Raw genomic sequence first — 57671 nt, 5'->3', positions numbered from 1 at the left:
TCAAGGAACTGTGGGGACGCAAACGCCGTATGGTCGGCTCCCTGCTGGCGGTCTTCCTCGGCGTGACGTTTCTGACCGGAACGCTCGTGCTCGGCGACACCCTCGCGGGAAGCATCGACGGGTACTTCTCCAACGCCTACGGCAAGACCGAAGTCAGCGTGCGGAACTCCACGAAGGTCAGCGACGAGCCCTGGGGCTCCCGGGGGCAGATCGACGCGTCCGTCGTCGGCAAGGTGCGGCAGGTGGACGGCGTCGCGAACGCCGAACCGGTCATCGAAGGCTCGGGGCAACTGCTCGCCAAGGACGGCACGGTCATCGAGTCACGCGGCCCCCGCACCGCCGGCAACTGGATGACCGATCCGAAGCTCAACCCGTACCGGCTCGCAGAGGGCCGGGCGCCCCGCGCGCCGAACGAGGTCGTCATCAACAAGATGTTCGCCGACGAAGGCGGCCTGGCCATCGGGGACCGGACGGCGGTGCTCACCCCCGAACGGATTCCCGTGACCGTCGTCGGCATCAGCATGTTCGGTGACGAGGAGGCCTTCGGCGAGACGTCGTTCACGGCGTTCACACTCGAAGGCGCCCGCGAGCACGTCGCGAAGACGCCCGACCGCATCAGCGGCGTCTCCATCCTCGCAGAGGACGGCGTCAGCCCGGACGAGCTGGCGTCCCGCGTGCAGAACGTCCTGCCCGCCGGAACCGAGGCCGTCACCACCGAGGCGCAGGTCGAGGAGGGCATGAGCGAGGTCGAGAGCGGCTTCCTCACCATCTTCCGCACCGTCCTCGGCGCGTTCGGGGCGGTGGCGCTGCTCGTCGCCGCGTTCAGCATCCACAACACGTTCGCGATCACGATGGCGCAGCGGACCCGCGAGTCGGCGCTGCTGCGCGCCCTCGGCGCCGGACGCCGCCAGGTCGTCACGATCGTCGGCTTCGAGGCCCTGGTGATCGGCGGGGCCGCCACCATCGCCGGGCTCGCCGGCGGGCTGGGGTTCGCGGCCCTGCTCCGGCTGCTGTTCACCGAGTTCCGGATCGGCATCGCCATGGAGGGCCTCACCGTGTCGGCGACCTCCCTGCTGATCGCCGTGCCGGTGGGGCTGCTCGTCACCCTGGTCGCGGCGCTCGGTCCCGCGGTGAAGGCGTCCCGGGTGCCGCCGCTGGCGGCGCTGCGCGAGGTCTCCGCCGAGACCGCCGGCCCGTCCGACACCCGCGTCATCGTCGGCGGCGTCTTCGCCGCGGTCGCGATCGGGACCGTCGTGTTCGGCGCCCTCACCGAGCAGATGGCGATGGCGGGAGCGGGCGCCATCGTGACCGTCATCGCGATGGTCGCGCTCGGCCCCGTCGCGGCCCGCCCGGTGGCCAGGCTCCTCGGCGGGCCCGCGGTACGGCTGCGCGGCGTCCCGGGGGCGCTCGCCCGCGACAACGCGTCCCGCAGCCCGCAGCGCACCGCCGGCGCGGCGACCGCCCTCATGATCGGCGTCGGCGTCGTCACGCTGATGACGGTGTTCATCGGGTCACTGGGCGCGTCGCTGGAGAACAACGTCGCCGGATCGTTCAAGGGCCCGATCGTCGTCAACGCCGGCAACAACGAGACCGGCGGGTTCAGCACCGCACTCGTCCGGGACGCCGCGAAGCTGCCCCAGGTGAGCGAGGTCGCGGGCGTCGGCAGCGGCAGCCTGCGGGTGGACGGCGACCCGTCGACGGTCAGCGTCGCCGACCCGTCCGCGCTCAGCCGGGTCCTCGACCTGGACGTCACGCAGGGCGGCATGTCGGACGCCGGCACGTTCGCGGTGTCGAAGAGCGTCGCCGACGAGAAGGGGTGGAGCACCGGTTCCCAGGTGGGCGTCACGTTCGCCGACGGAGCCGCGCAGCGCCTCACCGTCGGCGCCGTCTACGAGAACACCGACCTGACCGGTGACTACCTCGTGCCGCGCACCGCGTGGGACGCGCACACCCGGCAACCCCTGGACAACGCGGCGTTCGTGGAACTGGCGCCGGGCGCGTCGGAGGCGGACGCACGGCAGGCCCTGACCGCGCTCGCCAAGCCGTACGGCGCACCGGAGGTCCAGACGCGCGACGACTACGTCGCCGCCCAGACGGAGGAGATGGCGGGCTTCATCAGCGTCGTCTACGGGATGCTCATCCTCGCCATCGTCATCGCGCTGATGGGCATCGCGAACACGCTGTCGCTGTCGGTCCACGAGCGGACCCGCGAGCTGGGGCTGCTGCGCGCGGTCGGCGGAACCCGCCCGCAGATCAGGTCGATGGTCCGGTGGGAATCGGTCATCGTCGCGCTGTTCGGCACCGGCGGCGGGATCGGCCTCGGGGTGTTCCTCGGCTGGGGCCTCGGCACCGCGCTCGGCAACCCGTTCGCGCCGGGGGCCGTCCAGCTCGCGGTCATCGCGCTGGTCGGCGCGGTGGCGGGCGCGCTCGCCGCCATCCGCCCGGCCAGGCGCGCCGCGCGGCTGGCGATCCTGTCCGCCATCTCCGCGCCGTGACGCCACCGGACCCGTCCCCCCGCCGCCGCGCGGGGGGACGGGTCTTCCGGTCCGCCCGTCTTCTGGTCCAGCCCGCCTTCCGGACCGCCCGCCTTCCGGTCGGCCGCCTCCCGCGCCCCGCCCGCTTTCCGGCCCGGGCACGTTCGCGCGGGCGGCCGCGGCTATGGTAAATCCATGCAGGTCAACCAGTCGGGCAAGCTCATCAACGTCTGTTACGACATCCGCGGGCCGGTGCTCAAGCGCGCCAAGCAGCTGGAGGCCGAGGGGAACAACATCCTCAAGCTGCACATCGGCAACCCGGCGCCGTTCGGGTTCGAGGCACCGCCCGAGCTCCTCCACGACATGATCCGCAACCTGCCGGAGGCGCACGGCTACAGCGACTCCAAGGGCATCCTGCCCGCCCGCCGCGCCGTCGTGCAGCGGCTGGAGGACGACGGCGTCCCCGGCGTCGACGTGGAGGACGTCTACCTCGGCAACGGCGTCTCCGAGCTGATCGTGATGACCCTGCAGGCGCTCCTCAACGACGGCGACGAGGTGCTCATCCCGGCCCCCGACTACCCGCTGTGGACGGCGTCGGTCTCGCTGTGCGGCGGCACGCCCGTCCACTACCTGTGCGACGAGGACGCCGGCTGGGAGCCGAGCGTCGACGACATCGAATCGAAGATCGGCGACCGCACCAGGGCGATCGTCATCATCAACCCGAACAACCCGACCGGCGCCGTCTACTCGCGGGACGTGCTGACCCGCATCGTCGAGGTCGCCCGCCGCCGCAACCTCATCATCTTCGCCGACGAGATCTACGACCGGATCCTCTACGACGACGCCGAGCACATCCCCATCGCGTCCCTGACCACGGACCTGCTCTGCCTCACCTTCGGCGGCCTGTCGAAGAACTACCGCGTCGCCGGGTTCCGCGCCGGGTGGGTCGCGCTGTCCGGCCCTAAGGAACACGCGGAGTCCTACATCGAGGGCATCGACATCCTCGCCAACATGCGGCTCTGCCCCAACGTTCCCGGCCAGCACGCCATCCAGGCCGCCCTGGGCGGTTACCAGAGCATCGACGACCTCGTCCTGCCGACCGGCCGCCTGGGCGAGCAGCGCGAACGTGCCTGGAAACTGCTGAACGACCTGCCGGGCGTGAGCTGCGTCCGCCCCATGGGCGCCCTGTACGTCTTCCCGCGCCTGGACCCCGAGATGTATCCGGTCGAGGACGACATGCGCTTCGCCCTCGACCTCCTCGAACAGCAGAAACTTCTCGTCGTCCAGGGGACGGGCTTCAACTGGCCGTCCACCGACCACTTCCGCGTCGTCACCCTCCAGTACGCCGACGACCTCGAAGAGGCCGTGGGTCGCATAGGCGAGTTCCTCCACACCTACCGCCGCTGAACCCGGCCGCCGGCCCCTGCGCCTCCGCTGCGCGGGTTCCTACGGCGCTTCCGTCGCGGCGGTGTCGAGGCGGCGGAGGGCGCCGCGGACGATACCGGGGTCGGTGGTGGCCCAGAACGGCGGCAGGGAGTTCTTGAGGAAGCCGCCGTAGCGAGCCGTGGCGAGGCGCGGGTCGAGGACGGCCACGACGCCCCGGTCGTCCATGGAGCGCAGCAGCCGCCCGGCGCCCTGCGCGAGCAGCAGTGCGGCATGCGTCGCCGCGACCGCCATGAAGCCGTTGCCGCCGCGCGCCGCCACCGCCCGCGACCGCGCCGAGGACACGGGATCGTCCGGACGAGGGAACGGGATGCGGTCCATGATGACGAGCTGCAGCGACGGGCCCGGGACGTCCACGCCCTGCCAGAGCGACAGGGTGCCGAACAGGCAGGTCCGCTCGTCCTCGGCGAACTGCTTGACCAGCAGCGACGTGGAGTCGTCGCCCTGGCACAGCAGCGGATGGGACAGGTGGTCCTTCAGCTCGTCGGTGGCCTGCCGCGCGGCCCGCATCGAGGAGAACAGGCCGAGGGTCCGGCCGCCCGCCGCCTCGATCAGCTCGGTGATCTCCGTGAGGTAGGCGTCGGCGAGGCCGTCCCGTCCCGGCTGCGGCAGATGCCGCGCGACGTACAGGATGCCCGCCTTCGGATGGTCGAACGGTGAGCCGACGTCCAGCCCGGACCACACGACCTCGGTCTCCTCGCCCTTCTCCGTCGCGGTCTGCGCGAGGCCCTCGGCGGCCGTCTGCGCATCCTTCTGGGCGTCCTTCCCCGCGCTCTCGCCCAGCGGCGGCAGCCCCCACTGGCGGGCGAGCGGCTCGAACGACCCGCCGAGCGTCAGCGTCGCCGAAGTCAGGATCGCGGTGCGCCGCTCGAACAGCGTCGTCCGCAGCAGCCCGCCGACCCCGATCGGCGCCACGTGCAGCGCCGGCGGACGCCTGGGCCGCCCCTCCGGGACGAACGGCTTCTCCAGCCACACCACGTCGAAGCGCTGGGCGATCTCGGGTTTGAAGGCCTCCAGCGTCCTCTCGGCCGTTTCATGCAGCTCTTCGAGGGATGACCGTGCCGCCTTGCGCGCGGCCATGTCGCCTGGGTCGGACTCCTTCTTCTCCGGCCCGAGCGCGGTGATGCACGCGCGCGCTGCGTCCCGTACGACGACGAGGGTGTTGCCCAAAGCGGGCGACAGGACGTCCATGCGCCCGGCGGGCATGTCCTCCAGCAGGAGGCCGAGCCCCTCCGCGGCCTCCTTCAGCCGGTCGGCCGTGGTCTCCTCGATGAGACGCCCGCACCGGCGGGCCGCCACCTCGACGGCGGCCGCGCTCAGATCCCCGGTCGCGACCGACGTGACCCGGTCGACCAGCTCATGCGCCTCGTCCACGATCACGACATCGTGTTCGGGCAGGACCTGGAACTCCTCCAGCGCATCGATCGCCAACAGCGCATGGTTGGTGACGACGATGTGCGCCTCGCCCGCCTCCGCCCGGGCCAGCTCGGCGAAGCACTCCGTGCCGTGCGGGCAGCGCTGAGCACCCAGGCATTCCTTCGCGGTGACGGCCACCTGCCGCCACGCCTGCTCGCTGACCCCCGGCACCAGCTCGTCGCGGTCGCCGGTCTTCGTCTCGTCGGCCCACTCGTTCAGCCGCTTCACCTGCCGCCCGAGCGACGAGAGCTGCTGCGGATCGAACAGGCTCGGGCCCTCGTCCTCCTCCGGAACACCCGTCTGCACCCGGTGCAGGCACAGGTAGTTGCGGCGGCCCTTCAGGATCGCGAACTTCAGCTCCGTCCCGAGCAGCGGCGCGAGCGCCTCCGCCAGTCGCGGCAGGTCGCGGTCGACGAGCTGGCGCTGCAACGCGATCGTCGCCGTCGACACGACCACCGTCGTCTGCTTCTCGACCGCGTGCCGGATCGCCGGGACCAGGTAGGCCAGCGACTTGCCGGTGCCGGTGCCGGCCTGCGCGGCGACATGCTCACCGGACTCGATCGCCTTCTCCACCGCCTGCGCCATCTCCACCTGCCCGGGGCGCTCGGCGCCCCCGATGGACGTGACGGCCGCGGCGAGAAGGGTCGCCATGTCCGGAATCTGGGTATCGCTGCCGGTCAGCAGATCAGGGGCGGGCACGTCGCCCAACGCTACCGCTCGCGGCGGACACCCGCGTCCAGTCCCGTCAGGCGGAGCCCGACATCGGCCGGTTCGGCGACGAATCCGCTCAGAACATCCCATCACGCGACCTGGAGTTATCCACAGTTTCGTGCGCGGTCTCGTGCCCGCGGCGCGGCTGCCACTGTCGGAGGCATGACACCCCTGGTGATCCGATCGGCCCAAGATGCCATCGCAGCCGTCCCGTACCTGCTCGGTTTCCACCCGTCCCGGAGCCTCGTCGTGATCGGTTTCGAGGGACGTGCCCACGGCACATGCGCCATCCGCCTCGATTTACCGTCATGCGAGGCCGCCGGGCGGGTGGCGGCCCTCCTGGCCGGCAACGGCTTCGCCCGGTCCCTCGTCCTCGGCTACGGGCCGTCCGGCGAGGTCGGCGAGTCCGCCGCGGCGATGCAGGCGGCCCTGAGCTCTGCGGGCGTCCCCGCCGCCGAGGCGATCCGCGTCGCCGGCGGCCGCTGGTGGTCGCTCACCTGCAACGACGACTGCTGCCCGCCCGAAGGGACCCCGTACGACGCCTCCGCCAGCGTCCTCGCCGCCCAGGCGACCTACGCCGGCCACGTCGCCCTCGCCGACCGCTCCGAACTCGTCCGTTCCGTCCAGCCGCTCGACGGCCCCGCCCGGACCGCCATGCGCGAGGCCACCGCACGTGCCGAGAGACGCCGTGGGCCCGGCACTTCAGGCGACGACCTCACCTTCGTCCTCACCCTCCTCACCCGCGGCGGTACCGCCCCGACCGACGACGAGGTCGCCCGGCTCGGCATCCTCCTCACCGACCTGCGGGTCCGCGACGAGGCCTGGATCCGCATCGACGAAGACGCCCCGGCCGCCGACATCGCCCTCTGGCGCGACGTCCTCCGCCGCGTCGAGGAGCCCTACGTCCCCGCCCCGGCGTCCCTGCTGGCCTTCGCCGCCTACTCCGCGGGCGACGGCGGCCTGGCCAACGTCGCCCTGGAACGCGCTCTGGACGCCGACCCCGCCTACTCGATGGCTGTCCTGCTCAGGGAGGTGATCAACGCCGGTATCCCACCCTCGAAGGTCCGCCTGCACATGACCCCCGACCAACTGGCCGCCGCCTACTACGACCAGCACCGGGAAGCCGGCTGACCCCCGCCACGACCGAGCGTCAGGGGGCGACGGCTTCGCCGGGGGTTCCGGGGTCGATGCGGCGGTCGGGGTTGCGTGCGTTCCAGGCGCGCATGCGGGGCGGGTAGCCGACGATCTGGACGTCGTACACGGGCAGGCCGAGGTCGCGGGCCACCTTGCCGATGACCTTGGGGGAGCCGACGCGGCGGCGGGTCCACTCGCCGTCGTGGGCGACGGCGACGGCGGTGGTGTCGGTGGCGAAGGTCTCCGGCTCCACGAAGAACTCGACGCCGCGACGGCTGCGGGCGAAGGCGATCAGTGCCTCGATGTCGGAGTCGGTCGCCTCGCGGTCGAGCCTGGTCACCGTGGACCCGCGGTTCTTGCGGATCCCGAATCGGTCCCGGAACCTCATGCCTGCCCCGTCGTCTGGTGCCGGCCCCCGGAACCGTTCCGGGGGTCAGGTGTGGTCTACGACGATAACGGCTGTGCGGCCTCGGCTGGTTCCCGACACAGCGGCGGCATCCCCGGCGGGCGCGGCGCAGCGCCCTAGACTGGCCGGTCTTGGGATCGGCAGCCGGGGGGGTTGATGGACGGGCTGAAGCTGGTCCGGCGGGGGGCGGCCGGTGTGCTCGCGGCGGCGATGTGCGGGGGGCTGAGCACACTGGCCCCGGTCGACGAACGGGTGCGGCTCACCGCGGCACGGAGCGGGCCCCCCGCGCCCGAGCCCGAGCCGCCCGGGCCCAAGCCCGAGCCGAAGCCCCCGCCGCCCGACTGCACCCGCGTGAAATGCCTGGCGCTGACGTTCGACGACGGCCCGGCCGAGAGCACCGGGAAACTGCTGGACATCCTGGCGTCCCGCAACGTCAAGGCGACGTTCTTCCTGATCGGGGAGAACGCCGCCAAGTACCCCGGGCTCGTCCGACGTGAACATGAGGCCGGGCACGAGATAGCCGATCACAGCTACACCCACGCCGACCTCGGGAGTGCCTCCAAGCAGAAGATCGTTTCGGAGCTGACGCGGACGCAGGAGGCGATCCGCCGCGCGTCCGGCGTCACGCCGGACATGCTGCGGCCGCCGTACGGGTCGACGTCGAAACGGCTGACCAGGATCACGCGGCGGATGGGCATGGCGCAGGTGCTGTGGACGGTCGACCCGCTCGACTGGCGGGATCGCGACACCGAGGACGTCGAGCGCCGGGTGCTGACGTCGGCGAAGCCCGGCGACATCGTGCTGCTGCACGACATCCACCCGACGACCGTGCGGGCCGTTCCGGAGATCATCGACCGTCTGGCGGCGCAGGGCTACGTCTTCGTGACCGTCTCCGAACTGTTCGGCGGGCACCTGACACCCGGGAAGGAGTACACGCGGCTGAATTCAGGGGAGGGTCAGGGTCTTCCCTGATGCTGCCGGCGGCCGCGGCGCGGACCATGAGAGATATGGACAGCAGCTACGCGGTGGGGGATCTGAGGGTCTCGGACGCCGAACGCGAACCGGTCATCGAGCGCCTTCAGGACGCGTACGCCGAGGGCCGGATCGACCACGACGAATTCGACCTGCGCATGCACCTGGCGATGACGGCCAAGACGCGCAACGACCTGGGTGCGCTCACCCGCGATCTCGCCCCGGCGCCGAAGCAGGCGCACAACCCCGCCGCGTGGGACGGTGAGCCGCCGACCGGGGAGGACCGCATGCTCGCGGCGGCGGCGCATGCCGTCGCCGTCCCGACGCTGTTCGTCGGGCCGCTCGTGCTGATGCTGCTGAGCGGCAAGCGGTCCGAGTACGTCCGGCGGCAGGCGGCGGAGGCCGTGAACTTCCAGGTGACGCTCCTGCTCCTCACCATCGTCACGTTCGGCGTCGGCGGCATCGTCTACGCCGTGGCGTGGATCCTGTCGGCCATCGCGGCCGTCTACGCGCTGACGGGCCACACCTTCCGCTATCCGTGGATCCTCCGCCTGGTGAAGTGACCGCCCGCCCCGCCGCCGTCCGGTGGACGGGGCGCGGGGTTTCCGGGACCCGGAGTTGGTTTGTCGCCGTGGGGCTCGGGGGAGATGTCGACGTGGCCGCCCCGTTGCGGTTCCGTCGCTCCAGGAGTTGAAACGACGCCGATGTATGCGCCCGTGGGGTTATTCCCCTCTCTACCTGTGACTCCCACAACGTCCGAATTGTGTGGACCGTGCATAGGATGATCGATTAACTGTGTCCGGGGAGGGTTGGATGACGGAGCTTGCGGTCAAGGGCGATCACCAGCGGGCGGTCGAGGCGCTCAGGAGGTCCTACGAGGCGATCCCTGCGGGCACGCCGGTGCGGCTGGCGAAGCGGACCTCGAACCTGTTCCGGTGGCGCGACCCGTCGGACGCGCCCGGGCTGGACGTGTCCGGGTTCGACAAGGTGCTGAGCGTCGACGCGGACGAGCGGACCGCACAGGTCCAGGGCATGACGACGTACGAGGACCTGGTCGACGCGACGCTCCCGCACGGGCTGATGCCGACGGTCGTCCCGCAGCTGAAGACGATCACACTGGGCGGCGCGGTGACGGGGCTCGGCATCGAGTCGACGTCGTTCCGGGACGGGCTTCCGCACGAGGGCGTGCTGGAGATGGAGGTCCTGGCGGGTGACGGCAGGATCGTCACCGCGACGAGGGACAACGAGCACGCGGACCTGTTCTACGGGTTCCCGAACTCCTACGGGACGCTCGGCTACACGCTGCGGCTGAAGATCGAGCTCAGGCCGGTCGGCCCTTACGTCCGGCTGCGGCATCTGCGGTTCCGGGACGCGGTGGAGATGTCCAGCGCGATGAGCGAGATCACCGAGTCCGGGACGTTCGAGGGCGAGGCCGTCGACTTCCTGGACGGGACGGTGTTCGGCGCGGACGAGCAGTACATCACGCTGGGCTTCTTCGCGGACTCGGCGCCGTACACGTCCGACTACACCGGTCAGCAGATCTACTACCGGTCGATCCAGGAGCGGTCGGTCGACTTCCTGACGGTCCGCGACTACATCTGGCGCTGGGACACCGACTGGTTCTGGTGCTCGGGCGCGTTCGGCGTGCAGAACCCGGCCGTCCGGCGGCTGTGGCCCGACAAGTACAAGCGGTCGGACGTGTACCGCAAGCTCGTCGCGTACGACCGTCGGTACCACTTCGTCGCGCGGGCGGAGCGGTGGCGTGGCCTGAGGCCGCGCGAGGACGTCATCCAGGACATCGAGGTGCCGGTCGAGCGGCTGCCGGAGTTCCTGGAATTCTTCCACGACAAGGTGGGCATGAGCCCGGTCTGGCTGTGCCCGCTGCGTGCCAAGGAGCGGTGGCCGCTGTACCCGCTGGAAGTGGGCCGCACGTACGTGAACGTGGGTTTCTGGGGGACGGTGCGGCTCCCACCTGGGCAGATCCCCGAATATCACAACCGGCTCATCGAACGCAGGGTCGCAGCCCTTGACGGGCACAAGTCTCTCTATTCGACTTCCTTCTATAACAGGGACGAGTTCTGGCGGTACTACGACGGGGAGACCTACCGGCGCCTCAAGGGGAGCTACGACTCCGGCGGGCGGCTGCTGGACCTCTACGACAAGTGTGTACGCGGGCGCTGACCAGGCGTCCGCCGTTTCGGGGGAGTGCCCGGACGGGCGGCCGACCATCGCCGGCCGGCCGGGCGGAGAGACAGGAGGGAACAAGATGACGCTGGCCAGGGTCTTCGAGCGGCTCGCCGGGGCTGAGGCGCCAGTGGAGTTCACGGCGTACGACGGATCGCGGGCGGGGGTGCCCGGGGCCGACATCCGGTTCGACGTCCGTTCGCCGTACGCGGTGTCGTACCTGCTGCACTCGCCGGGGGCGCTGGGCCTGGCCCGCGCCTATGTCACCGGCATGATCGACGTCAGCGGCGACATGATCACGGCGCTGACGACGATGCAGCAGGTGCTCGGCGACGTGACGGCGCGGGACAAGGCGCGGATCGTCGGCGGTGTGCTCGGCGACCCGCTGCTGCGCGCCGCGATCTCGCGCCGGCTGGACCCGCCGCCGCAGGAGGCGCCGTTCAGCCGCATTCCGTCGTGGCTGCGGCACTCCAAGCGGCGGGACGCGAAGGCGATCTCCCATCACTACGACGTCTCGAACACCTTCTACGAGTGGGTCCTCGGCCCCTCCATGGCCTACACGTGCGCGTGCTACCCCCGAGAGGACGCGACGCTGGAGGAGGCGCAGTTCTTCAAGCACGACCTGGTGGCGAAGAAGATCGCGCTGAAGCCGGGGATGCGGCTGCTGGACGTGGGCTGCGGCTGGGGCGGCATGGTGATGCACGCCGCGCAGGAGTACGGCGTCAAGGCGCTCGGTGTGACGCTGTCGAAGCAGCAGGCCGAGTGGGCGCAGAAGGCCATCGCCGACCGGGGCCTGTCGGATCTGGCCGAGGTCCGGCACATGGACTACCGGGACGTGGCCGAGGAGGGCTTCGACGCGATCAGCTCCATCGGGCTCACCGAGCACATCGGCAAGGCGAACCTGCCGTCCTACTTCTCGTTCCTGCACGGGAAGCTGAAGAAGGGCGGCCGGATGCTGAACCACACCATCACCCGTCCGGACAACATCGCTCCGACCCGCAGGGAGAACGGGTTCATCAACCGCTACGTGTTCCCGGACGGTGAGCTGGAGGGCCCCGGCTACGTCCAGATGCAGATGAACGACGCGGGTTTCGAGATCCGCCACCAGGAGAACCTGCGCGAGCACTACGCCCGGACGCTCACCGCCTGGTGCGAGAACCTCGACGAGCACTGGGACGAGGCCGTCGCCGAGGTCGGCGACGGGATCGCGCGCGTGTGGCGCGTCTACATGGCGGGCTGCGTGCTCGGCTTCGACCAGAACTGGATCGAGCTGCACCAGACGCTCGGCGTCAAGCTGCACGACGACGGCACGAGCGGTATGCCGCTGCGCCCCGACTGGGCATCGTGACGGCGGAACCGATTCCGGCGATGTGACGAGCCGACCGGGTGTCCGGTCGGCTCGTCCGCGTTCAAGGCCCTCCGACGGCTCCTGTCCCGGCGGCCCCGTTCCGGCCGGGGCCGATCATCTCCGGCGGGTTCCCGTCATACCGCGAAGAGCAGCGCCGCGCTGCCGAGAATGACCACGGCGGTGGCGACGTGGATGCCGAAGGTGAGGTCGCGCACCCCCTTGATCTCCAAGTAGGCGGCGTCTCCGTCCTGCTTGGCGGGGACCCCGTAGTCGGCGGCCGCCGCGCGCACGGCCTCCTCACCCTTCTGCGCAACGGCCGCCTGCGCCGCGAGCAGCGCGACCACCGCCTCGCGATCCTGATCCGGCGCTTCTCGGCCTGACCCCGGGCACCTCAACCGCGGGTCAACATTCGGCCACCCCCATATCAGGGCAGGCCGGACGGGGTACGGGTGGTGAGGACCGTCGAGTTCGGGGGGCGCGAGGCGATGCACATCCGGTCCCCGGTGAAGCCGATGCTGGCCGCGACCATCGACCACATCCCCCCGGCGCAGGCATGCCCGGGCGGCTGCCGGTACGAGCCGAAGTTCGACGGGTTCCGCGCGGTCGCGCTCGTGGACGACGGCGGCGCCGTCCACCTGTCCTCGCGCCGCAGGACCCGCCTCAACGACGGGTTCCCCGAGATCGTGGCGGCGGTCGGGGAGCAGCTCGCGCCCGGCACGGTCGTCGACGGCGAGCTGGTCCGCTGGGGGGACGACGGGCGCCTCGACTTCGGCGCGCTGCAACGCCGCCACGTCGCCGGACGCCGCCGCGCCGAGTTCGCGCGGGCGGAACCCTGCCACTACGTCGTGTTCGACGTCCTGGAATCGGACGGCGTGGACCTGCGTCCCCGTCCGCTGCGGGAACGCCGCACCGTCCTGGAGGCCCTGCTCGGCGGCGCCCCGCCGTCCGCGCGGGTCGTCGCCACCCCGCAGACGTCCGACGCCGAGGAGGCGCGGCTGTGGTTCGACGCCCTCGCCGTGCAGGGCATCGAGGGCCTGGTCGTCAAGGACGCCGACGGCGCCTACCTGGAGGGACGCCGCCGCTGGTGGAAGGTGAAGCGCCGCATCACCACCCAGGCGATCGTGGGCGGCGTGACGGGCACCAGGCAGGCCCCCGAGTCGCTGATCCTCGGCCGCTACGACGACGGCGGCCGCCTCCGCGTCGTCGCGCGGACCACCCCGCTCCCGCCCTCCGCGCGCGTGTCGCTCGCGGAGGTGCTGCGCCACGCCGGCGCCGACCATCCGTGGCCGGCCGAGCTGCCCGCCGGGTTCGCCGGCGGCCTGTACGGGGCGCATCCGCCGATCCGCTATGTCCGGACGGAGCCGGAGGTCGTCGTGGAGATCAGCGCGGACGCGGCCGTCGAACGCGGCCGCTGGCGGCACGCCGTCCGCTTTCTCCGGACACGGTCGGACCTGGCCCCGGTCGACGTCCCGGGGTTCGGTGCGTGACGCACGAACGCCGCGCCTCCCCGGCCGGAGACCGCCCGCCCCCGCCCCGGCTCCCGGTCTAGGCCAGCCAGTCGAGGATGTGGCCGTTCACATCCTCCGGCCGGTCGAGCTGGAGAAAGTGCCCGGCGCCGGGGACGAGAGCGGTCCGCGACCCCGGCGGCAGGGCCGCCTGGACGGCGCCGAGGTCGCCGCCGGGTGCCACCACGTCCGTGCCCAGGCAGCCGTCCTCGACGCCGTGCAGGTACAGGACGGGCAGTTCGCCGACCGCGGTCGCCGCCTCCTGCTCGGCCGCGTAGCGCTTGAGGAGCCGGGTCGGGTCGAGCATGGCGCGGTAGTACCCGATCGCCGCCGCGACGTTGGCGGGCGTGGCCAGGCACTCCATGACGTGGTCGACGTCCGCGGACCGGTCGCGGCCGTCGTCGGGGGACCAGTCGCGCCAGAGCCCCTCGACGAACGCACGGTTCAGCGCGGCCTCGGCCAGCGGCGTCTGGAACACGAAGATGTAGAACGAGCGCCTGAGCTGCTCGTAGTCGAAGAACCCGGTCGCCATCACCGAGACCGGCGGGACGGACATGGCGACGACCCTGCGCCAGCGGCCGGGGGCGGCGTTCGCGGCGCCGTAGGCGGCGAAGGCGCCCCAGTCGTGGCCGATGACGACGGCGTCGGAGCCGCCTCCGAGGGCCTCGTGCAGAGCGATGGCGTCGGCCGCCAGGGCGCCGCTCTGGTAGGCGCCGTCCTCGGGGACCGGCGTGGGGGCGTAGCCGCGCATGAACGGCGCCACGGCGCGGTAGCCGGCGGCGGCGAGTTCCGGCATCAGATGCCGCCACGTGTGCGCCGAGTCGGGGAAGCCGTGCAGGAGAAGCGCCAGTGGCCCGTCGCCGGGGCCCGCCGTCAGGTATCCGAAGTCCAGCCCGTTCGCGGTGACCGATCCGGTCGTGATGCCGCCCATGTCCGCCTCCTCGGTTCGCGGCGCACGCTACCCCGGGGTGCTGCCGGGGGAGCGGCCGGGGGGCCGGGGACGGCGTGTCGCCCGCCCAGCACGACGGCTAGTGTGAGTGGCGTCACTCGGCCGATCAGTGTGCACGTGCGGCTTTACTTTGAGAGGCTGCATGTAAACCGAACCGGATTCGGAAAGCGATGAGGTGGTGGGCAGCGTGCTCAAGGTCGAGGACATCAACCTGACCGACTGGGAGTTCTGGCGTCAGCCGCACGAGTACCGGCACGAGGCGTTCAAGGCCCTGCGCCGGCATCCCGAGCTGGTTCACTACGAGGAACCCGACATCGTCATCATGCCGCAGGGGCCCGGCTACTACGCGCTGACCAGGCACGCCGACATCATCGAGGCGTCCCGGCGGCCGCAGGACTTCTGCTCGGGCAGGGGCGCCATCAGCATCCCGGACCTGCCCGGCGACATGCACGAGTTCTTCGGCTCCATGATCAACATGGACGACCCGCGGCACGCCAAGATCAGGCGGATCGTGTCCCGGGCCTTCTCCCCGCGCATGATCCAGCGGTTCGAGGACAAGGTCGAGAGCGTCGCCGCGCAGATCCTCGAGAACGTGGCGGCGGGCGGCGGCTCGGGCGACTTCGTCTCCGACGTCGCCGCCCGGCTGCCCCTGAAGATCATCTGCGACATGATGGGCATCGCCGAGGACCACTACCAGACCGTCCTCGACGCCACGAACGTCATCCTGGCGGGCAACGACCCCGAGTTCGTCCCGACCGACGACGCCGAGCAGATGGCGATGGCGCTGCTCGGCGCCGGCGAGACGCTCAAGAGCCTCGTCGAGGACCTCGGCCGGCAGCGCCGCGAGAACCCGACCGACGACCTCACGTCGGCGCTGGTGAACGCCAACATCGACGACGAGTCGCTGACCGACCAGGAACTCGGCTCGTTCTTCATCCTGCTGGTCGTCGCCGGCAACGAGACCACCCGCAACGCCATCGCGCACGGGCTGGACCTGTTCACCCGCCACCCCGACCAGCGGGCACTGCTCACCGAGGACTTCGACGCCCGCATGCCCGGGGCCATCGAGGAGATCGTCCGGTACGTGTCGCCGGTCATCTGGATGCGCCGCACCGCGACGTGCGACACCACGCTGAACGACCACCAGATCAAAGAGGGCGACAAGCTCGTCATGTACTACTGGTCGGCCAACCGCGACGAATCGGTGTTCACCGACCCGGAGAAGTTCGACATCCTGCGCGACCCCAACCCGCACGTCGGGTTCGGCGGGCCCGGGCCGCACTTCTGCCTGGGCGCCCACCTGGCCAGGCGCGAGATCACCGTGATGTTCCGCGAACTGCTCCGCCGGACCCCGGAGATCCGCGCGTCCGGCGAGCCGGAGCGCCTGGAGTCCAACTTCATCAACGGGATCAAGCGCCTGCCCTACACGATCTGATCCACCGGACCCGCGGGGCCGGGGCTTCGGCCTGCGCCGAGACCCCGGGCCCCTGAGCGGGTCTCAGCGCAGCTCGCGCTTGAGGATCTTGCCGGTGGCGGTCATCGGCAGCTCGTCGCGGAACTCGACGATCCGCGGGTACTTGTAGTTCGCGAACTGCTCCTTGCCCCACGCGACGAGTTCGTCCTCGGTGACGGAGGCGCCGGGCGTCCGGATCACGTACGCCTTGACCTCCTCGCCGTGCGAGGGGTGCTCGACGCCCACGACCGCGGCCAGCGACACCTCCGGGTGGGTCATCAGAACCTCCTCGATCTCCCGCGGGTACACGTTGTAGCCACCGCGGATGATCATGTCCTTGGAGCGGTCGATGATGTAGTAGTAGCCCTCCTCGTCGCGGCGGGCCACGTCACCGGTGCGGAACCAGCCGTCCTTCATCGAGTCCGCGGTCGCGTCGGGCCGCTTGTAGTAGCCCTTCATGATGTTGTGCCCGCGGATCGCGATCTCCCCGGGCCCCTCGCCCTCGACGTCCTTCCAGTCCTCGTCGATCAGCTTCATCTCGACGCCCCAGACGGGCAGGCCGATCGAACCGGCCTTGGCCGGGCGGTCCGGGCGGTTGAACGAGGCCACCGGCGACGTCTCCGACAGGCCGTAGCCCTCCAGGACGTCCACGTCGAACTTCTGCTTGATCCCCTTGAGGACCTCCATCTGCAGCGCCGAGCCGCCCGACACCGCGACCCGCAGGTTCTCCCGGATCGTCGCGATGTCCTCGTCGGACGTGTCGTCGGTCAGCAGCCCCCAGTACATAGTCGGGACGCCCGCGAAGATGTTCACCTTCTCCTTGACCATCAGCTCGATGGCCTGCTTGGCGTCGAACCTCGGCTGCAGGACGAGCGTCGCCCGCCGGTAGATGCCGACGTTCATCACGCACGTCTGCCCGAAGATGTGGAACAGCGGCAGCGTCACCAGCGACGTGTCGTGCAGGGTGCGGTAGAAGAGCGTGTCGTCCACCATCGCGTTCGCCAGCAGGTTGCTGTGCGTGAGCTCGGCGCCCTTCGGCTGGCCCGTCGTCCCGCTGGTGTAGATGATGACCGCGGTGTCGTTCGGCTCCGTCTGCACCGGGTCGAACGTGTTCGGCTGCCCCGCCAGCGCCGCCCAGAACAGCTCGGCGCCCTCGATCGGCGACTCGGCCGCCGCCGGGTTCGCGGGCAGCAGGAAGAAGTGCTCGCATCCCCCGGCCTGCTCGAACCCGGCGTACCCCATCTCGCCGAGCGGCAGCTCCGGCGTCCCCTCGAAGCAGAACAGCGCCTTGGCGTCGGAGTCGTCGAGGTGGTAGGCGATCTCCCGCGGCTTGAGCAGCACGTTCAGCGGGACGACCACCGCGCCCGCCTTGAGCGCCCCGAAGTAGACCATCGGGAAGTACGGGAGGTTCGGGGTGGACAGCGCCACCTTGTCGCCCGGTCCGACGCCGCGCGACCGCAGCAGGTTCGCGACCTGGTTGGCGACCGAGTCGATGAACGAGTAGGAGAGCCGGAGGTCGCCGAACACGACCGCGTCGCGGTCGGGGGTCTCCCTGGCGGCGTCCTCCAGCAGCACGGACAGGTTGAGCATCGGTGGGACTCCTCGCGCGAAAGGTGACCGGTCGGTTAGTTACCGACGAGTGTATGAGCCGTTTCGCACATCCTCCTGCATGGGGTTCGGCGCGCGCCATCCATCGCGCCTCTTTGACGTGCTGTTTCCGTGCCGTGAATAGACGCCTGCCACCGCCCGGCCGGCGGACCCGGCACATGCCCGCCCATGTCACCGTTACGATGTGCCGCTCCACCGAGAAAGGGTGCACGTCTTGATCATCTTCGGCTGGCGCGTGGTGTTCTTCACCCTGACCAGGGGAATCTTCCACTGTCCCGACTGCGGCGGCGACCGCGACTACCGCCGCCGGCAGGGGCGCAACTTCTTCACCCTGTTCTTCGTCCCGGTCATTCCCCTCACCAAGACCGGCGGTGAATTCATCCAGTGCGACACGTGCAAGGGCCGCTGGAACCCGGGCGTCCTCAACGTGCCGACCACCGCCCAGCTCGCCCAGATGCCCGCGATGCTCCTGCGCATGGCCATCGCCCAGGTCCTGCGTTCCGGCGACTACACCGACCCGTCCGCCCGCTCCCGCGCCGTGGCCGTCGTCCAGCAGGCCGGCGTGGCCGGATACGACGACGCCGCACTGAACGCCGACCTCGGCCGCCCGTTCGACGAGGTCCGCGCCGAGATGTCCCGCGCCGCCTCGGCGCTCGCCCCCGAGGCGCGCGAGAGCATCCTGCGCGCCGCCGCCGAGATCGCCCTCACCGACGGGCGGCTCAGCGTCTCCGAGGAGGAGACCCTCGCCGCCGTCGGCGCCGACCTGGAACTCACCCGTGTCCAGGTGACCGGCGTCGTCTCCATGGCCCGTCAGCAATCCGGCCATTAGTCCCGGCGGACGGGCTTGCGGTTGCGCTACTCTTGATGTATGTCAGCCAGGCTGCTCCTTGAACGACCACGTTGACGAACTGACGTCAGCGTGGTGGCCCCTCCTGTGCGAGGGGCCATTTCATGTCGGCAGGTGGCCTGGGGCCCCGCAATCAGCGAGCAAGAAACCGGAGTTGTAGGCGTGAGCAGCGACGAGCATTACGATCCGCGGGCGATTCAGGACAAGTGGCAGGCCCGCTGGGCGCAGCTCGAACCGTTCACGGCCGAGGAGGACAACACCGTCGACGAGCGGCGCTACGCGCTGGACATGTTCCCCTATCCCAGCGGTGACCTGCACATGGGCCACGCGGAGGCGTTCGGCATCGGCGACGTCCCCGCGCGCTACTGGTTCCAGCGCGGCTTCAACGTCCTGCACCCCATCGGCTGGGACTCCTTCGGCCTGCCCGCCGAGAACGCCGCCATCAAACGCGACTCCCACCCCGCCGAGTGGACCTACGCCAACATCGAGACCCAGGCGTCCTCGTTCCGGCGCTACGCCGCGTCCTTCGACTGGTCGCGGCGCCTGCACACCTCCGACGCCGAGTACTACAAGTGGACGCAGTGGCTGTTCCTGCGCTTCTACGAGCGGGGCCTGGCCTACCGCAAGGGCGGCCACGTCAACTGGTGCCCCAAGGACCAGACCGTCCTGGCCAACGAGCAGGTCGTCGGCGGGCACTGCGAACGCTGCGGCACCCTGGTCGAAAAGCGCGTGCTGACCCAGTGGTACTTCAAGATCACCGAATACGCGGACCGGCTGCTGGACGACATGGAGCAGCTGGAGGGCAAGTGGCCCGAGCGCGTCCTGCTGATGCAGCGCAACTGGATCGGCCGCTCCACCGGCGCCGACGTCGACTTCGTCATCGAGGGACGCGACGAGCCCGTCACCGTCTACACCACCCGCCCCGACACCCTGTTCGGCGCCACGTTCATGGTCGTCGCCGCCGACGCCGCCCTGGCCGAGGAGATCTGCGCACCCGACCACCGCGCCGCGTTCGAGGCGTACCGCGAGGAGGTCTCCCGCGAGAGCGAGATCGAGCGGCTGTCCACCGAACGCGAGAAGACCGGCGTGTTCCTGGGCCGCTACGCGGTCAACCCCGTCAACGGCGAGCGGCTGCCCGTCTGGGCGTCCGACTACGTCCTGGCCGAATACGGGCACGGCGCGATCATGGCCGTCCCGGCGCACGACCAGCGCGACCTGGACTTCGCGCTGAAGTTCGGCCTGCCCGTCCGCGTCGTCGTCGAGACCGGCCTGCCCGACCCGTCCGAGACCGGCGTCGCCACCCCCGGCGACGGCGCGATCGTCAACTCCGCGCCGATCGACGGGCTGACCAAGGCCGACGCCATCACCCGCATCACCGAGATCCTGGCCGAGCGCGGCACCGGCCGCGCCTCGGTGAACTTCCGGCTGCGCGACTGGCTGGTGTCCCGGCAGCGGTTCTGGGGCTGCCCCATCCCGATCGTGCACTGCGAGTCGTGCGGCGAGGTCCCCGTCCCGGACGAGCAGCTGCCCGTGACGCTGCCCGAAGGCCTGCGCGGCGCCGACCTGGCGCCCAAGGGCACCTCACCGCTGGCCGCCGCGTCCGACTGGGTCAACGTCGAATGCCCCAAGTGCGCCGGCCCCGCCAAACGCGACACCGACACCATGGACACGTTCGTCGACTCGTCCTGGTACTACTTCCGCTACTGCTCGCCCGGCTACGAGAACGGCCCGTTCGACGTCGAGCAGGTCCGCAAGTGGATGCCCGTCGACCAGTACACCGGCGGTGTCGAGCACGCCATCCTGCACCTGCTGTACAGCCGGTTCTTCACCAAGGTCCTGTACGACATGGGCATGATCGACTTCACCGAGCCGTTCCGCCGGCTGCTGAACCAGGGCCAGGTGATCAACCAGGGCAAGGCGATGTCCAAGACGCTGGGCAACGGCGTCGACCTGGGTGAGCAGATCGGCGAGTTCGGCGTGGACGTCGTCCGGCTGGCCATCCTGTTCTCCGGCCCGCCCGAGGACGACATCGACTGGGCGGACGTGTCACCGCACGGCATGTCCAAGTTCCTGTCCCGCGTCCACCGCATCGCCACCGAGGTCGCCTCCCCGCCCGGCGCCGACGTCGCGTCCGGCGACACGGCCCTGCGCCGCGTCACCGCCCGCACCATCGACGAGGCCACCACCCTGGTCGAGACGCAGCGGTTCAACGTCGCGATCGCCCGGATCATGGAACTGGTCACCGCGACCCGCAAGGCCATCGACTCGGGCCCCGGCGCGTCCGACCCCGCCGTCCGCGAGGCCGCCGAGACCATCGCGACGCTGCTGTCGCTGTTCGCCCCCTACACCGCCGACGAGGCATGGGAGCTGCTGGGACGCACCGCCCCGGTCATCCGCGCGGGCTGGCCGTCCGCCGACCCCGCGCTGCTGGTGGAGGAGACGGTCACCTGCGTCGTCCAGGTCGCCGGCAAGGTCCGCGACCGGCTGGAGGTCGCCCCCGGCATCGCCGACGAGGAACTGGAGCGGCTGGCCCTGGACTCCACCAGGGTTCGGGACGCCCTGGGCGGCGCCGAGATCGCCAAGATCATCGTCCGCGCCCCCAAGATCGTCAACATCGTCCCGAAGCGCTGACCGGGCACGGCACGCGAAGACGGCCGCCGGGTCCTTCCGGCGGCCGTCTCGGCGTGCGTCTCACATCGTGCGGTCTCACATCTTGCGGAGGACCGCCACGACACGTCCCAGCACCGAGGCCTCGTCGCCGGGGATCGGCTCGTAGGCGGGGTTCTGCGGCATCAGCCAGATGTGGCCGTCCCGGCGCTTGAAGGTCTTCACCGTCGCCTCGCCGTCGATCATGGCGGCCACGATGTCGCCCTGCTCGGCCACCGGCTGCTGCCGGACGACCACCCAGTCACCGTCCGCGATCGCGGCGTCGATCATCGAGTCACCGCTGACCTTCAGCAGGAAGTGGGTGCCCTCGCCGACCAGCTGCTTGGGGAGGGTGAACACGTCCTCCACGGCCTCCTCGGCCAGGATCGGCCCACCGGCGGCGATCCGCCCCACCAGCGGCACGTACGCGGGCGCGGGCCGCACCGAGGTCTGCTGGCCCCCGGCGGCCTCGTAGGCCTCCTCGTCCGTCCGCACCGGCGTCGAACCCGGCACGCGGACCTCCACGGCCCGCGGCCGGTTGGGGTCGCGGCGCAGGAAACCCTTGCGCTGAAGCGCCCGGAGCTGGTGCGACACGCTGGAGGTGCTGGTCAGACCCACGGCCTCGCCGATCTCGCGCATCGAAGGCGGGTACCCCCGGCGCTGCACCGAGTCGCGGATCACCTCCAGCACCATGCGCTGCCGTTGCGTCAGGCCCGTCTCGTCCATGGGCCCGTCGGGCAGCTCCCGGACCTTGCTCATCGCTCGTCGCCTCCCGGGCGCCTCGATCCGTCACTCCTTGTCATGGAACGCTATCGCGTCCCGGCCCGATGATCAAACAATTGTTCGAAGATGTGCTCGCTTTTTGTCGGCGCCCCCTGTAGAACATCGTACAGGCGTTCGATCGAAAATGCATTCGACGTCGAGGAGGGGAGAGATGTCGGGTTCACCCCACAGTGACCGGGTTCCGATCCGCCTAACCCGCCGCGGTCGCGCCGTCCTGGTCCTGTTCGCCGCCGCCGTCACGCTCGTCATCCTCTGGCTCACCGTCGGCACCGGCGCACTGGCCGGCGGCCGCGAAAGCCATCGCGGCCCGACCACCGCCGCCGAGACCGCCGCCGAGACCGTCGTCGTCGAACCCGGCGACACCCTCTGGGGCATCGCCTCCGACGCCGACCGGGGCACCGACCCCCGCGTCGTCGTCCAGCGCATCATCGACCTCAACGGCCTGGGCGGCGATCCCACCGTCCGGCCGGGCCAGGAGATCCGCCTCCCCGCCCGCTGATCTCCGGGGCCGAACACGGGCTCACCAGGGGGTCTGCCGCGGCGGAGTGTGCCGCCGGAGACGGTCTGTGACGACACGCCCGGGAGGAAATCCGGGAGGGCTCACGTGACCTGGGGGGACGCGCCGGATGTGGCGCGTGAGGCAGCGGATCAGGTTGCGAACGCCTGCGGTGAGCCGTACGGTTGACCACAACATCTAGTAGTCACACCGATGTACTTCACCTATATGTGGCGTTACTCGGAGGTGTGATGCGTTTCTGTCAGGGGAGGGATTGGACGTGCACTGCCCGTTCTGCCGCAACCCTGACACCAAAGTGATCGACAGCCGCTCCACCGACGACGGCGGCGCCATTCGGCGTCGCCGGTCGTGCGCGGAATGCGGCAAGCGATTCACGACGCAGGAGAATGTGCTCGTGATGGTGGCCAAGCGCAGCGGGGTCACCGAGCCGTTCTCGCGGGAAAAGATCATCGCCGGTGTGCGCAGGGCCTGCCAGGGCCGTCCGGTCGACGAGGATGCGCTCGCACAGCTGGGACAGCGGGTCGAAGAGGAGATCAGATCCTCCGGCTCCGCCGAAATCCCCTCGCACGAGATCGGCCTCGCGATCCTGGGGCCGCTCGGCGAACTCGATGAGGTCGCCTATCTGCGATTCGCCTCGGTCTACCGGAGCTTCGAGTCGCTGGACGACTTCGCCAAGGAGATCGAGACACTGCGGAAGGCCGGTTCCTCGGGGGAGCCCGGCCCGTCCCGGTAGGGGCGGGTTCCGGAAACACAAAGCAGCACAAGTAAGAGCGGCCTCCGCGCGGGCATGGCCCGTGCGGCGGCGGAGTTGTTCCTGAGCAGGGCCCGGCGGGAGGGCCCGAGAGGGGGAAGGTCATGACGGAGACGGTGAGCGGCTCGGCGGCACGACGCGGCAAGGGGAGCCGTAAAGGCCTGAAGATCGAGCGTATTTTCACCACACCCGGCGTGCATCCGTACGACGAGCTGCGCTGGGAACGTCGTGACGTCGTCATGACCAACTGGCGCGACGGCTCGGTGAACTTCGAGCAGCGCGGCGTCGAGTTCCCCGACTTCTGGTCGCTGAACGCCGCCAACATCGTCACGTCCAAGTACTTCCGCGGCGCGGTCGGCACACCGCAGCGCGAATGGAGCCTGAAGCAGCTCGTCGACCGCGTCGTGAGCATGTACGTCGGCACGGGCCTCGAACAGGGCTACTTCGCCACCGACCAGGACGCCGAGATCTTCGAGCACGAGCTGAAGTACGCCCTGGTCCACCAGATGTTCAGCTTCAACTCCCCCGTCTGGTTCAACGTGGGCACCAAGTCCCCGCAGCAGGTCTCGGCGTGTCTTCCGTACGAGTCGCTGGTGAGCACCCCTGCCGGGTTGATTCCGATCGGCAGGCTCGTCGAGGACGACGCCGTCGGCACCAAGGTGTACGACGCGACCGGGCTCACCCGCATCGTCGCCACCAAGGCCAACGGGGTTCGGGACGTCCTGCGAATCCACACCAAGGCCGGCTACACCCTGGACGTCACCCCCGACCACCTCGTCTGGAAGGCCACCGGGGCCGGAACGGGACGTTTCGTCCAGGCCGGTGAGCTCAAGGCCGGTGACCAGCTCGAATGGCACCGGCGGGACGCCTACGGCGAGACGGAGATCACCTCCCGCGGGTACGCGGAGTCCGCACTTGCGGGCTGGCTGCAGTCGGACGGATTCGTGGGACGGTACGAGACCGGCACGAACCGTTCGCTGACCATCGAGGCCATGACCGTGACCGACTCCGAACGGGAGTGGGTCGGCCGCCACCTGAACGTCGTCTTCCCCGGGGTCCACCGCCACGAGCGCACCGTCGAGACGCAGGACACCGATCTCGACTGCCGCCGCACCCGGCTCTACGGGGAGGTCCTGAAGGAGTACGTCGACGAGTGGGGGCTGCTGGCCCGCGGCGTTGACATGGTGGTCCCCGAGCGGCTCTTCACCGCGCCGCTTCCCCATGTCGCCGCCTACCTCCGCAGCGTCTTCCAGGCCGAGGGCCTCGTGTCCGCGCGCGAATCCTCCACGGTGGTCGAAGTCGACATGATCTCCGAAGAACTGATCCGGGGCATGCAGCGTCTCCTGCTGCGCTTCGGCATCTTCTCCAGGGTCGGCTTCAAGGCGGACGCGCGACCTGACCGGCACGGCTGCTGGACGCTGCGCATCCAGAACGCCGGAGACCGCCGCATCTTCGCCGACGAGATCGGTTTCATCGACCCGGTCAAGGCGCTCAAGCTGCACCAGGGCTTCGAGAAGCCGGGGCGCCCAGCCCACCCGATCAAGCGGCTGGAGATAGCCGAGATCGAGGAAATCGGCGCGATGGAGGTCTACGACATCCAGACCGAGAGCGGCGAGTTCCTCTGCGACAACATCCGGGTGCACAACTGCTTCATCCTGTCGGTGGACGACACGATGGAGTCGATTCTGGACTGGTACAAGGAAGAGGGCGTCATCTTCAAGGGCGGCTCCGGTGCCGGCCTGAACCTGTCCCGAATCCGCTCCAGCAAGGAACTGCTGTCGTCCGGCGGGACGGCCAGCGGTCCCGTCTCGTTCATGCGCGGCGCCGACGCGTCCGCCGGGACGATCAAGTCCGGCGGCGCGACGCGGCGGGCCGCGAAGATGGTCGTGCTGGACGTCGACCACCCCGACGTCGGGGAGTTCATCGAGACCAAGGCGCGCGAGGAGAACAAGATCCGCGCGCTGCGGGACGCCGGATTCGACATGGACCTCGGCGGCAAGGACATCGGCAGCGTCCAGTACCAGAACGCCAACAACTCGGTCCGGGTGTCGGACGAGTTCATGCGGGCCGTCGAGTCGGACGACGAGTTCGGGCTGCGCGCCCGGATGACCGGCGAGGTCGTGGAGACGGTCAAGGCCAAGGACCTGTTCCGCCTGATGGCCAAGGCCGCCTGGGAGTGCGCCGACCCGGGCATCCAGTACGACGACACGATCAACGACTGGCACACCAACCCCGAAACCGGACGTATCACGGCGTCCAACCCGTGCTTCCCCGCCGACCAGCGGGTCGTCACCGACAAGGGCCTCGTCCGCATCGGTGACATGGTGCGCCGGGCTGCGGCCGGGGAGACCTACGGCATCTACACCAACGACGTGACGTCCGAATCCGACCCGCAGGACCGCATCGTCGCGACCGACCCGGTGCGCTACATGGTGACCGGCACCAACGAGATCCTTGAGCTTCGGTTCTCGGACGGATCGCGGCTGAGGTGCACCCCCGGTCACCGTGTCTGGACCGCCAATCGCGGCTGGGTGCACGCCGAGGACCTGACCGAGGACGACGGGGTCGTCCGGTCCTTCCACCGGGCGAGCCGCGCCGCGGCGACGGGCGAGATCCCGATGGCCGCACACCACGCGGCGCAGGCGGCGGCGTCCCGGCACGCCCTGGACCTGCCGGAGAAGTGGGACGAGGACTTCGCCCACTACCTCGGTTGGCTGACCGGTGACGGGTGCGTCACCGAGGTCAGTGCCGTCACGGTCTACGGCACCGCGCGGGAGCAGGAGACGGTGATGCCTCGGCACGAGGCTCTGCTGCGCCGGATCACGGGCTCGGACCGCAAGCCGAGCGTGCAGCAGAACGGCACCCAGCAACTCCGGGTGGGCCACGAAGCCTTCCGCGCCTTCCTTTGGGCGCTCGGCGTCTCCGGTGGCCGCGCACCGGACAAGACCGTCCCGGCCGCCGTCTATGAGGCTCCGGAAGCGGAACTGGTGGCTTTCCTCCAGGGTCTCTTCGACGCCGACGGCTGCGTCGCCGACCTGGAGAACGGCACCCGGTACGTCGGCCTCGGAAGCCGGTCCGAGGAACTGCTCCTCGGCGTCCAGGAACTGCTGGCCTCGCTGGGCATCGCAGGACGCATCTACCGGACGGGTGCCAAGAAGGCGAGCTTCCACTACACCCGCAAGGACGGAAGTGAGGCGACCTACGGGTCGGATGGCCCGAGCTTCGACCTGCGGATCAGCGGCCAGGCCATGGTGGAGTTCGCCGCAGTGGTCGGCTTCGGCCTGCAGGCCAAGCAGGACGCGCTCCTCGGTCTCCTCGACACGACCAAGCGGTACAAGAAGGACCTGACCGTCCGGATGGTGTCCCGGGAGTCGAAGGGCTTCGAGACCACCTACAACCTCACCGAGCCCCGGAACCACTCCTACATCGTCAGTGGTGTGGTCGTAGCGAACTGCTCGGAATACATGAGTCTGGACAACTCGTCCTGCAACCTGGCGAGCATCAACCTGCTGAAGTTCCTCACGGACGCCGGGACCTTCGACATCGCCAAGTTCGTCAAGCTCACCGAGCTGATCATCACGGCGATGGACATCTCCATCACGTTCGCCGACTTCCCGACGGAGAAGATCGCGGAGACGACCCGCGACTACCGGCAGCTCGGGATCGGCTACGCGAACCTCGGCGCGCTGCTGATGGCGACCGGCCACGCCTACGACTCCGACGGCGGGCGAGCCCTGGCCGCGGCGATCACGTCCCTGATGACGGGCGTCGCCTACCGCCGGTCCGCCGAGATGGCCGGCGTCGTCGGCCCGTACGAGGGCTACGCGCGCAACGCCGACGGCCACAAGCGCGTCATGCGCAAGCACGCCGCCGCCAACGACGGCATCCGCACGTTGAACAACATGGACAAGGCCATCCACGCCGCCGCCGCGAAGCAGTGGCAGGAATGCCTGAAGGCCGGCGACAAGCACGGCTACCGCAACGCGCAGGCGAGCCTTCTCGCTCCGACCGGCTGCCTGACCGGCGACACGCTGGTGACGACCGACCGCGGCCTGATGCGGCTGTCCGAGATCGGGGACGTGTACGGCGATCGCTGGCAGGACCTGGACATGGCGGTGTCCACGGACGACGGTCCGCGTCAGGCGACCAAGTTCTTCGTCAACGGTGAAGAGCCGACTCGGCTGGTTCGGACCCGGGGCGGTTACACGATTCAGGGCACCCTGACGCACAGGGTCAAGGTGGTCGAGGAGGACACGGGCGCGTGGGTGTGGCGGCGGCTCGCCGACATCCGTGAGGGCGACCTGGTCCCCATGCAGATGCGGACACTCGTGGGCGAGCGTCGCGAGGTGCCGCTGCCTGTGCTCGATCAGGCGTACTACACCGGTGACCGCGGACTGGACGTTCCTGACTCGGTCACTCCGGGACTCGCCGAACTCGTCGGCTACTTCATGGGGGACGGAAGTCTCCATGCGAAGGGCCTTCGGTTGTGCGTGGCGGATGCGGACATGGACGTCGCCGAGCGGTTGCAGATCCTCGCGAAGGAACTGTTCGGCATCACCCCGGTGGTCACCCAGCAGCAGGGCTATCAGGAGGTCGCCCTCCAGTCCGTGCGGCTCGCCCGGTGGTGGAAGGCGGCCGGCCTGGCCAAGGACCTGCCCGGTGTGGACCACACAGGTAAGGGCTGGACCCCCCGGGTGCCCTCCGCGATCCTCGAGACCAACGACGGCGAGGTTTACGCGAGCTTCTTGAGGGGCCTGTTCGAGGCGGACGGCACGGTCGCCGATGGGGTCCCCAGCCTCTCGACCGCCTCCGCGTCCTTCGCCGGCGAGGTTCGGACGCTGCTGCTCGCGCTCGGCCTCGCGACGACCACGCGCACGACCGTCAGCGGATTCGGCGGAGACATCTTCCAGGTCCGCCTGCGGAACATCGATCACGCGCTGAACTTCGATGAGACCGTGGGATTCATCAGCGAGCGCAAGGCCAGGCTGATGGCCTCTCTGGAGCCCGCCCGGTCGGCGAAGAACGACCACGTCATCCTGCCGCGGGCCACGTGGGACCGGATCGTCCCTGCCGGACACCCGTCGAGGGACGCGGTCCTTCAGTCGCTCCGCAAGCATGGTGGCGTCCCTCGCATGCTGGCCCAGTCCCTGTACACCCAGGCATTCGATGAGCGGCTCGGGCACGCGCTCGGGTACCTGTTCGAGCGGGTCGAGGCCAACGAGGACGGCGGTGTCCAGCCGACGTACGACCTGTCCGTGCCGGACAACGTCACCTATGTGGCCAACGGCATGGTGAGCCACAACACCATCGGGCTGATGATGGACTGCGACACGACCGGGATCGAGCCGGATCTGGCGCTGATGAAGTTCAAGAAGCTCGTCGGCGGCGGGTCGATGCAGATCGTCAACCACACGGTGCCGCGGGCGCTGGAGATGCTCGGCTACCAGCAGGAGCAGATCGAGGCGATCGTCGAGTACATCGCCGAGCACGGTCACGTGGTGGACGCTCCCGGGCTGCGGCCCGATCACTACGAGGTGTTCGACTGCGCGATGGGGGAGCGGGCGATCAGCCCGATGGGCCACGTCCGGATGATGGCGGCCGTCCAGCCGTTCCTGTCCGGGGCGATCTCGAAGACCGTCAACATGCCGGAGAAGGCCACCATCGAGGACATCGAGCGGGTGTACTTCGAGGGGTGGCGGCTCGGGCTGAAGGCCCTGGCGATCTACCGCGACAACTGCAAGGTGGGCCAGCCGCTGTCGGCCGCGGGCAAGAAGGAGGTGGCGGAGCCGGTGGAGGCGGCGACGCCGCGTCCGGTGCGCAAGCGGCTGCCGAAGCAGCGGCCGGCGACCGTCACCCGCTTCTCCGTCGCGGGCGCCGAGGGGTACATGACGGCGTCGTCCTACCCGGACGACGGTGTCGGTGAGGTCTTCCTCAAGCTCGGCAAGCAGGGTTCCACGCTCGCCGGCGTGATGGACGCCTTCTCCATGGCGATCTCCATCAGCCTGCAGTACGGCGTCCCGCTGGAGACGTGGGTGGAGAAGTTCACCAACATGCGGTTCGAGCCGGCCGGCATGACCGACGACCCCGACATCCGCATGGCGACGTCGGTGATGGACTACATCTTCCGGCGGCTGGCACTGGACCACCTGCCTTACGAGGAGCGTGCGGGTCTCGGCATCCTGACCGCCGGGGAGCGCGCCATGCAGGCCAACGGTGAGGACCCGGCGGCCCTGCACGGGGACGATGTGGTCGACCACGAGTCGCTGGCGCAGTCCGCCGAGATCACCAGGCCGGCGGCTCCGGCTTCGGCTCCGGCGGGCGAGGCGCATTCGTCCATGGAGGTCATCGAGAGCCGCCAGGGCCGCACCGCGGACGCGCCGCTGTGCCTCACCTGCGGCACGAAGATGCGTCCCGCGGGCAGCTGCTACGTCTGCGAAGGCTGCGGCTCCACCAGCGGCTGCAGCTAGTTACGGGCCGAGTTGCAGCACATGCAACATCCGGCACGCTCGGCGTAATGCACTTTCCCTGGCCGGGGGAGGGTGGGGTCGCTCCCCGCTCTCCCCTGGGCCGGGGCACCGCGAAGACTACGATCAGGTCATGCCTTTGACGGTGGATGACGTCGACCGGTTCGAGCTGGCCAGGCCTCGCCTGGAGGCCATCGCCTACCGTCTCCTCGGCTCCGCGCACGAGGCACAGGACGTGGTGCAGGAAACGTTCCTGCGCTGGCAGGCCGCTGATGTCGACCGCGTCGAGGTTCCTGAGGCTTGGCTGACGAAGGTGCTCACCAACCTGTGCCTGAACCACCTTGCCTCCGCGCGGGCACGCCGCGAGACCTACGTGGGCCAATGGCTCCCCGAGCCGCTGCTCGCGGGCGACCTGATGCTCGGCCCGGCCGACACCGCTGAGCAGCGCGAATCGGTGTCGTACGCGGTTCTCACCCTCATGGAGCGCCTGTCCCCCAACGAACGGGCCGTTTATGTGCTGCGGGAGGCCTTCGACTACACGCACCGGGAGATCGCCGAGATCCTCGACATCACCGAGGCCGCCAGCCAGCAGATCTTTCACCGTGCCAAGAAGCATGTCGCGGACGGCAGGGCCCGCAGCGAAATCGACGAGGCCGCCGCCCGCCGGATCGTGGAGGAGTTCCTCGCGGCCGCCGCCAGTGGCCGGACCGATGAGCTCGTACGCCTGCTCACCAAGGACGCCATCTCCATCGGCGATGGCGGAGGGAAGGTCCCGGCACGCACCAGGGCGTTGGAGGGAGCCGTCGCGGTCGCGAGGTTCGTGTGGACCCTCCTCAAGCCCGCCGAGGCCAAGCGCGCCATCGTCGGCGGCTCGTCCGAGATATACGCCTGGATCGCCAATGGCGAACCCGCCGTTGTGGCCGTCGTGGAAGGCCGGGTCGTCGCCATCATGTGTCTGGACGTCACGGCCGAGGGCATCACCGCCTGCCGTACCCAGGCGAACCCCGACAAGCTCGAACGCGCGACCGAGCAATGGGCGGCGGCCGACCATGGAGAGCCTCTCCTCATGGTGTGACGCACATCACATTCGACTCCTGTCAGCAATCGGCGGGCCATCCGGTTCAAGTGGCGAACCCGAACCGAGAGCAAGGGAGCCGACGATGAGAGTGCTGGTGGCGGGAGCGACCGGAGCGATGGGCAGGGAGCTCCTGCCTCGTCTGGTCGATGCGGGACACGAGGTGTTCGCCATGGTCCGCAGCGAAAGCGGCAAGTCCAGGGCGGCAGGGCTGGGTGCGGTACCGGTCATCGCCGACGCCCTCGACCGCGCCCAGGTCGAGGCGGCCGTGCGCGAGGCGGCCCCGGAGGTGATCGTTGACCAGTTGACCGCCATCGGGCACATCGACACCCGCCATTTCGAACGCAGCTTCGCCGCCACCGACCGGCTGCGGATCGAGGGCACCGACAACCTGCTCGCGGCCGCACGCGCCGCCGGTGTACGGCGGTTCGTCGCCCAGAGCAACGGCGCGTTCACCTACAGCCGGACCGGCGGGCCGGTCAAGGACGAACAAGACCCCCTGGACCGCTCACCGGTCGCCCAGATGGCCTCGATGATCGCCGCGATCGAGCACTTGGAGAAGGCCGTGCTGAACGCCGCCTGGACCGAAGGGATCGTGCTGCGCTACGGCGCGTTCTACGGACCCGGCACCTCCATGGCGCCGGGCTCCGAGCAGTTCGAGATGATCCGCAAACGCAAGTTCCCGATCGTCGGCGACGGCGGCGGGGTGTGGTCGTTCGTCCACATCGCCGACGCCGCAGAGGCCACGGTCGCAGCGGTGGAGGGCGGCGGCCGCGGTGTCTACAACATCGTCGACGACGACCCCGCGCCGGTCGCCGAATGGCTGCCGGAACTGGCGGCGATGCTGGGCGCCGGGAAACCGATGCGCGTACCGCGGTTCGTCGGACGGCTGGCCGCCGGAGCGGCCGGTGTCGTGCTCATGACCGAACTCCGCGGCGCATCCAACGCCAAGGCCAAGCGCGAACTGGGCTGGCACCCGGCACACCCCACCTGGCGTGAGGGACTCCGGGTTGCGACGTGACTTGCTGGGCGTCTGGAACCGGGACCGGCGGCTGCCGGCGATCGACAACCGCCTGTCCCGGCCGTGGGCCGTCCCCGGCTTCGAGTGGCTGCTCTCCGCCGGTAAGGCGCGGATCGGAAGGGAGCCCGGCCGGGTGTGAGGGCCGGGCTCGCGCCGTGTCCGCTCTACTGGGCGGGGTTCGTGTCGGTGCTCTCGGGGGCGGTGCCGCCGTTCGGGCGGCGGCGCTTGGCGGGCTTGCGGCGTCCGGCGACGAGGGTGTCGTCGTCGGTACCGGTGTTCTTGGCGCCGGTGTCCGCCCCGGGGGAGCCGGGCAGGGCCGGGGTCTTCTCGTGGCGCGGGGACGACGGCTTGCGGGCGGGTTTGGCGACGGGCTTCGTCTCCGCTTGGCGGAGTGATTCCACGAAGCTCTTCGCGTCGTCGTCGCCTTCGTCGTCCGGGCTCTGTTGCCGCTTGCGTGCGATCCACTGGTCGAGGGTCAGCCGGCCGCCGCCTCCCGCGGCGAACAGGAGGCTGGCCATGCCGAGGACGAGGACGAGTTCGAAGCCGTTCTCGACTGTGGCGCCGTCCACGAGGAACAGGCCTTCGCCGGCGTGGACGAACACGAACGCGCCGGCCATGTCCAGGAACAGCATGGCGCCGGTGACGGGCAGGCCCAGCCCGGCGATCAGCGCGGCGCCGCCGAGCAGTTCGACGAACGCGGAGTAGACGGCGGCGGCGGTGGGCAGCGGTACGCCGAGGTCGTCGAACGACCGGCTGGTCGCGGTGACGCCCGCCTCGATCTTCTGCCAGCCGTGGGCCATGAACACGACACCCACGCCGACCCGCGCGAGGACCGCCGCGATGTTGTAAAGCGGTCGTGTGCGCATGCCATCGACTCCTTCTACGGGGGATTCGGCCCGGTTTTCGACGGAGAGTATGACGTCTGCCGGACGGATCGCGCGAACATACCAGGTGAAGTGGCCCCAGGAAGGGACAATTGGTAACGGTGCACGGTGGCGGCATGATCGCCGAGGTACCGGACGGTGATGGTCCCGCGCGGCCGTGTTCGTCAGCGGGTGCGGCCCCTGGGCTTCAGGGGGGTGGCGGGCATGGTGGGCGCGGGGAGCGGGGCGCCGTCGTAGCCGTTCACGGTGCCGAAGCGGTCGCCCTCCATCCAGTCCTTGCGCGCCTGGGCGATCTCCTCGCCCGTCCGGCCGATGAAGTTCCACCACATGACGAGCTTCTCCTCGAACGGCTCACCGCCGAGCAGGACGAGGCCGCTGTCGCCGTCGGCCCTCAGCGGCAGCTCGCGGCGGCCGCTCCCGAGGTACAGCATCGAGCCGGGCTCGACGCGCATGCCGTCGACCTCGGTGACGCCGGACATCGTGAGCGCCGCGTACTCGAAGTCGGGTTCGACCGGCAGCCGCACGTGGGCCCCGTCCTCCAGGGCGAGGTCGGCGCCCATGATCGGTGTGAAGGCCGTGCCGGGCGAGGCGGTCCCGTCCAGCTCACCGAGGATCACGGTGGCGCTGAGACCGGGCCCGTCCACGACGGGCAGGGCGGCATGGTGCTCGAACGCGGGCTCGGTGTGCCGGTGCGTGTCGGGCAACGCCACCCACAGCTGGGCGCCGTGCAGGATCGGCGAGTGCCGGCGGGGTGATTCCTCGGAGTGCGCGATGGCCCGTCCGGCGGTCATCAGGCCGAGTTCCTTCGGCCGGACGGTCTGCAGGCTGCCGAGGCTGTCGCGGTGCAGGACCTCGCCGCCGTGCAGCCAGCTCACCGTCTGCAGACCGATGTGCGGATGCGGCGGCACCTGCATGCCCGGCTCGTCGGTGATGTCGTCCGGCCCGTAGTGGTCGACGAAGCACCAGGCGCCCACCATGCGCCGTCCCAGACTGGGCAGGAGCCGGCGGACGACCGTGGATTCGCCCAGCGGCACCCGCCGCGGCGGCAGGAGTTCGTGGACGGGGCGTCCCGCGGCGTCGTCCCGGCCGCCGCACTCGACCGGCTTCGGCCGGACATCGAGATTGCTCACCACGCCACCTTTCCCTCGACCGCTGCTTCTACGATGCCCTACCGCTCGCGACCCCAAGCACTGCCCTGTCGATCGGTAAAATCATGCAAGCTTCCCTTTTTGGCGTATGTTAGGGAGTGATGAAGGAGAAAATGTACTCAGTCGAGGAGGTCGCCGATCATCTCGGCCTGCATGTGCGTACCGTGCGCGGCTACATCCGGGCCGGCCGGCTCAGGGCGGTGCGGATCGGAAAGCAGTACCGGATCGCCGAGGCCGACCTGGAGGAGCTGACCGGACGGGACCGGCCCGAGGTGTCCCTGCCCGCCGGGGCCGCGCACGTCGAGGTGTCGAGCATCGTGCAGATCGACGGTGTCGACCGTGCCGCGGCCGACCGGCTGGGGACGCTCGTCCTGGCAGGGGTGAACACCGGCGATCCCCGCGACCCGCTGCGCGTGCAGGTCGCCCACGACCAGGAGCGGAACCGGATGAAGATCGTGATACTGGGCGGCGCCGCCGCCACCGCCGACGTGCTGCGGATGCTCGAAGCCGTGCTCGGCGATGACAGCGGCCTGTTCGTGAGGGGGGACGGCGATGACTGACGTGATGCAGGAGCGGGCCGGGGTGCAGGTTCTGGTGTGCGACCCGGACGGGCCGCGGGTGACGACCACGCAGGACGCGCTGGACCTGATCGGTGCGGCCTTCCTCGGCGCCGAGGTGGTGGCGGTGCCCGCGAGCCGCCTGGACGAGAGCTTCTTCTCCCTGGGGACCCGCTTCGCCGGCGATGTCATGCAGAAGTTCGTCAACTACCGGCTGCGTCTGGTCGTCTTCGGCGACATCTCCGGTCACCTGGCGGCGAGCCCGGCGCTCCAGGCGCTCGTCCGCGAGTCGAACTCGGCCGGGCACGTGTGGTTCGTTCCCGACCTGGAGGCGCTCGACGAGCGGCTGCGCGCGGTCGCCTGAGCGGCCGGGCCGGCCGGCTCCGCGACGGCCGGGCCTTGAGGCACGCCGATGCGCTGCCGCGCAGGTCGGAGGCGGTGGTTCCGGTGCGTGGAATCCGGGGTGGTCGCGCGGGGTTCACCTGTATGTGATGCACGGTGAGTACAAGGTTCCGGGCGGCAAGCTCGTCGTCGCCGACGTCGATGTCGTGGACGGCCTGCTGAGCGGGCCGAGGATCAGCGGTGACTTCTTCCTGGAGCCCGACGAGGCGCTGGAGGCGATCAACGCCGTCCTGGACGGCCTGCCCGCGAAACTCGACGCCAGGGCGATCGGCGTCCGCGTCCAGGCGGGTCTGCCGCGGGACACGGTGATGCTGGGGATCACCGCCGAGGCCGTGGGGATCGCGGTGAAGCGGGCCGTCGCGCGGGCGTCGGACTGGCGCGACCACGACTGGCGGCTGATCCACGAGCCGCCGCGGGAGCCGGTGCTGCACATGGCGCTCGACCAGGTCCTCGCCGAAGAGGTCGGGGCGGGGCGCCGGCCGCCGACGCTGCGGGTGTGGGAGTGGGCGTCGCCCGCGGTCGTCATCGGCAGTTTCCAGTCGCTGCGCAACGAGGTCGATGCCGAGGCGGCCGCGCGGTACGGGGTGGACGTCGTCCGGCGCATCAGCGGCGGCGGCGCGATGTTCATCGAGCCGGGCAACACGATCACCTATTCGCTGTACGCGCCGGAGACGCTGGTGGCCGGCATGTCGTTCGCGGAGAGCTACGCGTTCCTGGACGACTGGGTGCTCGGCGCGCTCGGCGAGGTGGGGATCAGGGCCTGGTACCAGCCGCTGAACGACATCACCTCCGACCAGGGCAAGATCGCGGGCGCGGCGCAGAAGCGGCTGGCCGCGGGCGCGGTGCTGCACCACGTGACGATGGCCTACGACATCGACGCCGAGAAGATGGTGCGGGTGCTGCGGATCGGCCGGGAGAAGATCTCCGACAAGGGGACCGCCAGCGCGGTCAAGCGCGTCGACCCGCTGCGCCGCCAGACCGGCATGGCCCGCGAGGAGATCATCGACCGGATGATCGGGCACTTCCGGGGCCGGTACGGGCTGACCGGCGACCGGGTGAGCGAGGATGAGATGCGCCTCGCCGGCAAGTACGTCACGGACAAGTTCGGTACCCCCGAGTGGACCGCCCGCGTCCCGTGAGCGGGCCGGGCGCCATGACGCGGACCGCGGCCCGGACGGAACTCCGGGCCGTTTCCATGCGTCGTTCGTCATGGCAGGTCGCCGGGCCGCGCGACTGGTCGTAGGTTGGGGACATCGATCGATGATGAGGAGCGTTCATGTCGCTGCAGAAGGGCGCCAACACCACGGTGCCGGTTCCCTCGGTCCGGGTCGAGCTCGGCTGGCAGAGCGGTCCGGGCGTTCCGGACGCGGACGCGTCGGCGCTTCTGCTGGCGGAGACCGGCCGGGTCCGTTCGGACGACGATTTCGTCTTCTACAACCAGCCGGCGCACAACTCGGGCGCGGTCCGGCACGATGGCAAGCAGCGGGGGGCGACCGTCGTCGACGTCCTGTCGGTCGATCTGAACCGCGTCGAGCCCGCCATCGACAGGATCGTCATCGCGGCGTCCGCCGACGGGGGGACGTTCGGCGAGTTCCAGGGCCTGTACGTGCGCGTGGTGGACGCGGCGGCCGGGGCGGAGGTCGCCCGGTTCGACAGCGAGGGCGCCACGACGGAGACGGCGTTCGTGCTCGGTGAGCTTTACCGGCGGCAGGGGGCGTGGAAGTTCCGTGCGGTCGGGCAGGGCTATGACTCCGGGCTCGGCGGTCTGGCCACCGACTTCGGGATCTCGGTCGACGAGCCCGCCCCGGAGACCGCCTCGCCGCCCCCCGCGCCCGCGCAGCCCCAGGCGCCGCCCCCGCCTCCCGGCGGCCAGTACGCGCCGCCCCCTCCTCCTGGTGGGCAGTACGCGCCGCCCCCTCCTCCGCCTCCTGGTGGGCAGTACGTGCCGCCTCCGCCCGGACAGTTCGCGCCGCCGCCGCCTCCTCCGCCCCCACCGGGCGGCCAGTACGCGCCCCCGCCCCCGCCTCCCGCGCCCGCTGCCGCGCCGCCTCCGGCGCAGCCGCAGCAGCAGGGCGGCACGATCTCGCTCACCAAGAACGCGCCGTCGGTTTCGCTGACCAAGCACGGCGCGACGTCCGGTCACATGCGGGTCAACCTCAACTGGACCGCCCGCGAGGGCGTGGCCAAGGGGCTGCTCGGCAAACGCCGCCGCGGCCACGACCTCGACCTGGACCTGTGCTGCCTCTGGGAGCTGCAGGACGGCCGCAAGGGCATCATCCACGCGCTCGGCGACATGGGTGCGCTGGAACGTCCGCCGTTCATCAAGCTCGACAAGGACGACCGCACCGGGGCGATCGCGTCGGGCGAGAACCTCCACATCAACCTCGACCACACCGCGGACTTCAAGCGGATCCTGGTGTTCGCCGAGATCTACGACGGTGCCGACGACTTCCGCGGCCTGGACGCGATCGCGACCCTGTACCCGAAGGGCGCGCCGCCCATCGACATGCGCATCAGCGACTGTGTCGACGCGTCCCGTGACGCGGTCCTGGCGCTCATCGAGAACGTGGGCGGCGAACTGGTCGTCCGCCGTGAGGGACGCTTCGTCCTGCCGCCGCCCGGCCGTCCGCGCTGGGGGAAGATGTCGGTCGACCAGGCGTACGGCTGGAATCTGGAGTGGGTCGCCGCACGCGGCAAGGACTGAACCCGTCCGTTCGCGCAGGCGCGTACACGGGCCCGGAACGGTCGGCTGATCCCGGCCGACCGTCCTGGGCCCGGCGCCGATCGTCGGCTTACGCGGTCTTCACCGTGTCGGCCAGTTTCTTGTCGCGGGCCACTCTCACCAGGGCGGCGCTCAGCCGGGCCATGTCCTTGCCGGGGACCTTGGAGGCGAGTTCGCTGGCGTCGGTGGGGAGCCCCAGCCGTTCGGCGCCCTTCTTGACCTGGCTGTCGACGTAGGGGCGGAGCCAGGGCCAGATGGACTGGGCCTCGCGGCAGAAGATGTCCACGCCGGTCGGGCCGATGCCGGGGAACTCCCGCAGCAGTTCGGCGGCTTTCTCTGGATCGCGTCCGGCTTCGATGGCGAGGCGCCGCAGGTCGCCCTTGTACTTGTCCTGGACCATCTGCGCGGTGTCGCCCAGTCGGGACGCGGTGCTCTCGTCGTAGCGGACGTAGTGGCCGCGTCCGAGCGCGTCGACGCGTTCCTGCCACGTCAGCCCGCTCATCCCGCGTGGCGTCCCACCGCCGGCGGCGAACAGTTCACGTGCCGCCGACAAAGCGATGTCCGACGAGATGCGCGCGCTCAGCAGGTTGGCCAGGACGAGCAGCTTGAACAACGCGGCCGGCTGGTCCTTCAGGGGGATGCCGGCCTCCTCGGCGAACGTCTCGCCGGACTCGTGGAGCAGCTTCTTGACGACGGTGTCCATGGCATTACCTCCCGTCGTCGCGTCTACCCGAGCCGGCGGACGTGACTCATGCGGGGACGCCGGACGGCGTCACAGAAGGCTCAGCTGGCCTTCACCGGCGAGCGGGTCGCGGTGTTTCTTCAGGTGCCGCCAGCGCGGGAGGTCGTCCAGGTAGGACCACGACATCCGGTGATGCGGTGTGGGCCCTGACTCCCGGAGGGCCTTCTGGTGGACGGGCGACGGATACCCGGCGCTGTCCGCGAACCCGTATCCGGGGAACTCGCCGTCCAGGCCGGCCATCAGCCGGTCACGATGGACCTTCGCCAGGACGGACGCGGCAGCGACCGTGACCGACCGCTGGTCGGCCTTCACCTCGCAGCGCACCCGCCAAGGCCGGCTCAGGAAATCGTGCTTGCCGTCCAGGATGACCACGTCGGGCGCGACGGGCAGCGCCTCCAGGGCGCGGACGGCGGCGCGCCGCAGCGCCTCCGTCATGCCGACCTCGTCGATCTCCTCGGGGCCGGACGCGCCGATGGCGTGCCCGGCGAGCCAGCCGGGCAGCAGTTCGGCGAACGACTCACGGTGGGCTTCGGTGAGGAGCTTGGAGTCGGTCAGCCCGATCGTCCTGTCGCCTCTGCCCTTCAGCACGGGCGGCGGGGTCAGGTCGGTGACCGCCGCGCACACGACGACCGGGCCGGCCCAGGCGCCGCGGCCGACCTCGTCCACCCCGGCGATCCTGATGGGACGGCTGCTGCCGGACGGCGCGGCCTGAAGCTCGTCCTCGATCTCGTAGCCCGCGACGCGTGGGACGTCCTTGGCGGCCGCTGGGGCGGAGTCCAGTCCGGGCAGAGCGTGGGTGGAGTCGGTCAAAAATTCTCCTTAGATCGTGAGCCCCATCATGCCGAACATCGTTGTGGACACGACGAATGTCCTGGCTCCGGGTCGGGGTTTTCTCCGTTCCGCACCAGGCCGCGGTGTGGGGAGTCAACGAACCGCGCGCGGGGAGTCCCGTTCCGGGCGGTCCTGCGCTTTACTCGCTTCTGATGGCTTTGTTCGGCAGATCGCGTTCCCGCCCGGCGAAGGACGCCGCGGCACGGGATCTTTTCGAGCGCCTGCGGTGGCGTTACTTCCAGGTCACCCCGGGCGTGCGGTTCCTGGGCGGGGTGCTGTCGGTCGCGCTCGTGCTGTCGGCCGTGGTCGTGCTGGACGGGCCGATCCTCCGCGCGGCGGCGGCCACGGTGATCCTGCTCGTGGTCGTCCATCTGACCTTGCGGTCGCCCACGGGCATGACGGTCGTCGCGGTGATCGTGTCTTGGCTGGCGCTGTCGGTGCCTCTGGGAGGTCTCTTCCCCGGTGAAGGGCGGCCGCCCTACCTGAACCCCGCGCTGCTCCTGGCGGTGCTCGCACTGCCCGTGGCGGTCGTCGCGTTCCGTCTGCGCGGGTACACGCCGTGGCGCACCGCGCTCCTCGCCCTGGGCGCCGCCGGCGTGGTGACGGCGGCGGTGGTCCCTCTGCTGCCGGAGGCGAGTGTGGCGCCCGGCTGGGCCGCGGCCCTCGCCGTCCTCGCCTACCGCTGGGACCAGGCACGGCGCGCGGTGCCCGCCGAGGCCTACGAGACCGGCTGGGTGCAGGAACAGGCCGGGCCGAAGGGGGACGGGACGGCAGGGCCGCGCAGGAACCCGTCCGGCCCCGACAGGCGTGAACGGCCCGACCGGGCCGATAAGGGGGACAGGCCGGGCAGGCCCGGACGGTCCGACCGTTCCGGCGGATCCGACCAGCCCGGCGGCGGATCCGACGGGCGAGGCCCGGCCGATGACGCCGCCGCCGCATCGGCTGCCACGCAAGCGGGCCACGGGCAGCGCGCCGCGGCGCAGGCGGCCGCCACCGCCGCCGACCGGGCCGGCCCGGCCGAGCCCCGAACGGAAAAGGTGCCTGAGATATCCGTGGCCGAAGCACTCGCCGAACTGGAGGGCATGATCGGGCTTGAGCCGGTCAAGCGGCAGGTCCGCTCGATCGCCGCGTCCATCGAGGCCGCGCACATGCGCGCCGCCGCCGGGGTCCCCACGGAGAAGCCGATGCGGCACTTCGTGTTCGTCGGACCGTCCGGTACGGGCAAGACCACCGTGGCGCGCGTCCTGGCCAAGATCTTCTACGCGTTCGGGCTGCTGCCGGAGCGGACCGTGGTCGAGGCGCACCGGGCCGACCTCGTCGGTGAGTTCCTCGGCGCCACGGCCATCAAGACCAACCGGCTCGTCGATTCCGCGCTCGGCGGGATGCTGTTCATCGACGAGGCGTACAGCCTGGCCAACTCCGCCGAAGGGCAGCCCGACCGGTTCGGTGACGAGGCCGTGCAGACACTTCTCAAACGCGCGGAGGACGACCGCGACAACCTGGTCATCATCCTCGCGGGATACGACGCGCAGATGGCCGAGTTCCTCGACTCCAACCCCGGGCTGGCCTCACGGTTCGGGACGCGCGTGCATTTCCCGTCGTACAGTCCGTCCGAACTGCTGCAGATCGCCGACTACCACACCGGGCTCCGCGAGGACCGCCTCGACGCGGAGGCCCGGCAGCGCCTCGCCGTCCGGTTCGAGGAGGCCGAAAGGCGCGGCATCGTCGATGAGCTGGGGAACGGAAGGTTCGTCCGGTCGCTGACCGAGGCGGCGGCGCGCGCGCGGGACGTGCGGGTCGTCGACGCCGTCTCCGCCTCCACGGGACCGGCCAACCCCAGCGCCGACGACCTGGTCACCCTGCGCGCCGAGGACGTCGAGACCGCGTTCGCCGAGGTCACCGAGCGGTACCGCGGCTACGCCGAGACGCCGACGCTGGACGAGGCGCTCGGCTCGCTCGACGCGATGATCGGACTCGAACCCGTGAAGCGGCAGGTCCGGGAGATCGCCGCCCAGCTCCAGGTAGCCCGGATGCGGCACGACCAGGGCCTGGTCACCCGGCCGCCGACCCGCCACTTCGTCTTCACCGGGCCGCCCGGCACCGGCAAGACGACGGTCGCGCGCGTGCTCGGCCGCATCTTCGCCGCGGCGGGCCTCCTCGCCCGTCCCGAGGTGGTCGAGGCCCAGCGCGCCGACCTCGTCGGTGAGCACCTGGGCGCCACCGCGCTGAAGACGAACAAAATCGTCGACTCCGCGCTCGGCGGCATCCTGTTCATCGACGAGGCGTACTCGCTGACCAACCCCGGCTACTCAGGCGGTGACGCGTTCGGCGCCGAGGCGGTGCAGACCCTGCTGAAGCGCGCCGAGGACGACCGGGACCGCCTCGTCGTCGTCCTGGCCGGTTACGAGGGCGACATGGACCGGTTCCTGTCGTCCAACCCTGGGCTCGCCTCACGGTTCGACGTCCGCGTGGACTTCCCGTCCTACGGGCCTGACGAACTGCTCCGCATCGCCCAGCTCATCGCCGAGGAGGGCGGCGACCACTGGGAGGAACGCGCCCTCGACGACCTCGCCCTGGTCTTCCAGCGCGTCTGCGGGGCGGGCCGGATCGACGAGCTGGGCAACGGCCGCTTCGCCCGCTCCATGTACGAGAAGGCGTGTGCGTGCCGGGCGCTGCGGGCCGCCGAACTCGGCGACGCCGCGACGGCCGACGACCTCACGCTCCTCACCACCGAGGACGTCCGCGACGCGTTCGCCGACGTCACCCACCGGCTGGCGTGAGGTGAGCCCCGGGCACGTCCCGTCGGCGGCATGCGCTGTAATCGGGGCATGACCTCGGTGACGTGGGCCCAAGTGCTCGCCTGGCGGATGCGGCGGCAGTTCATCGACTCTCCGGGCGACGCGTCGGCCGTGCAGATCGCGCGGCGCCTGGCCGGGGTGCAGGCGCAGGTCGCCTCGTCGGCGGAACTCGCGGTCGCGGTGCGGCAGGCGGCTCCCGAGAAGGGCGCCGTGGCGCGGGCGCTGCTCGACGAACGGACCCTCGTCAAGACGTGGGCCGCGCGGGGAACCCTGCACCTGCTGCCCGCCGACGAGGCCGCCGCCCATCTCGTGTTGTCCGCCGCCGTCCGCAACTGGGAGAAGCCCGCCTGGCAGAAAACCTTCGGGGCCACGCCCGCCGACCTGGAGGCGATCGCCGAGGCGGCGGGGGACGCCCTCGCCGATGGGGCGGTCCTCACCCGCGAGGAGCTCACCGCGGCCGTCGTCGAGGAGACCGGCTCACGGCATCTCGCCGACGTGCTCGGCTCCGGCTGGAGCACGCTGCTCAAACCACTGGCCTGGTGGGGTGTCCTCTGCCAGGGGCCGCCGCAGGGCACACGCGTGACGTTCACCTCGCCGGAGAGGTGGCTGCCCGGCTGGACGGGCCTGCCGCCGGTGGAGGACGCCGCCCGGACGGTCATCCATGCGTTCCTGGGCGCGCACGGGCCCGCGACCCCCGACATGTTCGACAACTGGCTCATGCGCAAGATGAACCGGAAGAAGGACGTCAAGAACTGGTTCGCGGCCGCCGAGGAAGCACTCTCCACCGTCGAGGTGGACGGCGTGCAGATGTACGTGCTGCGGGAGCACCTGGACGAGCTTCTGGCCACCGCGCCCAGCACGTCCGTCCGGCTGCTCGGCGCGTTCGACCAGTACGTCCTGGGGGCCGGGACGTCCGCGACCTACCTGGTGCCCGCCGAGCATCGCAAGGACGTGAGCCGCGCGGCGGGCTGGATCTCCCCGGTCGTCCTGCACGAGGGGCGCGTGGCGGGTGTCTGGGAGGCCAAGGGCGGTGACGTGGCCGTGACCCCGTTCGAGGACATCCCCGCCGCTCCGCTCAAGGACCGGCTGAGCCGCCTGGCGGCGCTGCTGCAGTGAGAGCCGCCGCACCGAAAGATGTGCGGCGGCCCCGGTTCACGGCGGGTTCAGGCCGTTCGTCTAGGGTGCCGTTCCGTGGAACAGCGAGACGAGACGGGCGAGCCGGTCGAGCGGGACGAGCCGCTCGAGTACGGGCAGAAGCGGTACAAGGCGCCGGACGGTGCGGCCGAGCTTCTGCTGATCAGGCACGGCGCCTCCGCGCCCGCCCGCCCGGAGCGGCCGTTCCCCCTCGTGGACGGTCAAGGCGACCCCGACCTCGCGCCAGAGGGGCGTGAACAGGCCGAGCGGGTCTGTGAGCGGCTCGCGGACGAACGCCTCGACGCCATCTACGTGACGACCCTGCGCCGCACGGCGCAGACCGCGGCGCCGCTGGCGCGCAGGCTCGGGCTGGAGCCGCGCGTCGAGGCCGGCCTGCGCGAGGTGCACCTCGGCGAATGGGAAGGCGGGATGTTCCGCAAGATGGTCGCCGAGAACACCCCGGTGGTGCAGCGGATGTTCACCGAGGAACGCTGGGACGTCATCCCCGGGGCGGAGAACCACGAAGCGTTCGCGGCGCGCGTCGACGAGAGCCTCACGCGCCTCGCGGCCGCACACGCGGGCGGCCGGGTCGCGGTGTTCACCCACGGCGGTGTCATCGCGCAGGCGCTCGCGTCCGTGACGGGGGCCAGGCGGTTCGCGTTCCTCCCCCCGGACAACGCGTCGATCTCCCTGCTGGTGAGGCTCGGCGGCCTGTCGTCCATCCGCGGATTCAACGACGTCTCCCACCTGGACTGGTCCGTCCCCGCGCCGTTGACCTAGAGGCGGAACGGCTGGGGACGGAACGGTCAGAGGCGGAACAGGACGCGCTGGCCGGGCCGCAGTTGCGCGGCGTCGGCGACGGCGGCGGAGGCGAGCACCGCGACCACGGGGTAGCCGCCGGTCGTCGGATGGTCGGCCAGGAAGATGATCGGCATCCCGCTGGGCGGCACCTGAAGCGCACCGGTGACCATGCCTTCGCTGCCGATTTCGCCGGCGCGCGCGCGGACGATGCGCGGGCCGTCCAGCCGCACACCCACACGGTTGCAGTCCGGCGACACCTCATAGGGCGTGGACATGAGGGTGGCCATCGCGTCCTCGGTGAACCAGTCCTCACGCGGACCCGGCAGGATGCGCAGCACCGGCGTCTCCTGCATGGGCGGGACGGGCGCGACGTCGACGGCGATCTCCGCGAGCCCCGTGGCGGAACCGAGGGGAAGGCGGTCCCCGGATGACAGGGGCGCGGGGCCGAGCCCGGACAGAAGGTCGGTCGAACGGCTCCCCAGCGTCTCGTCGACGGCGACGCCACCGCGGACGGCGACGTAACTGCGCAGTCCCGACGATGGCGTGCCCACCTCCACCAGCGCGCCGGCCGCGACGTGGACGGGCGCGTGCGTCCCGCAGGCGCGGCCGCCGATGCGCAGCGGCGCGGGCGCACCCGTGACCGCGACCCAGGCGTGCCGGTGAAAACGCAGTGCCGCCCCGCCGAACGTCAGTTCCAGTGCCGCCGCGCCCTCCGGGTTCCCGACGAGCCTGTTGGCCAGGCGGAAGGCGCGCTCGTCGGCGGCGCCGGAACACGGGACGCCCAGGTGGGCCCGGCCGGGCCTGCCGAGATCTTGGACGGTCGCCAGCGGCCCGGGCCGGACGACCTCGATCAAGAAGACCCCCGGGGAACGAATCGGACGCGCATGCCCGGCCGCAGCAGCGACGGCGGGTCGCGCGTCACGTCCCACAGCCGCAGCCCGCTGCGTCCGAGCAGCCGCCAGCCGCCCGGCGACCGGGACGGGTAGACGGCCGCGTACCGGTCCGCGATCGCGACCGAACCCGCCGGGACCGACGTGCGCGGCGACGCGCGGCGCGGCACCCGCAGCACCGGGTCGAGCCCCGTCAGGTAGCCGAATCCCGGGGAGAAGCCCAGGTAGGCGACCGTGTACGTGGCGGCCGAGTGCCGGTGGACGACCTCGTCGCGCGACAGCCCGGTGAGGTCGGCGACCTCGTCGAGATCCGCGCCGTCGTAGACCACCGGGAACTCCACCGGCTCCGCGTCGCCGCCGGCGTCCTCCGGCAGCCGCAGGTGCGGGAGCCGCGCCGCGAGACCCGCCAGATCCGCCGATGGATCGGCCACCACCAGGACGCTCCGCTCCCCGGGGACGACGTCCACGATGCCGGGCAGAGGCTCGTTCCGGAGCGCGGCGTTCAACCGGTGCGCGGTCGCGAGATCCGCGGTCTCCACCAGCAGGGCCGCGTCACCGGCCCGCCGCACCTTCATGCGAACGACTCCAGCGCGACGCCCGCCTCGGCCAGCGCCACCCGGACGGCCCGCAACAGAGGCACCGCGCCCGGAGTGTCGCCGTGCACGCAGACCGAACGAGCCTTCAACGCGACTTCGGTACCGTCCGCCGCCAGGACGATGCCGTCCACGGCCATCTGAACGACCCGCTCAACGACGGCGTCCGGATCGTGGATGACGGACCCCGGCTCCTTGCGGGACACCAGCGCACCCGCCGGCGTGTAGGCCCGGTCGGCGAAGCACTCGGCGACCACGGTGAGCCCATCGGCGACGTCGTGCACCGCGGAACCCGGAAGGGTCAGCAGCGGAAGCGAAGGATCGTACGCGCGTACCGCGTCGGCCACGGCGCGGGCCTGGACGACGTCACGGGCGACCCGGTTGTAGAGCGCCCCATGCGGCTTGACGTAGGAGACACGTCCGCCCTCCGTGCGCGCCATGCCGTCCAATGCCGCGAGCTGGTAGAGGATCTCGGCGGTCAGCTCCGCCGCGGGCACCTCCATATCGCGGCGTCCGAAACCGGCCAGGTCCCGGTACGACACCTGCGCGCCGATGGTCACCCCGCGCTCGACGGCCGCGGCGCACACCCGCCGCATGATCAGAGGATCGCCCGCGTGGAACCCGCACGCCACATTCGCGCTCGTGAGCATGTCCAGCAGCGCCAGGTCGTCGCCCAGTTCCCAGATGCCGAACCCTTCGCCGAGATCGGCGTTGATGTCGATGACCGCCATGGCAAGACTCCCAACCCGATTATCTCAGCTCAGACGGTCTCCTCGCGGACGTCCTCGACCTCGTGTTCGGACGCCCACGCCTGGTAGACGCCGCGGTCGAACACCTCCAGGCCGAGCCGTTCCGCCACCGGCGCCTTGCCGCCGCTGTACTCGACGCGCAACCAGCCCTCATGCTCGCCCAGCACGACGAACGGTTCACCGCGCCAGACACAGTGTGTCGTGACGTACTGCAGATGGTCGACGTCCTCCAGCGGCACCACATGGATGTACCGGTCGGGCATCACCTGCCTGAAACCGTCGGTGTGCCGAGAGGCGTAGAGGCGCACGCGGTCACCGTCCGGGCTCGCCTCGTAGTCGGCGCCGCGCCAGCCCGCGTAGAAGCCGTGCCGGATGCTCATGCCCGTCCCCCCGGCCTTTCCTGCTGCTTCAGCAGCCATCTGCGCAGATCGGCGTCGTAGCTCGCCACCAGCGCCTCCCGGCCGTTCGCGGTGAGGCGGTACATCTCGGCGCCGTGCGGCAGCCGCTGACTCTCGATCTTGAACTCCGGGATGGCGGGCCCCTCGCCCGGCGCGTACCCCGAACCCGGGAACGGCGCCTTCTCGATCACCCATCCGCCCGGGATGATCCCCATGCTCCACTCGTCGATCCCGCCCAGCGGCCGCCGGAACAGCGGCGGCTTCACCGCCGGCCACCGGATCGCGTGGATCTCCTCGTCCGCGGGCGTGAACGGCGAACCCTCGTACACCAGCCCGAGGCAGCGGATCAGCGCGCCGGGAGTCGTCATCTCCCGGACGTCCTTGAAGCGGTGCACGTAGCCGGCGACCAGGTCGTAGCCGCCCTCCAGGTAGTGCTGCACGTGCTCGGGCCGCACCACCTTCTGCATCACCACGACCGGGGACGCGCCGTCCGGCGGAGCCTGGCCCTTCTGGCCGGGGTCCTTCGCGGGGGCCTTCCGCTTCTCGGCCGCGCCGCCGCTCTCACGGCCGGCGACAGGGACGTCCTGTGTCGGGATCCGCCGCTCCCGCCCTCGCCCGCCCGGCGCGTTCTGCGGGCGGGTTGGCGCGTCCATGCCGGCGCCGGACCCGGCGTGCGGGGCGACGGGGTCCGTCCGTGTGTCGCGCACTCCGCTCTGGGGCGCGCTTGTTCGGTTCTGCGTGTAGACGGGTGTTGCCTGAGCCGCAGCGCTCTTGCCTGGCACGCCGCTGGGCGGGCCCTGGGGCGGGCTCTTTGCCGGTCTCGGCACAGGGTTCGGCGGCGGGCTCTGCGCCGGTCTCGGTACAGGGTTCGGCGGCGGGCTTTGCGGCGGGCTCTGCGCCGGCCTCGGCACAGGGTTCGGCGGCGGGTTGGGGCTCTGCGCCGGGGCGGTTGCGTTCGGTGCGGTGCTTTGCGGGCCGGCCGGGACGGTGTGGTGCCTGGAGACCGTCTCCGTGGCCTCACGCCGGCCGTAGGCGGGCGCCACGGGGAGGCCCTGCGGGTCGCTCGGCGTCTCCCGGGACGGCTTCGCCGACCCGCCGTGCCCGAGCACCGGGATGCCCCGCGGGTCGCCGACGGTCTCCCGGGCCGCGGGGGCCGCGGGGGCCTCGGGCCGCCGCGTCGGAGGAGGTGCCGCGGCACGGGGCGCGGAAGAGTCGACGGGCGGGCGTGTGGGCTCCTGTGAGGCCGCGGGGAGGTCCGAGGGTGCGGGAGATTCCGTCCGCGGCGGGGCGGAGCTCTCCGGCCGCCTGGGGGCCCGCCGGTCGCCGGTGGAGCCGCCGCGCGTCCCGGTGCGGGACGAGGCGCCCGCGACACGGACGTCCGTCGGTGCCGGCGGCGCCGGGTCGGCGGGCTTCCGCGGCTCCTCCGGCTCGAACAGCGCGGTGGCGTCCAGATAGGACGCGCTGGGGAGGCCCGGGTTGACCGCGAGCTGCCAATCCGGATGCGGCCAGTGGCGGGACAGCTCCGACAGCGACGCCTGCCTGTGGTGGATCGCCTGGCCCTGCAGGGAGCGGTCCATCGCCTCGGGGGAGGTGAACGCCAGGACGAACGTGCCGTCCCCGAACTGGGCGGTGGCGAACTGGTGCTCGGCGGCCCCCGGGTCGCCGGGAGCGGGCAGATACAGAACCGCGCGTGCGAGCAGGTCCAGGTAACCGTGCTGGTCGCCTCGTTCACGCGCCTCCGCGAGCGCGGTCTCCAGCGTGGAACCCGCGGGACGGGCAGGACGCGCGTCGGGGCGAGCGTCCGCATCGGGGACCGCCAGCGGGATTCCGAGCCCCGGCAGCGCCAGCGGACCGCCCTCGGGACCGGACCGGCTCGCCTGGTAGACGAGTTCGAGCGGCGATTCGACGCGGTAGACGTCACGGAACGCGCCGACCATCAGCCCCGCGAGGAGCGCGCAGGCCTCCAGTTGCTCGGCCGAGGCCCGGGCGCCACCGCGGTCGCGAAGCAAGAACTGGTGCCACCAGTTCTTGCGTTCCTCCTCGTCCGGCGGTTCCCAGCCGAGCGCCCTGAGCCGCCGCTCCTGCCGCGAGGCGAGCGGGCGGGGCAGGAATTCGCTGCTGACCGCTTCGGCGTCGAGCACTCCCTCGGCCCTCATCGCCTGGACGTAGGGCAGCCCGCTGGGGCCTTGCACGATGAGGAACGACGTGACCGGCAGCCGGGAGAGCTCCAGCGTCAGTCGTTTGGCGAAGTCGTTCCAGTCCACTCGGGATCCACTTTCACGTCCATGGTGCGGGTGCCGTACTCGACGGTAGCCGAACGGGGCGTCACTCGGTCCACGGTGCCGGAACGGCGTCGGCCCTCACCGGCGCCCAGACACCGCCGACGGCGTCGTAGACCGCGAGGGGCGTCTCGTCGCCCTCGCCGGTCCAGCGCCAGAGGCGGGCGCCGTGGGGCAGCCGTATCGGGACGCCCGCGGCCTGCTGCTCCGGGACGGCGGACCGCCTGCTCGTCGGCGCACCCAGCGGAAGCGCCGCGTCCGCCTCCGGCGTGACACGCTCTGCCTCGACACGCTCCGGTTCGAGCCGCTCGCGCTGCATGCGCTCGGGCTGGAGACGTTCGGCTTCGCGCCGCTCGGGCTGCACGGGCTGCACGGGCTGCACGGGCTGCACGGGCTCGGGTTCGAGGCGCCCGGGCTCCAGGTGCTCAGGCTGCACGAGTTCAGGCTGCACGAGCTCAGGCTGCGGGGGCTCAGGCTGCTGGAGGGGCTCGGGCTGAAAATGTTCGGGCTGGGGGGGCTCGGACTGTCGGGGCTCGGGCAGAAGGTGCTCGGGCTGCGGGCGTTCGGGTTCGAGCCGCTCAGATTGCAAGGGCTCGGGGCGCACGGGCTCGGGTTGAAGGTGCTCAGGCTCTGGGCGTGGCGGTTCCGGGAGTGGCGGGCTCGGCGGCTCCGGTGCGGGGATCGCCGGTCCTGCGGCCTGCGGCTCGTGAGGCTGCGGGTCGGCGGGCACCGCTTCCGCGCCGGCGCCGGTCTCCAGGGGCAGTGCGGGATCCCCGGCTTCGAGTGCCGCCCGCAGATCGGCCGCCGTGAACGGGTCGATCGCCGTATGGGAATCGTCGTGTGCGTCGTCCACGCTGGGGGCCGAACCGTTCACGGTGGGGAGCGAGCCACCTGCGACGGGGTTGGGCCCAGCGAGCGCGTTGGGGTCGACCGTCCCGTACGGGTTGGGGACGTCTGGCTCGGCGGGCGGCGGAGCGTCCGGGCCTCCGTGCAGGCGGGGGATGACGGACGAGTCCAGGAGAACCTCGCTCGGCAGGCCCCAGTTGATCGCGAGACGCCACGCGGGGTCCGGCCAGCCGGCCGCCAGCCGCGCGAACGAGGTGCGCCGGTAGAGACCGGGGTGCCGGTCGCCGGTGCGGGCCAGGGCGCTGGGAGAGGTGAACACCGTGACGTAGGTGTCGCCGCCGACGGTGGTGGCGGGGAACTCGGCGCGGTCGGGATCCTCCACCGCGGACGCCGTCGCGGGAAGCACCAGGTCGGCGTTCGCCAGCAACTGGAAGTACGTGGCGTTGTCGCCGCTCGACTTGGCCTCGGCCAGGCGGAGTTCGAGAAGGTCGGCGTCCGCGCCGGGAGGGCCCTCCGCCTGCAGCGGCATCGAGATCCCCGCTGGGTGGGTGCCCGCGGGCAGGGGATCGGCTCCCGCGAGCGGGCCGCCGGGCGGTTCGCCGACCGCGCCGCCGGACGAGGAGCGGCGCTGGTTCACCCGCGACGAGTCGGCGACGTCGATGCCGAAGTCGAGCAGCTCGATCAGGCCGGTGCCGTGCCGGTGGAACGACTCGTACACGAGATCGGACGGCCGCCGGATGCCCTGGACGTCGCGGAGCGCGGTGACCATCACGTCGGCCAGCCGCGAGAAGTCGCCGTCGGACACCGACAGCATCCCGCCGGGCACGCCGAACTCCGGCAGCTCCGTCCACCAGTTGCGCGGGGCGGGCTCGGTGGGCGGACGCCAGCCGGCGTCGCTCATGACCTCCTCGTCGGCCAGCGTGAGCAGCAGCGGCCCATCGAGAAAGTTGTTGCTGACGGCCTCGGCGTAGAGCCGGTCGGGCTCGCGCATGGCCTGGACGTAGTGGCGGCTCTCATCGCGTTCGCGCACGATGAGGATGGTGTCCCGTTCGAGACCCGCCAGTTCACGCCCCAGCCGCCGGGCGAACTCGGACCACTCCAACAAGATCACTCCCTACGACCGGGGGCCGGTCCCCGGGCCCCCGCGAGACCATGCCCGAGACCCGATGATTGTCGCCGGGGACGCCGCGCGCAAACCGGGAGTTCACTCGGGCGGGGGTTCGTGACGCAGCACACGCAGGGCCTCGCGGAGAGCCTCGGGATCGTTCCCGGAACGGTCGAGGACGTCAATGAGCTTGTGCAGGATCTCATGGCGCTCGTAGCCGACGTCGAGCAGCGACTGGGCGGTATCCCACAACTGCGGCGGCTCGCCGTCCCACAGCCGTTCCGTGAGGCGTTCGTGGGCCTCGATGTGTTCCTCGTCGGCGCCGGGATGCTCGAACTCCAGGACGACGCGGCGGTCGTCCGGGTCGGCGGGATCCAAGGTCGACAGGTTGATGAATCCGTGCCGCCCGGACCGGCGGTGCGTGCCCGACAGGAACGGCAGGGCGAACGCCCGGCGGGGCAGCGCCTCCAGGTCGCCGTCCGGCAGCAGCCGTCCGACCAGTTCACGGTCGAGGCCGTACGCGGACGGGTCGCGGTAGGCGTCGGAGAACTTCGCTGTGGCGTCCCAGAGGGCGTCCAGCGTCGCCCTGATGCCCTCCTCGGGCAGCCCTGTGCGGTTGCCCGCCCACCGCACCCACGCGGCCAGTACGTGAGGTACAGCATCTTGTTCCGTCGGGGAAAGTAAAACCTTCCGTGGCAGCCAGTCGAGGAGGAACATCTCGCATTTGAGGGGGCTGACCCGCAGCGGCCGGCCGAAGTCGTGCGTGCAGCCGTAGTCGATGATGCGGTCGACGCACCGGCTGGCGGCGGAGCGGTCGGACAGGCCCTCGGCCTCGTCCGAGGCGAGGAACCGCGCGGCGATCGTCGCGCGCCTGTCGCGCCCGTACACCGGCGGCTGGGGCAGCCGGCCGCCCGGCGGCAGGATGTCCACCCGCGCCCGGACGAAGGCGTGGTAGGTGCCGAAGTTCTCGTTCACCGGCGGATCGTCGGTGTCGTCGGTGAGGTCCAGTGCGCTCCACAGCAGCGCCTTGGTGTCGCGCGGGTCGAGCTGCTCGAACCGCATCAGCGGGTTGTCGCGGCCTTCGCGGCGGCAGTGGTCGAGGAGCTTGTCGACACGCGACGAGACCCAGGCGTCCCTGACCATCCCGCTCGTCGGCGGCCGTCCGGCGCGCGCGGCGGGGGCGAACGGGTCGCCCGCCGGCTGGACGGCCCCGGCCTTGTTGCGGTCGACCAGGATGACGAGGGCGTGCCGTTCGGCCCCTCCGTAGCTGTAGGTGCAGACGATGGAGTCCTGGTCGCCGAAGACGTCCCTGGACACGTAGCAGCCCTCGGGGGCGACCATTCCGACGCGGTCCGCCCACCCCGGCCTGGCGACCCCGTTCTCCATCAGTTCGAGCGCCGCACGCTCCGCCCTGGCCGCCTGCCGCGGCGTGCCCATGTAGGCCATGCCGGTGAGCAGTGCCAGCGCGGCCGGTGTCCCGGCCGTCCTGGCGTAGTCGACGAGGGCCTCGCCGATGACCTCCTCGACGTCGCCGTCCGGTACCCGGTGCCCCCACCAGGCCCCGAGGATCTCGCTGACGATGAGTTCGGCGTCCAGGGGGCTGCGCACGGCCAGCAGTTCGCGGGCGTGCTGCAGCATGCCGTCGAAAATCGCCGAGACCTCGTCCGGGGGCGTCGATCCGTCCCAGCCAGGGTCCCCGGTGGAGCGGTGGCGGCTGCGGGGACTCACGCTTCTAGCCTCTCAGATCCGGCGCGGGTGATGTGCAGGACATGTCCGAGACCCGCTGGGCAACCGCACCGCAGGGCACGTGCACAATCCCGCAGGTGCCCGTGTACAACGCCCACAGGGTACGCGCAGTCCCTTCATCGGATGCTGCCGGCTGCTCAGCCGTCCACTCCGTCCGCCGGCGCGCAGCCGGAAGGCGGCGCCGACTTCAGTTTTCCGGTGAGATGCTCGCGCGCCATCCGTTCGACTCTGGCGGGCGTGGCATCGAGCCCCAGATGGGCCATGCACGCCTGGACGTCCACCACGCACCGGTGCACCGCGTCCAGGGGAAAGGTCGCGAACTCGTCGCCAAGCCGTTGTGTGAGCTCGTCGCGAGCCTCGCTCCGGTGATCGGCCAGTGCATGCATTTGCGCACACCTCCGCACGCGGGGATCCGGCGGACGGGGACGCCGCCGGCCGAGACGAAGCGCGTACGGACTGACCCCGGCTCGGGACTTCCGCGCGAACCCCGCCTCGATGTCCCATTCCAGCGCTTTTGTGGGGAGAGTCAAGACATACCGGGGCGTCGTTTCGCAAAGTCTGAGCCGTCTTCCGCGGAGGTCTCGTCCGGATCGGCGTCCATCGCCGTGACCTGCGCCTTTCGTGATGGCCGCCGCATGGCGTCGGCCCATCCCGCGTGGTGCCGCGCCGCCCAATCGAGATCGACCCGCCCGGTGAGCATCCCGTCGAGCGCGCCGCGGTCGCGGAACGCCTCCCACAGGTGCCCCACGGTCACCGCGGCGATGAGGAGGAAGAGCCAGTCGTGGACGAACGTGGCGCCCGTCCTCCACCGGTCTCCCCATGGGCCGGGGAAGGTCATGATCTCGCCGGTGCCGAGCATGATGAGGATCGCCCCGGCGGTGAACGCCGCGTTCAGTTTCTGCCCCGCGTTGAACTTGCCCACGGGGAAGATCCCGCGGCCGCCGCGCACGACCCTGCGGTCACTGCTCTTGAGCCATTGCCAGTCGTGCGGGGCGAATCTGTTGAACCGCCGGAGATCGGCCCTGAAGGCGCGGGACACGAGGCCGAGGACGATCGGCGCGGGCAGCGCGAACCCGCACCACACGTGGACGGTCTTGACCACCTCTCGGTAGCCCACAAGCGTCGACAGCACCGGCAGGTACAACAACGCCGCGGTCACCAGGCAGATCAGCATCAACAGCGCGGCCACGTGGTGAATCGCCCGCTCGGCACGTGTGAACCGCTCCAGCCGGACCCGCCTGGACGAGACCGCGTCACGCTGCAACACGCCATGGTGCGGCACGTCAGGTCGGGACATCGTCACGCCCGTTCGACCGCCCGACCCAGGCATGCACGTCGTATCCGAGGTTCTCCCAGTAACCGGGAACGAGCTCGTCGGTCAGTTCGATGCCGCCAAGCCATTTCAGCGACTTGTAGCCGTACATGGGAGCGACGTAGAGCCGCGTCGGCCCGCCGTGATCGTGTGTGACCGGTTTGCCTTCCATCTGCGTCGCCACCAGGACGTCCCGCCGTCGCGCCTGTTCCAGCGTCAGCGACTCGGTGTAGACGCCGTCGAAGGACGTGAATCGCACGGCACGGGCCTTCGGTGATACGCCGACCGCGTCGAGCAGATCGGGCAGCGCCACCCCGGCCCACTTCACGTCCGGGACCCGCCAACCCGTCACGCACTGGAAATCCCTCTCCAGCGCCGTCTGCGGCAACTTCGCCAGGTCGGCCATGCGGAAGGCCTGGGGCTTGTCGACAAGGCCCTTGACCGTCACACGGTGGGTCGCGGCACTGTGCCGCTCCACGCTCCCGGTGATCGAGTAGTAGCGAAAACCGCCTGCTGCCGGGATGACGTCGCTGATCGGGCCCACGGGTGCCAAGGCGCGACTCACCTTGTCCTGCACGGACGCCCCCACGGCGACCCCCGCCACGCCGAGGCCGAGCATCCCGAGCACCACCCGCCGTCCCACGGGACTGCCTTCTGGCCGCTCCTCCTCATTCACCTCTTCATTCGAGCACTGTGGCCCGCGCCATGCCAGGTTTCGGCCGCCCCGTAAGACTTCTGACAGATCTCGGGCGCGGTGGAAACCCTCACCGGGCCGCGGCATGGACGAACGCACCCAACACTCCGATGGAGCCGAGTTGACGCCCAGTGATGCCCGGGAGCCGTAGCATCTCCTACTCGCCGTCCTGGCGGACCGCCTCCCGCGTCCTCAGCGACGGTGTCCGAATCCGACGGGTTCGTCTGGAGCCGAAGGGAACGAGGATGTTCATCAGGGGTTCCGTACGCGACGAACCATCGGGATGATGAGTACCTGACTCCGATCGGTGTTGTGATGGAGGCGGGAGCGCTAGCCTGCTCCCATTCACTCATAGTGATGAAAACCAGCCGCGCGGTACGGGACCCTCTGGGGCGGAGGTGTTGTCCATGAGCACCGAGACGTCCGTTCCGCATCCTCGCGTCTCAGGGGTGGAGGGGCAGCCCATGGATGCGTCCGACGCCGCGCTGTACGCGACTTTGCTGACGGAAGCCCCCGGTGGGCTGGCGTTCTTCGACCGTGACCTGCGTTGCCGCAGGGCCAACGACGCGCTCGCGGCGCTTCTGGGCGTCCCTGTGCGCGACCTGCAGCGGGGCAGGCCGTCCGAGGTGCTGCCCGAGGCGCTGGCGACGGCGTTCGAGACGGCCCTGCGCAAGGTGATCGCCGAAGACCGCCCGATGACGGACTTCGATCTGGTCGTGCCGCCCGGTGAGCAGTCCGGCCCGCCCGGCCCGTCCGGCCCGCCCGGCGGCGACACCGCCGGCGTGGCCACGGTGCTCGAGGAGCGGATTCTGGCCTGCACGTGGCTGCCCGCCAGGGACGGCGACGGTGAGCACCTGGGCGTCGTCCTGACCGCGCTGGACGTGACCGAGCGGCGCAGGGCCGAGGAGGTCATCCGCCGCAAGGAGCAGCGCTACCGCTCGCTTGTGGAGGCCAGCGCCCAGGTGGTGTGGGTCGCCGCCCCGGCGGGCGGCGTGATCGACGACGCGCCCGAATGGCGCGCGATCACCGGCCAGACGCCGGACGACTACGCGGTCGGCGGCTGGCAGTCGGTGGTGCACCCGGAGGACCGTCCTCGGATCGAGGCGGCCTGGGGCGAGTGCGTCGAGGAGAACCGGGTCTTCGAGACCAACTACAGGATCCGCACCAAGAGCGGCACCTACCGGCACTTCGACGTACGGGCCGTGCCCATCTGGCAGGGCGACGCGGTCATCGAGTGGGTCGGCGCCAACACCGACGTCACCGGGCAGCGCGAGGCCGAGGAGATGCGGGGCCGGCTGACCGAGCAGCTGTCGGCGGCCGCTCTGCGCACCGCGCGCCTCCAGCAGGCGACCTCGATGCTGGCCGAGGCCCTGACCGTCTCCCAGGTCGTCCAGGTCATCACCGAAGTGGGGCGGTCGGCCATCGGCGCCGACTACTCCGCCGTGGCGCTCCTGGACGACGACAAACTGCGCCTCAGCATCGTGGTGCCGTCCCAGCCGGGGGCCGAAGGGGAGGCCGGTCCCGTCTCCCGCGACGACATCAAGGTCAGTGACCAGACCGTGATGTCGGTGGCGGTGCGCGAGAGCCGTCCGTTCCTGGCCGAGCATCCCGACAGTCTCCGACTGCAGCTGGGCCACGGGGAGAAGGATCTGTTCGCCCAGCACACCGAAGAACGCGCCTGGGTCGGCCTTCCGCTCCTGGCGGCGGGCGCCCCGATCGGCGCGCTCCGCTTCTCGTTCACCCGGCCCAGGGAGATCACCGAGGAGGAGCGGGTCTTCCTGGAGGCGCTCGCCGGGCAGTGCGCCCTGGCCGTCGAGCGGGCCCTGCTTTTCGAGCGTGAGCACAAGACCGCCGAGGAGCTGCAGCGCAGCCTCCTGCCGAGCGACCTTCCTCAGCTCCCCGGCATGGTGCTGGCGGCCCGCTACAACCCGGCGACGCGTCACGTCCAGGTCGGTGGCGACTGGTACGACGTGTTCCGACTGGCCGACGACCGCCTCGCCGTGGCCGTCGGGGACGTCATGGGCAAGGGCGTCCTCGCCGCGGCCGGAATGGGACGCGTCCGCAACGCCCTGCGCGCCCTCGCGCTGAACGACCCGCGTCCCGCCGCGGTGCTGGCCGGCCTCGATCGCCTGTTCAGCGCCACCGAGGACGAGGAGCAGTTCACCACGGTCGCGTACGTGGTCATCGACCCGGAGACCGGTCAGGGGGAGTTCAGCAACGCGGGTCACCCGCCGCCCCTGCTGATCTCGCCGGACGCGCCCGCGCGGGTGAGCACGCGGGAGCCGGGAACGCCGCTCGGCTGGCCGAGCCAGCGACAGCAGACAAGTTTTTCCATCGAGACCGGCAACACTGTGGTGTTCTATTCCGATGGACTTGTGGAGAACCGTAGGCGTGGGGTGGACGCCGGGCTTGAGGAGCTTGTCGCCGTGGCGGCGGACGCCCCACCTGAAGTGGTAGGAGATCCCGAGAGACTCGTCGACTTCCTGGTCGATCGGATGCTTGCCGGGTATGAGCAGGTAGACGATGTGACCGTGCTTGCCCTGCACGTCCCGCCCAAACCTGTGTGAGGCCCGCCGGCGACGGCACGAAGACGGCCTGGCACGTACGAAGGACCGCCCCGCGCCCTCTAAGGTGGAGAGTTACCGGGTAGGACTTCACAGGCGGAATGCGCAGCAGTGCCAGAATGCTTGACCCAGAGATAGCGGGTACGCTGCGGTCCCGCACCGGGAGGTCCTCTGTGTGTGGTCCCACCCAGTGTGAGGCCGGGCCCGTCAGGGCACTTGGGTCAACCAAGCCACACGTTCGTTCGAGAGGTATTTGTGTCGCCTGCTAGCTCGACCTCGAAAGCGTCAGATCTGCACGATCACGTCATCGCGCAACTGATCGAGCGTGGACGGTCCCAGGGTTACCTCGAAGCCGACGACGTACGACGTACGTTCGAGGAGGCCGACATCCCCGTGTCGAAGGCCTCCAGCATTCTGCGGAGCCTCAGCAAGGAGGGTGTGACCGTCATGGTGAGCGCTGCCGACTCCGCGGCGCCCAAGCGTCCGCGTAAGCGCGGAACGCCGCCGGCGCGCAAGCCCAGGACCGCCGCGGCGGCCAAGGAGCAGCCCGACACGGTGACCGCCGTCGTCGGCGACGACGCGGCTCCCGAGGAGCCCGTCGCCGAGCCGCGCCCGGTGGCCGCCAAGCCCGCGCCGCCGAAGAAGGCCGCGCCCGCCAAGGGCGCCAAGGCCAAGAAGGCCGCGCCCGCCAAGAAGGGCGCCGTGCAGGCGGCCAAGGCGGCCCCGGCCAAGCCCGCCGCCAAGAAGGCGGGCGACGACCCCGACGTCG

46 protein-coding genes (2 of these 46 cut by a window edge) are annotated in these 57671 nt (G+C 70.7%); 26 read left to right on the top strand and 20 right to left on the bottom strand.

The genetic code is table 11. The annotated features are described in order from the left end of the window. A protein-coding gene (locus tag ACGFIS_RS19120) for an ABC transporter permease (RefSeq protein ID WP_392971915.1) crosses the window boundary here: on the top strand, nt 1–2495 show its 3' portion. The gene continues 16 nt to the left of window position 1, outside the view; 2495 of the gene's 2511 nt are visible here — the last part of the coding sequence; its start codon lies beyond the left edge, outside the window; the stop codon is at nt 2493–2495. Nucleotides 2496–2669: 174 nt separating this feature from the next. Next, a complete protein-coding gene (locus ACGFIS_RS19115) occupies nt 2670–3881 on the top strand; it encodes a pyridoxal phosphate-dependent aminotransferase (protein ID WP_392899522.1) in 1212 nt (403 codons plus the stop codon). 39 nt (nt 3882–3920) lie between these two features. On the opposite strand, the gene ACGFIS_RS19110 is transcribed toward ACGFIS_RS19115, so the two are convergent. Beyond that, nucleotides 3921–5984, bottom strand: a complete 2064-nt coding sequence (locus ACGFIS_RS19110; RefSeq protein ID WP_392899616.1) for an ATP-dependent DNA helicase — start codon at nt 5982–5984, stop codon at nt 3921–3923. Nucleotides 5985–6206: 222 nt separating this feature from the next. Between ACGFIS_RS19110 and ACGFIS_RS19105 the strand changes: the two genes are divergently transcribed. Beyond that, nucleotides 6207–7175 (top strand): DUF4192 domain-containing protein, encoded by a 969-nt coding sequence (locus ACGFIS_RS19105; RefSeq protein WP_392899519.1) that lies wholly within the window; start codon nt 6207–6209, stop codon nt 7173–7175. Between the two features lie 19 nt (nt 7176–7194). On the opposite strand, the gene ACGFIS_RS19100 is transcribed toward ACGFIS_RS19105, so the two are convergent. Further along, nucleotides 7195–7566: a hypothetical protein gene (locus ACGFIS_RS19100; protein WP_392899517.1), complete on the bottom strand. Its 372-nt coding sequence runs from the start codon at nt 7564–7566 to the stop codon at nt 7195–7197. Between the two features lie 174 nt (nt 7567–7740). Here ACGFIS_RS19100 and ACGFIS_RS19095 point away from each other — a divergent pair, with 174 nt between their 5' ends. The 4 genes from ACGFIS_RS19095 (at nt 7741) to ACGFIS_RS19080 (ending at nt 12088) form a co-directional block, all read left to right on the top strand. After that, the gene (locus ACGFIS_RS19095; protein ID WP_392899515.1) at nt 7741–8556 is read left to right on the top strand and encodes a polysaccharide deacetylase family protein; all 816 of its coding nucleotides are present in this window, start codon (nt 7741–7743) and stop codon (nt 8554–8556) included. Between the two features lie 35 nt (nt 8557–8591). Next, on the top strand, nt 8592–9119 hold the full coding sequence (locus ACGFIS_RS19090) for a DUF1707 and DUF4870 domain-containing protein (protein ID WP_392899513.1): 528 nt from the start codon (nt 8592–8594) through the stop codon (nt 9117–9119). A gap of 250 nt (nt 9120–9369) precedes the next feature. After that, nucleotides 9370–10737: an FAD-binding oxidoreductase gene (locus ACGFIS_RS19085; protein ID WP_392899511.1), complete on the top strand. Its 1368-nt coding sequence runs from the start codon at nt 9370–9372 to the stop codon at nt 10735–10737. An 85-nt stretch (nt 10738–10822) separates the two neighbouring features. Then, the gene (locus tag ACGFIS_RS19080; protein ID WP_392899509.1) at nt 10823–12088 is read left to right on the top strand and encodes a class I SAM-dependent methyltransferase; all 1266 of its coding nucleotides are present in this window, start codon (nt 10823–10825) and stop codon (nt 12086–12088) included. Between the two features lie 134 nt (nt 12089–12222). On the opposite strand, the gene ACGFIS_RS19075 is transcribed toward ACGFIS_RS19080, so the two are convergent. Beyond that, on the bottom strand, nt 12223–12432 hold the full coding sequence (locus ACGFIS_RS19075) for a hypothetical protein (RefSeq protein ID WP_392899508.1): 210 nt from the start codon (nt 12430–12432) through the stop codon (nt 12223–12225). 108 nt (nt 12433–12540) lie between these two features. Between ACGFIS_RS19075 and ACGFIS_RS19070 the strand changes: the two genes are divergently transcribed. Next, entirely contained in the window at nt 12541–13575 is a 1035-nt protein-coding gene (locus ACGFIS_RS19070) for an ATP-dependent DNA ligase (protein ID WP_392899506.1), read from the top strand. Nucleotides 13576–13633: 58 nt separating this feature from the next. Here ACGFIS_RS19070 and ACGFIS_RS19065 read toward each other — a convergent pair whose 3' ends face one another. Then, complete coding sequence (locus ACGFIS_RS19065; RefSeq protein WP_392971913.1) at nt 13634–14524, bottom strand: alpha/beta fold hydrolase; 891 nt, start codon at nt 14522–14524, stop codon at nt 13634–13636. Between the two features lie 205 nt (nt 14525–14729). On the opposite strand from ACGFIS_RS19065, the gene ACGFIS_RS19060 reads away from it, so the two are divergent. Beyond that, nucleotides 14730–15977 (top strand): cytochrome P450, encoded by a 1248-nt coding sequence (locus ACGFIS_RS19060; protein ID WP_392971911.1) that lies wholly within the window; start codon nt 14730–14732, stop codon nt 15975–15977. A gap of 63 nt (nt 15978–16040) precedes the next feature. Here the strand turns inward: ACGFIS_RS19060 and ACGFIS_RS19055 are convergent, their stop codons facing one another. After that, on the bottom strand, nt 16041–17585 hold the full coding sequence (locus ACGFIS_RS19055) for a long-chain fatty acid--CoA ligase (RefSeq protein ID WP_392899499.1): 1545 nt from the start codon (nt 17583–17585) through the stop codon (nt 16041–16043). A 223-nt stretch (nt 17586–17808) separates the two neighbouring features. Between ACGFIS_RS19055 and ACGFIS_RS19050 the strand changes: the two genes are divergently transcribed. Continuing rightward, nucleotides 17809–18432, top strand: a complete 624-nt coding sequence (locus ACGFIS_RS19050; RefSeq protein ID WP_392899496.1) for a hypothetical protein — start codon at nt 17809–17811, stop codon at nt 18430–18432. 150 nt (nt 18433–18582) lie between these two features. Further along, a complete protein-coding gene (gene leuS, locus ACGFIS_RS19045) occupies nt 18583–21081 on the top strand; it encodes a leucine--tRNA ligase (protein ID WP_392899613.1) in 2499 nt (832 codons plus the stop codon). Between the two features lie 75 nt (nt 21082–21156). On the opposite strand, the gene lexA is transcribed toward leuS, so the two are convergent. Next, on the bottom strand, nt 21157–21855 hold the full coding sequence (gene lexA, locus ACGFIS_RS19040; protein ID WP_392899493.1) for a transcriptional repressor LexA: 699 nt from the start codon (nt 21853–21855) through the stop codon (nt 21157–21159). A gap of 175 nt (nt 21856–22030) precedes the next feature. On the opposite strand from lexA, the gene ACGFIS_RS19035 reads away from it, so the two are divergent. The 6 genes from ACGFIS_RS19035 to ACGFIS_RS19010 all read left to right on the top strand — a co-directional run bounded on the left by ACGFIS_RS19035 (nt 22031) and on the right by ACGFIS_RS19010 (nt 31846). After that, entirely contained in the window at nt 22031–22378 is a 348-nt protein-coding gene (locus ACGFIS_RS19035) for a LysM peptidoglycan-binding domain-containing protein (protein ID WP_392971909.1), read from the top strand. Between the two features lie 277 nt (nt 22379–22655). After that, entirely contained in the window at nt 22656–23129 is a 474-nt protein-coding gene (gene nrdR / locus ACGFIS_RS19030; RefSeq protein ID WP_392899488.1) for a transcriptional regulator NrdR, read from the top strand. A gap of 122 nt (nt 23130–23251) precedes the next feature. Continuing rightward, complete coding sequence (locus ACGFIS_RS19025) at nt 23252–29614, top strand: LAGLIDADG family homing endonuclease (RefSeq protein ID WP_392899486.1); 6363 nt, start codon at nt 23252–23254, stop codon at nt 29612–29614. Between the two features lie 130 nt (nt 29615–29744). Next, on the top strand, nt 29745–30686 hold the full coding sequence (sigJ, locus tag ACGFIS_RS19020) for an RNA polymerase sigma factor SigJ (RefSeq protein ID WP_392899484.1): 942 nt from the start codon (nt 29745–29747) through the stop codon (nt 30684–30686). A gap of 85 nt (nt 30687–30771) precedes the next feature. Next, nucleotides 30772–31707: an NAD-dependent epimerase/dehydratase family protein gene (locus ACGFIS_RS19015; RefSeq protein WP_392899482.1), complete on the top strand. Its 936-nt coding sequence runs from the start codon at nt 30772–30774 to the stop codon at nt 31705–31707. Continuing rightward, nucleotides 31697–31846, top strand: a complete 150-nt coding sequence (locus tag ACGFIS_RS19010) for a hypothetical protein (protein WP_392899479.1) — start codon at nt 31697–31699, stop codon at nt 31844–31846. Before ACGFIS_RS19015 ends, ACGFIS_RS19010 begins: the two co-directional genes overlap by 11 nt. Before the next feature lie 25 nt (nt 31847–31871). On the opposite strand, the gene ACGFIS_RS19005 is transcribed toward ACGFIS_RS19010, so the two are convergent. Together ACGFIS_RS19005 and ACGFIS_RS19000 are read right to left on the bottom strand one after the other, a co-directional pair. After that, nucleotides 31872–32573 carry a DoxX family protein gene (locus ACGFIS_RS19005; RefSeq protein ID WP_392899476.1) on the bottom strand — a complete coding sequence of 234 codons (702 nt, stop codon included), beginning with the start codon at nt 32571–32573 and terminating at the stop codon, nt 31872–31874. Nucleotides 32574–32755: 182 nt separating this feature from the next. Continuing rightward, on the bottom strand, nt 32756–33721 hold the full coding sequence (locus tag ACGFIS_RS19000) for a pirin family protein (RefSeq protein WP_392899473.1): 966 nt from the start codon (nt 33719–33721) through the stop codon (nt 32756–32758). A gap of 131 nt (nt 33722–33852) precedes the next feature. On the opposite strand from ACGFIS_RS19000, the gene ACGFIS_RS18995 reads away from it, so the two are divergent. The 4 genes from ACGFIS_RS18995 (at nt 33853) to ACGFIS_RS18980 (ending at nt 37402) form a co-directional block, all read left to right on the top strand. Further along, on the top strand, nt 33853–34299 hold the full coding sequence (locus ACGFIS_RS18995; RefSeq protein WP_392899471.1) for a helix-turn-helix domain-containing protein: 447 nt from the start codon (nt 33853–33855) through the stop codon (nt 34297–34299). Continuing rightward, nucleotides 34292–34660, top strand: coding sequence for a DUF4180 domain-containing protein (locus tag ACGFIS_RS18990; RefSeq protein WP_392899469.1), 369 nt, complete (start codon nt 34292–34294; stop codon nt 34658–34660). Before ACGFIS_RS18995 ends, ACGFIS_RS18990 begins: the two co-directional genes overlap by 8 nt. Before the next feature lie 127 nt (nt 34661–34787). Continuing rightward, entirely contained in the window at nt 34788–35837 is a 1050-nt protein-coding gene (locus ACGFIS_RS18985) for a biotin/lipoate A/B protein ligase family protein (RefSeq protein WP_392899466.1), read from the top strand. Nucleotides 35838–35974: 137 nt separating this feature from the next. Beyond that, nucleotides 35975–37402 carry a TerD family protein gene (locus tag ACGFIS_RS18980; protein ID WP_392899464.1) on the top strand — a complete coding sequence of 476 codons (1428 nt, stop codon included), beginning with the start codon at nt 35975–35977 and terminating at the stop codon, nt 37400–37402. 88 nt (nt 37403–37490) lie between these two features. On the opposite strand, the gene ACGFIS_RS18975 is transcribed toward ACGFIS_RS18980, so the two are convergent. After that, complete coding sequence (locus ACGFIS_RS18975) at nt 37491–38123, bottom strand: endonuclease (protein WP_392899461.1); 633 nt, start codon at nt 38121–38123, stop codon at nt 37491–37493. Between the two features lie 69 nt (nt 38124–38192). Continuing rightward, nucleotides 38193–38942 carry a ribonuclease HII gene (locus ACGFIS_RS18970; RefSeq protein ID WP_392899610.1) on the bottom strand — a complete coding sequence of 250 codons (750 nt, stop codon included), beginning with the start codon at nt 38940–38942 and terminating at the stop codon, nt 38193–38195. Between the two features lie 203 nt (nt 38943–39145). Between ACGFIS_RS18970 and ACGFIS_RS18965 the strand changes: the two genes are divergently transcribed. The 3 genes from ACGFIS_RS18965 to ACGFIS_RS18955 all read left to right on the top strand — a co-directional run bounded on the left by ACGFIS_RS18965 (nt 39146) and on the right by ACGFIS_RS18955 (nt 43705). After that, nucleotides 39146–41773, top strand: a complete 2628-nt coding sequence (locus tag ACGFIS_RS18965; RefSeq protein WP_392899458.1) for an AAA family ATPase — start codon at nt 39146–39148, stop codon at nt 41771–41773. A 48-nt stretch (nt 41774–41821) separates the two neighbouring features. After that, a complete protein-coding gene (locus tag ACGFIS_RS18960; protein ID WP_392899455.1) occupies nt 41822–42907 on the top strand; it encodes a winged helix DNA-binding domain-containing protein in 1086 nt (361 codons plus the stop codon). A 75-nt stretch (nt 42908–42982) separates the two neighbouring features. Further along, nucleotides 42983–43705 (top strand): histidine phosphatase family protein, encoded by a 723-nt coding sequence (locus ACGFIS_RS18955; protein ID WP_392899452.1) that lies wholly within the window; start codon nt 42983–42985, stop codon nt 43703–43705. A gap of 26 nt (nt 43706–43731) precedes the next feature. Here the strand turns inward: ACGFIS_RS18955 and ACGFIS_RS18950 are convergent, their stop codons facing one another. The 10 genes from ACGFIS_RS18950 to ACGFIS_RS18905 all read right to left on the bottom strand — a co-directional run bounded on the left by ACGFIS_RS18950 (nt 43732) and on the right by ACGFIS_RS18905 (nt 54320). Continuing rightward, a complete protein-coding gene (locus tag ACGFIS_RS18950) occupies nt 43732–44580 on the bottom strand; it encodes a biotin-dependent carboxyltransferase family protein (protein ID WP_392899449.1) in 849 nt (282 codons plus the stop codon). Beyond that, a complete protein-coding gene (gene pxpB, locus ACGFIS_RS18945) occupies nt 44577–45191 on the bottom strand; it encodes a 5-oxoprolinase subunit PxpB (RefSeq protein ID WP_392899445.1) in 615 nt (204 codons plus the stop codon). The genes ACGFIS_RS18950 and pxpB overlap by 4 nt, the downstream gene beginning before the upstream one ends. Continuing rightward, nucleotides 45188–45940, bottom strand: a complete 753-nt coding sequence (locus ACGFIS_RS18940) for a LamB/YcsF family protein (protein ID WP_392899441.1) — start codon at nt 45938–45940, stop codon at nt 45188–45190. The genes pxpB and ACGFIS_RS18940 overlap by 4 nt, the downstream gene beginning before the upstream one ends. A gap of 29 nt (nt 45941–45969) precedes the next feature. Further along, entirely contained in the window at nt 45970–46338 is a 369-nt protein-coding gene (locus tag ACGFIS_RS18935) for a hypothetical protein (RefSeq protein WP_392899438.1), read from the bottom strand. Further along, entirely contained in the window at nt 46335–48620 is a 2286-nt protein-coding gene (locus tag ACGFIS_RS18930; RefSeq protein WP_392899435.1) for an SseB family protein, read from the bottom strand. Before ACGFIS_RS18930 ends, ACGFIS_RS18935 begins: the two co-directional genes overlap by 4 nt. Before the next feature lie 61 nt (nt 48621–48681). Continuing rightward, nucleotides 48682–50586: an SseB family protein gene (locus ACGFIS_RS18925; protein ID WP_392899433.1), complete on the bottom strand. Its 1905-nt coding sequence runs from the start codon at nt 50584–50586 to the stop codon at nt 48682–48684. 99 nt (nt 50587–50685) lie between these two features. After that, a complete protein-coding gene (locus tag ACGFIS_RS18920) occupies nt 50686–52224 on the bottom strand; it encodes a hypothetical protein (RefSeq protein WP_392899608.1) in 1539 nt (512 codons plus the stop codon). A 245-nt stretch (nt 52225–52469) separates the two neighbouring features. Further along, complete coding sequence (locus ACGFIS_RS18915; RefSeq protein ID WP_392899431.1) at nt 52470–52718, bottom strand: hypothetical protein; 249 nt, start codon at nt 52716–52718, stop codon at nt 52470–52472. A gap of 140 nt (nt 52719–52858) precedes the next feature. Next, nucleotides 52859–53596, bottom strand: coding sequence for a cytochrome b/b6 domain-containing protein (locus ACGFIS_RS18910; protein ID WP_392971906.1), 738 nt, complete (start codon nt 53594–53596; stop codon nt 52859–52861). A 19-nt stretch (nt 53597–53615) separates the two neighbouring features. Further along, a complete protein-coding gene (locus ACGFIS_RS18905; protein WP_392899424.1) occupies nt 53616–54320 on the bottom strand; it encodes a molybdopterin-dependent oxidoreductase in 705 nt (234 codons plus the stop codon). 482 nt (nt 54321–54802) lie between these two features. Between ACGFIS_RS18905 and ACGFIS_RS18900 the strand changes: the two genes are divergently transcribed. Together ACGFIS_RS18900 and ACGFIS_RS18895 are read left to right on the top strand one after the other, a co-directional pair. Next, on the top strand, nt 54803–56905 hold the full coding sequence (locus tag ACGFIS_RS18900) for a SpoIIE family protein phosphatase (protein WP_392971904.1): 2103 nt from the start codon (nt 54803–54805) through the stop codon (nt 56903–56905). 252 nt (nt 56906–57157) lie between these two features. Then, on the top strand, nt 57158–57671 hold the 5' portion of the coding sequence (locus ACGFIS_RS18895) for an RNA polymerase sigma factor (protein WP_392899418.1). The gene runs 1166 nt beyond the window's last position; only the first 514 of its 1680 coding nucleotides appear in the window; it begins with the start codon at nt 57158–57160; its stop codon lies beyond the right edge, outside the window.

It is taken from the genome of Spirillospora sp. NPDC048824 (genome assembly GCF_043198455.1).
In the GTDB taxonomy this organism is placed as follows: Bacteria; Actinomycetota; Actinomycetes; order Streptosporangiales; family Streptosporangiaceae; genus Spirillospora.
Note: the sequence above shows the minus strand (reverse complement) of the source record. Positions and strands in the feature narration are given on the sequence as shown.

Excerpts from the sequence above, each read along its gene's own strand:
- ACGFIS_RS19115 (WP_392899522.1), top strand. The coding sequence starts at position 2,670 with ATGCAGGTCAACCAGTCGGGCAAGCTCATCAACGTCTGTTACGACATC.
- ACGFIS_RS19110 (WP_392899616.1), bottom strand. The coding sequence starts at position 5,984 with ATGGCGACCCTTCTCGCCGCGGCCGTCACGTCCATCGGGGGCGCCGAG.
- ACGFIS_RS19105 (WP_392899519.1), top strand. The coding sequence starts at position 6,207 with ATGACACCCCTGGTGATCCGATCGGCCCAAGATGCCATCGCAGCCGTC.
- ACGFIS_RS19100 (WP_392899517.1), bottom strand. The coding sequence starts at position 7,566 with ATGAGGTTCCGGGACCGATTCGGGATCCGCAAGAACCGCGGGTCCACG.
- ACGFIS_RS19095 (WP_392899515.1), top strand. The coding sequence starts at position 7,741 with ATGGACGGGCTGAAGCTGGTCCGGCGGGGGGCGGCCGGTGTGCTCGCG.
- ACGFIS_RS19090 (WP_392899513.1), top strand. The coding sequence starts at position 8,592 with ATGGACAGCAGCTACGCGGTGGGGGATCTGAGGGTCTCGGACGCCGAA.
- ACGFIS_RS19085 (WP_392899511.1), top strand. The coding sequence starts at position 9,370 with ATGACGGAGCTTGCGGTCAAGGGCGATCACCAGCGGGCGGTCGAGGCG.
- ACGFIS_RS19080 (WP_392899509.1), top strand. The coding sequence starts at position 10,823 with ATGACGCTGGCCAGGGTCTTCGAGCGGCTCGCCGGGGCTGAGGCGCCA.
- ACGFIS_RS19065 (WP_392971913.1), bottom strand. The coding sequence starts at position 14,524 with ATGGGCGGCATCACGACCGGATCGGTCACCGCGAACGGGCTGGACTTC.
- ACGFIS_RS19055 (WP_392899499.1), bottom strand. The coding sequence starts at position 17,585 with ATGCTCAACCTGTCCGTGCTGCTGGAGGACGCCGCCAGGGAGACCCCC.
- lexA (WP_392899493.1), bottom strand. The coding sequence starts at position 21,855 with ATGAGCAAGGTCCGGGAGCTGCCCGACGGGCCCATGGACGAGACGGGC.
- ACGFIS_RS19035 (WP_392971909.1), top strand. The coding sequence starts at position 22,031 with ATGTCGGGTTCACCCCACAGTGACCGGGTTCCGATCCGCCTAACCCGC.
- ACGFIS_RS19025 (WP_392899486.1), top strand. The coding sequence starts at position 23,252 with ATGACGGAGACGGTGAGCGGCTCGGCGGCACGACGCGGCAAGGGGAGC.
- sigJ (WP_392899484.1), top strand. The coding sequence starts at position 29,745 with ATGCCTTTGACGGTGGATGACGTCGACCGGTTCGAGCTGGCCAGGCCT.
- ACGFIS_RS19015 (WP_392899482.1), top strand. The coding sequence starts at position 30,772 with ATGAGAGTGCTGGTGGCGGGAGCGACCGGAGCGATGGGCAGGGAGCTC.
- ACGFIS_RS19005 (WP_392899476.1), bottom strand. The coding sequence starts at position 32,573 with ATGCGCACACGACCGCTTTACAACATCGCGGCGGTCCTCGCGCGGGTC.
- ACGFIS_RS18995 (WP_392899471.1), top strand. The coding sequence starts at position 33,853 with ATGTACTCAGTCGAGGAGGTCGCCGATCATCTCGGCCTGCATGTGCGT.
- ACGFIS_RS18990 (WP_392899469.1), top strand. The coding sequence starts at position 34,292 with ATGACTGACGTGATGCAGGAGCGGGCCGGGGTGCAGGTTCTGGTGTGC.
- ACGFIS_RS18985 (WP_392899466.1), top strand. The coding sequence starts at position 34,788 with ATGCACGGTGAGTACAAGGTTCCGGGCGGCAAGCTCGTCGTCGCCGAC.
- ACGFIS_RS18980 (WP_392899464.1), top strand. The coding sequence starts at position 35,975 with ATGTCGCTGCAGAAGGGCGCCAACACCACGGTGCCGGTTCCCTCGGTC.
- ACGFIS_RS18975 (WP_392899461.1), bottom strand. The coding sequence starts at position 38,123 with ATGGACACCGTCGTCAAGAAGCTGCTCCACGAGTCCGGCGAGACGTTC.
- ACGFIS_RS18965 (WP_392899458.1), top strand. The coding sequence starts at position 39,146 with ATGGCTTTGTTCGGCAGATCGCGTTCCCGCCCGGCGAAGGACGCCGCG.
- ACGFIS_RS18960 (WP_392899455.1), top strand. The coding sequence starts at position 41,822 with ATGACCTCGGTGACGTGGGCCCAAGTGCTCGCCTGGCGGATGCGGCGG.
- pxpB (WP_392899445.1), bottom strand. The coding sequence starts at position 45,191 with ATGAAGGTGCGGCGGGCCGGTGACGCGGCCCTGCTGGTGGAGACCGCG.
- ACGFIS_RS18940 (WP_392899441.1), bottom strand. The coding sequence starts at position 45,940 with ATGGCGGTCATCGACATCAACGCCGATCTCGGCGAAGGGTTCGGCATC.
- ACGFIS_RS18935 (WP_392899438.1), bottom strand. The coding sequence starts at position 46,338 with ATGAGCATCCGGCACGGCTTCTACGCGGGCTGGCGCGGCGCCGACTAC.
- ACGFIS_RS18920 (WP_392899608.1), bottom strand. The coding sequence starts at position 52,224 with ATGCTGCAGCACGCCCGCGAACTGCTGGCCGTGCGCAGCCCCCTGGAC.
- ACGFIS_RS18915 (WP_392899431.1), bottom strand. The coding sequence starts at position 52,718 with ATGCATGCACTGGCCGATCACCGGAGCGAGGCTCGCGACGAGCTCACA.
- ACGFIS_RS18900 (WP_392971904.1), top strand. The coding sequence starts at position 54,803 with ATGGATGCGTCCGACGCCGCGCTGTACGCGACTTTGCTGACGGAAGCC.